Raw genomic sequence first — 54,960 nt, forward strand, 5'->3', positions numbered from 1 at the left:
GAGTCCGTTACGAGGCCACGACCAACCAGTGGTTTGATGACCTTGAGAATACATGGACGACGGTTCGCAAAACAACACGTTCATGGTCAGTTCAAAAAATCAAGCGATTGTGTAACTTTACTTAATGCGTTTGTATTAGTGAGGTCATGGGGGATTTAAATTTTGCCCTTCCCATAAGCGTGGAAACGGGCATATACAGTATGGAGGGAGTGATGGTACGCCCCGGCGCCGACGTATTTGACCCGGCCGGCTGGATTTCCCCGGGGGTTGTTACTGCGCTGGTAGATATTTATCAAATCATTCAGCCCACCCCCGATCCGATCGCCGATACTCTGGACTATGAGGGATTAGCGAGCACGCAATGTTCTGAGTAAGCAATCACAGTAACTGCTTTCTCGCCATTTTGGACGAAATCAGTAACCGGAATCAGCCCTCGATTATTGCGGAGATGCCCGATCTCTACAGTTCATAAGGAACCGGCATCAGTGATCACAGGGTGGGGATCCCGTCGGGGTCACCTCTACTATATGACTGCGGGTAAATCCGGCTATCGTGAAGAGGGCGGGTACAAGAAGTTGGCACTAGGTATAAACCGATGGCTATCGCGATTATTGTACTGACCGCCTTCATTGCAGCAGCGCACACCCCCACCCCGACCCCGCCGCCGACACCTACCCCTCCCCACTGGCTGCCATGCGCTATCGATGAGGGATGCAGTGCGCCGCCCTCACAATGTGGTTGGGGTGGAATGAGCTTCGCCATGCCCCCAGAGGAGCAGGAGTATAACCATACGGCCGGGTCGGCTACAGAACAGAGATTGCCTGTGGGAGCTAAACCACGAGATGTCATGCCGGGAGATTTTAATGGTGATGGCAAGATGGATTTAGCTGTAGCTAATGCAGTAAGCAAGGACGTCTCTATAATCATTGGGAATGGAGATGGAACATTTGCTAATGAGAAGAGATATAGTGTGGGGGATTACAGTTCCCAGATTGCCGCTGCCGACTATAACAACGATGGCAAGCTGGATATGGCTGTATCATGTTGGGGAGGGTACAACCCAATAGTGAGTGTGTTCTTGAATCAGGGAGATGGCGCATTCTCAGCTCCCGTAAGTTATAGAGTCGCGAATGATCCTATGTCAGTAACGAACGGTGATTTTAATAAGGATGGGAACATAGACCTGGCCGTTACGGATACCGGGAGCGGCTCCCCATTCGGCTCGAGTATATCGGTTCTCCTCGGCAAAGGAGACGGGACATTTAATCCGGAGGTGCAATATGGTGTGGGGGAACATCCGGACTCTATTGTAACCTTTGATTTTAACGGAGATGGCAATTTAGACCTCGCTGTAGCTAACAGGTGGGCTAACAGCGTTTCCATCCTTTTGGGCAACGGGGATGGGACGTTTAATCAGGAGGTAAGATACTCTACAGGCATGAATCCTCTTTGTCTGATAGCATCCGATCTAAACAATGACGGCAAGGCGGATCTGGTTACGACCAATAGCGACAGGTACACTCCGGAGGAGCCGTACGGCAGTATTTCCGTTCTCATGGGCAAGGGAGATGGGACATTCGCCGGAGAAGTGAGATACGATATCGGGAAATTACACGAATCGTTGGCGAGCGCAGATTGGGATCTTGATGGCAAGGTAGATTTAGTAATAGGCGATACATATTACGACAAGATTGATATACTGTTCGGCAATGGCGATGGCACGTTTTATGGGAAGACCAGTTTTGCGTTCGGGCGAGACCCGAAGTCGATCAAAAGCGCCGATTTCAACAAGGATGGGAAACCCGACCTCGCTGTTGCGAATTTTGACAGCAACGATGTTTCAATTTTCATCAACGACAATATACCTGGCCAGCCGACAATAACAGTCACGCCAATCACTCCCTTCCCTATACCCACGCCAACGCCGAGGCCGATTGAAGTGCGGGTGAGCAGTGAGAGTGTACGACCCGGGGAAGGATTCCGGATGTGGGTAAGAGTAAATTGGCAAATTACATTCTCTGTCTTTGACGCATATGTGGTTGCGATAACGCCATGGGGCATTTATTCAGTGAATACTGAGAAAAAATGGCAGCCCGGGGTACATCCGATTCTGAAGAACAAAGCACTGATAAAACCATGCCAGGGACTTCTTCTAAATATTCCTCGTGTTCCCAAAGGATTTACGGGGCAGTTCACCTTCATCGCCGGCGTCGTCGAGTCTCCCAAACCGCCCAAGGAAGAGAATGCTGTGTACATGGATAAGAAGGTAGTGGGGGTGATTTCTGGTCCAGCCGCACAAGCCAGCAATGCGGGCGACAAAAAGTTTGTCAGGACTTTAACCCAAGGGCTGGCGCGATTGCTTTAATCGGCGGAATGGCATCCTCCAGGGTCAGATCTCCAGCCTCATGCAGCTTTGAGTTGAGGAAATGAAGGCTCGATGACTGGAACGAACTCTCCGGGTTTGCGCCTGCGGATTCTCCGATCGGGCTAAATGAGTTTTAAGAGAAAAAGGAGATGAGACATGAAAAGGCATAATCTTCTTCACCTGTTTTGGATGGGGCTTGCCGGCGCATTGGCACTTTTCGGGAGTGAGTGCGCTGCTCAGCCAATGAGCTCCCCATGGCCCATGTTCCGCCATGATGCGCAGCGCACGGGCAGGAGCGTTACCGCGGGCTCATGGACCGGGATCCTGGCATGGAGTTATGAAGTCGGCGGAGGCGTCATCTCTTCGCCGGCACTCGACACAGCCGGCAATGTGTATTTCGGCTCGCTCGACCGGAATCTGTCCGTGCTTACATCGAACGGCTTCTTCCTGTGGAGTTATGCCGCAGGAGGCGCATTATCTTCTTCGCCGGCAATTGATACGGCGGGAAGAATCTACTCCGGCGCTGATGACAACACATGTTATGCCCTCAGTCCCTCGGGAGCGCTCGCATGGAGCTATAATACGGCAGGCAATCTTTTTTCTTCTCCCGCCATAAATGGGGCCGGCTCCGTATACACAGGCTCACTTGACAATTCGCTCTATGTGATAGCTTCCTCGGGGCAGATTGAATGGAGTTACACAATGGCAGGGGGCATACAGTCATCTCCGGCCCTGGAGACAGATTGGACGGTATATATCGGCTCCAACGATAACAACCTTTACAGTTTTGGTTCCGATGGGGCATTTTCATGGTCGTATGCCGCTCACAATGCGTTTTATGCCTCTCCATTGGTGAACGATGGAATGCTCTATGCAGGTTCCGTGGACAACGCATTTTATGCCCTGAATACCAATGGCGCACTGAAATGGAGCTATGAATTTGGCGATTCGATTTATGCTTCAAGCGCGATCCATCGCTATGGGGATATTTACATCGGATCCTGTGACAATAACCTCTATGTGATAAGTGCAGGCGGGACGTTACAGTGGTCTTATGATTCAGGAGGCGACCCACATTCTTCTCCGGCCGTGGATCCGTATACGGTCTATTGCGGTTCCTCCGCAGACACAATGCACTCGATAAAACTGGGAGGTACTCTCCGCTGGAGTTATAAGGCGGGGGATACCATCAGGTCTTCACCCGTCATCGACTCATGGGGAACGGTTTATTTCGGCGGCGGCGACAACAGGCTCTATGCAATATCTCCGGATTCGTTAATACCGGCGAAGGCGGAGATTGCGCTCAACGGGACTGTCTTCTATCCCGGCGACCTGCTCGAAGCATGGTTCATGCTTTACACGGATATCAATCGACCATTTCATGTATTTGCGGCATTTCACACGCCCGATGGCAAGATATACTATATTACTTCAAAAGGGCAAATAACCAGGAGTGTAACTCCCCTGGCTTTGAATGTGCCTGGTTTACCGGCTGGATTTCGAATTAAGTTTGTTTCCATGGTTGTTCCAAACACTGCTTCAGGACAATATAGCCTCGTGTTGAGTTTTTATAAACCGCAAGGGCCTTATAAACCACAGGATGCAATCCTCTGGATATCCAAAGACTTCAGCATCGGTGCGATTGCAACACCGACGCCGACTCCCACTCCTCCCACCACGCCAACGCCGAAACCGATTGAGGTGCGTGTGAGCAGTGAGAGCGTACGACCTGGAGAAGGATTCCGGATTGAACTGCTGGTAAACCGTCAAATCAGCATGTCGGTGTTCGATGCCTACATCGTTGCGCTCACCCCCTGGGGTGTGTATTCAGTGAATAATAAGTTGAAATGGGAGAAGGGGGTGCGGCCGGTTTTAAGCAGCGTGGAGATAATCGAGCCATGTCGGGTGAGGCTGATCGATGTGCCCAGTATGCCGGAGTGGGCGGCAGGCCGGTACACTTTCATCGCCGGCGTCGTCGAGTCGCCCAAGCCGCCTAAGGAAGAGAACGCAATCTATATGGATAAGAAGGTTGTGCAGGTGATTTCTGGTCCCACCGCACGAGCTGGTAATGCGGGCGACAAAAAATTGTCAGGACTTTAACCCACGGATTGGCACGGTTATTTTAATCGGCAGCATCCATGTTTCATTTGAACGTATGGGGAAGGGGCAGCATGAAACAGAATAGCCTATCGGCAGCATTTGTCTCACTGACATTGTGCCTCCTCGGATCGGTATTCGCCCAACCCGCCAACTCCCCCTGGCCGATGTTCCATCATGATGTCAGGCACACAGGCCAAAACCAATATTCAGGTCCGCAGACGGGTGAGATGGCATGGAGTTATGAAACGTGGCTGGGTATATCCTCCTCCCCGGCTATAGGTCCTGACGGGAAAGTCTTTGCGGGGTCTGATGACAACATATTTTATACTCTCACTTCATTGGGATCGCTCTCGTGGAGTTATGAAACTGACTGGTGTATCACTTCCTCGCCTGCAATAGGTGCAGACGGCACAATTTATGTCGGCTCTTGGGACCATAATTTCTACGCATTATCTTCCAGCGGCTCCCTTTCGTGGAGTTATGAAATGGTGAGCTGGATATATTCTTCTTGTCCTGCGATTAACTCTGACGGCAGGCTCTATATAGGAGCAGATGATAATAGGTTATATGCTATCACTTCAACCGGCTCACTCTTATGGAGTTATCAGACAGGTTATAATATAAGGACTTCCCCTGCCCTGAGTTTAAATGGATACATATGTTTTGGTTCTGAAGATAACAATATATACTCTTTAACACACTCTGGTATCTTGTTGTGGAGTTATGTAACGGGAGGCAGCGTATATTCTTCGCCCGCGGCAGGTGTCGATGGTAGAGTTTGTGTAGGATCTTATGATCGCAGGCTATATAATTTCACGTCTTTAGGTTCAAATACGTGGAGTTATACAATAGGATACGCGATAGCTTCCTCTCCTGCCCTGGATACTGATGGTAAAATCTATTTAGGGGGCTATGACAATAATCTATATGCCATTGCTTCGACTGGCTCCTTTATATGGAGCTACACCACAGACTACCCTATTGAGTCTTCTCCCGCCATAGATTCAGGAGGGGTGATTTATGTGGAGGGCTCTGAGAACAGGCTGTACGCTATATCTTCCATAGCGTCCCTCTTATGGAGCTATGATACTGGACTTGGTGTCTATATGGGGCCGCCCTCTTCTCCTGCTATAGGTTCTGACAGGAGACTTTACGTAGGATCAAGCTATTTCAGATTATTTTGTTTTCAGGATCCCACTGCGGCGCCGAATCCGACGGCTACGCCGACGGGGACACCAGCGGCGACGAGCACACCCACGGAAACGCCCGTACCCACTCCTACGCCGATACCGCCGCTGGTCGTTGATCCGGGACCGCTGACGGCAGGCCAGCCATTCGTGCTTGGCATCGCATTGATTGAGGATATCACCAGGTCGTTTGACTTCTATCTCCTTGCCGAAACCCCCGCCGGGGTCTACAGGATCTATTTCAACGGGTCGGTCAAGAAGGGGATCGTACCGATCTACAAGAACGTGCGCAGGTACAATGCGCCGTATTTCAAGACAGTGAGCTCGAAGGTCAGGATCCCCGCGTCCATGAATGGGAAAACGATCACCTTCTACGGCGTTGTGGTTGAAGCGGGTAAGAAACCGCCGGTGAAGAAACTGTCGGATCTCAGGCCTGACAGCCCCTATGTCATCATGATGGATAAGAGGGCAAAGACGGTTGGTTCGTAGACGTTTTACATAATTAAGACGTGCGGAGTATGTTACGGCCTATATTCGGGACGTACTGTAGTCATGGGTGCGGCGCAGTGCATGCGGCGTGCGCTTAGCTCAACCGGCAGATCAGCGGATTAAACAGCATCAGGGTCTATAATTAGGGCAAGTAGGTAGAGTAGGGAACAGGATTGATTTGATTTAGGGTCAGCTTGTCTGTATCCACCGTTTCTCCCGCCTTGGCGGGATGCCCGTATAGTTTCCCCGTTTCAGTTTTCCTGCTCCCCCTCATCATCCCGCTTAGCGGGACAGTTTTCTCCCGCCATGGCGGGACTTTCCGAGCACCTTCATCCAAAGGCATTCGCCATCACCTTCCATGGGGAAATGTCTCCCTGGGGTATCAGTGTTAAAAAATCTCTTTGAAAATATGTACATCATTATGTTATTATGCCTTGTTTTTTCACATCAGCAAAAGATGCCCACATCATGCCCAAAAAGATAAGGCGGAAACTCGCGGACAAAAAAGCTGAAAAGCCCGGTGGAAAAGCCGCGACAAAAAGCTCCAGGCTCAAAACCCCGAGGGAGCTCGGGGAGAACGGAATGGAACTCCACCAGGAGGAGATCGCCTACCAGATGGCGCTCCGGCAGCGGGAGATTTCCGTCTCTGAGTTTTTCAGCAAGAACAGGCATCTGCTTGGATTCGACAATCCGAAGAAGGCCCTCCTCACCACGGTGAAAGAGGCCGTGGACAACAGCCTGGACGCATGCGAAGAGGCGAAGATCATTCCTGAAATCAGGGTTGCCGTGCTACCGATCAGCGAAGACCGGTTCAGGGTCGTCGTTGAAGACAACGGGCCGGGCATAGTAAAGACGCAGATTCCAAAGATCTTCGGCAAGCTCCTCTACGGCTCAAAATTCCACACGCTCAAACAGGCCCGCGGGCAGCAGGGGATCGGTATTTCCGCCGCGGGAATGTACGGCCAGCTCACGACGGGGCAGCCGGTCAGGATCACGTCAAAAATCGGGCCGAAGAAACCAGCGCACTATTTCGAGATCCGCGTGGACACGCAGAAGAACACACCCGAGATCATCAAGGACGACGAGGTGCAGTGGGAATCACCACACGGCACAAAGGTTGAGATCGAGCTCGAGGCCAGGTGCCAGAAGGGGCGCCAGTCGGTTGAGAATTACCTGGAGCAGGTTTCCCTCGCAAACCCCCATGTCCTCATCACCTACCATGGCCCCGAGGGCGAGAAGATCGTACTCGCGCGCGCGGCGAATTCCCTCCCCCGAGAGCCCAAGGAGATCAAGCCCCACCCGTACGGCGTTGAGCTCGGCGTGCTCATGCAGATGCTCAAAACCACAAAGGCAAAGCGGCTCCGCTCGTTCCTCATGCAGGATTTTTCAAGGGTGGGGACAAAAGTGGCGCGGGAGGTCTGCGCAAAGGCCGGCCTTCCTGAAACCGCGTACCCCTCCAGGATCGCGCGCGAAGAGACGGATAAGCTCTACCAGGCCATCAACGCCACGAAGATCATGAGCCCGCCGACCGACTGCCTCTCCCCGATCGGCGAGGAGCTCATCCTGGCGGCCCTGAAGAAACAGATCAAGGCGGACTTCTACACCGCCACCACGCGCTCGCCGTCGGTCTACCGCGGCAACCCATTCCACATCGAGGTGGGGCTGGCGTGGGGAGGACCACGCGCGGGCGGCGAAGACGGCGAGGATGAGCCTCTCGCCAACCTGCTCCGGTTCGCCAACCGCGTCCCGCTCCTCTACCAGCAGTCGGCGTGCGCGATCACCAAGGCGGTGATCGGGACGAACTGGCGCGGCTACGGGCTCCCGCAGGCGCGCGGCGCCCTGCCCTCCGGCTCGATGACGCTCATGGTGCACATGGTCTCGGTGTGGGTGCCGTTCACCTCCGAGAGCAAAGAGGCGATCGCCCACTACCCGGAGATCCTCAAGGAGATCAAGCTCGGCGTGCAGGAGGTGGGCAGGAAGCTCCACTCGTATCTCAGCCGCCGCGCCCGGATCGCCGACGCGGAGAAGAAAAAGGCCTACATCGAGAAGTATCTGCCGCACATCGGGATCGCGCTCAGGGAAATCCTCAAGCTCAACAAGGCGCAGGAGGGAAGGGTCGTCAGGATACTGACGGAGATCCTGGAAAAGTCGAGGAAGATGGAATAATAGACACAACCCCTCAGTTATATGAACGATCATCCACTGATTTCACGGATGAGCACGGATTTTTAAACAGATTATCAGTGTCAATCCGTGGATAAAAACACTGAGTGGAGTGAATTATTACCCCCATAACTGAGAGATTACTAATGGACCACTGAGGATATCTCAGTGTAGGGGCTTGATTCATCAAGCCCGTAGGGTTCGATAAATCCCTGCCCGGCCGGCAGGCGGGGAACCCCTACAGAAAAGGATAAGGTTTAAATGAACAAGGCGGCGGCGAAGATCAAGCAGACGGCTCAGGAAATCTATCGGACGATACTCAGGAAGCGCAAACCGTCCCTCGACCTCCCGATCCGCTCCCTCGACAACGTGCGCTACAACACGAAGGTGGGCAACTTCGAAATCGGGAGACGCAAGAAGGAGCGGACGCTCACCGTGACCACCGCCAAGACCTTCGCCCAGTCCCTGAAGATGATGTCGCTCTCCAATGACCTCCTGCGCGGCGACGACATCGCCACCAAGCGGGAAGCCTACTACGTCTCCAAGAACTGGGGCGACGCGCGCTTCGACGAGCAGCCGGAGTCTGACTCGGTGATGGACGATGTCGAGGCGCTGTTTGCAGTCAACCGCGAGCAACTCGGTTTCATCCCCGAGGAGAAGGGGGGTGAGGTGGCGGGGCGGCTGATCGTGATTGATCGCGATACCGACACGGGGCGCAAGATCAAAATCGACTGCACCCGGTTTGGCTCAGGGGCGTATTCAATACCGATCTCCGTCGAGGATCTCCAGTTTCAGACAAACGCAGCGTTCATTCTTGCCATAGAGACCGCGGGCATGTTTCAGCGGCTCGTGAAGCATAACTTCTGGAAGGGGGCAAACTGCGTCCTCGTCTCCATGGGGGGCGTCCCCACGCGCGCCTGCCGCCGCTTCATCAGACGCCTCGCGGACGAGAAGAAGATCCCCGTCTACGCCTTCGTGGACGGCGACCCATACGGGATCACCAACATCTACCGGACCCTCAAGGTGGGCTCGGGCAACGCCGCCCACATCAATCAGTTCTTCTGCGTGCCCCAGGCGCGCTACCTCGGCGTCACGCCGCAGGACATCATCGACTACAAGCTCAAGGACGCCACGCACCCCCTGAAAGAGGTGGATATCAAGCGCGCGAAGGACGCGCTCGCGAACGACCCGTTCATCAAGCACGAGAAGCGCTGGCAACAGGCGATCGAGCAGATGATACGGATGGGGGTGAGGGTGGAGCAACAGGCCTTCGCCACGCACGACCTCAACTACGTGATCGACGTCTACCTGCCGAAAAAGCTCAAGCACCCCGAGCTGTTCCTGCCATGAGCGGATATCGTCTTCGTGCGCTGTGCCATTCCTGAGAGAGCGTCCAGAAATAGCGTATAACATATCGAAACGTTCACCTGATAGGTGAAATGTAATCAGAAGTATTTCTCCCTGTAGGGGCTTGATTCATCAAGCCCGCCAAGCTGGTCGGATGAATCCCTGCCCGCCGGCAGGAAGGCGACCCCTGCATTATCCGCCATTTTGGGAGCACGACCGCTCTTTACCCATCGATAAAATATGTGGTACATTGGCTACAAACGCCCCGCGGGATCACCTCGGGGCTATCGACTGACGGCGACGCGGTCGCGTGAGAAGGGATGCACAATGAAGAGCGCTGACATCACCCTGAGCTACGGCGACCAGGTCCTGAGCGGTTTCATACACCAGGAGTGGATTGACACGGGAAGGTATCTACCCCTCATACCGCCGCCCAAGAATCGGGTTATCGAGGATGCGGCGGCGGCGCTGGCCCGTGCACTCGAGAACCCCATCGGTGGTATCCCCCCCCTCGGAGACCTCGTCAAGAAATGCGTCCGCGGCGGGGATGTCGTCATTCTGGTCGATGACTACGCCAGGCCCAATGACCACACGCGCTTGCTGCTGCCTCTTCTGGTGGAGAGGCTGCGGCGGACCTACGGCATCCCCGTTGAGAAAATCAAGGTCGTCGTGTGTGCGGGAACGCACCGCGCCCCCACTGCCGCCGAAATGAAAAAGACCGTGGGGAAGGATATGGTTTCCCGGGTCAGTATCGTCGTCCATGATTGTGAGAAGGATTTAACCCGGGCGGGAACGGTGGACGGCCGCCCCATTATGATCAACCGCGTCGCCTTCAACGCCGATCTCGTCATACCCCTCACGGACGTTGATAACCACTATTTTGCCGGCGTCGCGGGCGGCCCCAAGTCGTTCTGCCCGGGGATCTGCAGCAAGGAGATCATCACCTGGGAACACCTGCAGATGTTCGACGATGACGGCTTCGCCGACAATGTGGCCCTCGGTATCCTCAACGGCAATCCGGTGTACAAATGCAAAAAAAAGATTGTCAGCACGATCATCGATTCCATGAAAAAGCGAGGGCGGGAGGTGTATTGCCTGACCGCCATTGTTGACCCGGAGGGCGACCTCGTCTACCTCGAGGGGGGGGAGACGTTCGCCGCGCACCGTGCTGCAGCGTCCAAGCTCAAGGACGTCTGGACGATGAAATTGAGCTGTCGCCCTGAAGTGGTCATCAGCGGGGCGGGCGCGCTCGGCATCAACCTCTACCAGTCGGGGAAGGCCATTCACGCCGCCTACACAGCCGTTGAGCGCGGCGGAATGATCCTCACCGCCGCCCCCTGCCAGGACGGTTTCGGCAACGAGGAATTTAAAAAATTGATGAAGCTCGCCGCCGATGCGATCTCGCTCCGCGAGGACCGCGACAGGGCCATCGAGCAGGCCACGCTCAAAGTGCTCGAAACAGTCCGCAAGGATTTCAAAATCGGCAAGCAGAAGGCGGTGGACTTTCTAAGAATTCTCGATCATGTCGGGTGGGGGCATCTCTATATGATCCAGGATGGTTTGACTGCGGAAGACCGGAAAATCCTCCCCGTAACCTTCTGGGGTGAGAGCGGGCAGCCCGCAGAAACACGACTCTCGACATGGGTGGAGAGATACGGCAGCGGAAAAACGATTACGGTTATCGACAACCCCGGATACGTGGTGAACGTGCAATGACGCACCGCCTTCACGCGGAAAAGGCCCGGGAGTATCCGGGGACGCAGCGGATGGCAGTGCTCGAAGGCGCCGAGCGGATTGCGGTCGACTACCCCGACTATCTCAAAGATGAGTCGCGCCTTTCTGGCGGAACGAGTACCACCCTTGCATTTCCCCTGAGTGAATCGGATGTCTCCACATTTCTCAGTACGATGAACCGACGGGGAATCCCCGTCACGGTGTCAGGAGGGCGGACGGGCATCGTCGGAGGTGCCGTTCCCATGGAGGGGGCGCTCCTCTCGTTGGAGAAGATGGACCGCATCCTTGATATCCGGAAAGGGGAAAACGATGGCCGGTGGTTTGTCAGCGTCCAGCCGGGGATCCTGGTGAAGGAACTCCACCGAAGGATCGAGCAGAAGGACCTCCTGGATTTCCTCTCTTTCCCGACGGTTTCCAATCGCAAGGCAGTCGAGGAGTTCCTCGGTCTCACGAAGGAATATTTTTACCCGATCGACCCTACCGAGACGAGCGCGACCCTCGGCGGCACGCTCGCCACTAACGCTTCCGGAGAGCGCAGCTTCCACTATGGGCCCACCCGCAGCTACGTCAGGGAAATCAGGGTCGTGCTCGCGAACGGCGACGTCCTGAAAATTCGACGAGGAGACGTCAGGGCCTCCCCCGGGGGCACGTTCGAGGTCACGCTCACCAACGGCGAAACGATCTCCGTGGCTCTCCCGACGTACGCCATGCCCTCTGTAAAGAGCGCCGCGGGGTACTACGTCACAGAGGGGATGGACCTGATCGACCTCTTCATCGGATCGGAGGGAACCCTCGGTGTCATCAGCGAAATCGAGGTTATGATTGTAGAACGGCCGGAGAATGTACTCAGCCTTGTGCCATTTTTCCCCTCCAATAGGGATGCGGTTAAATTTTTTATGCACGCCCGAAAAGAGATCCCGGGCGTTCTCGTATTCGAGTACTTTGACTCATGCGCGCTCGATGTTCTACGGTCGAAGAAGCAGCGCGACGGGGCGGGCTCGGCAGTCCCGACACTGCCCGAGAAGGCGCGGGCTGCTATTTTCCTTGAGCTGGCATTTCGTGAGGAAGAACTGGATGCACTCTACGCCTCTGTGGAGCGCTTATTGCGCGAGCACCACTCCTCGGTGGAGGACACTTGGAGCGGCATAGAGCCGGCGGAACGGGAGAAGATACGCGCATTTCGTCACGCCATGCCGGAATCGGTGAATGAGATCGTTGCGCTGAACAAACGCAGCTGCCCGGCGATTCACAAGATGGGGACGGATCTGGCCGTGCCGGGAGACAAGCTCGAAGATATGATTAATTACTATGAGGGCCTCCTCACGCCCTCGGGCATGCAGTATGCTATTTTCGGCCACATCGGAGAGCATCATCTCCACGTCAACATTTTGCCGCGAACGGAGAGGGAGATCGAGCAGGCGAAGCGCATCATCAGAGATTTTGCCCGGAAGGCTGTGGCATTCGGGGGGACCATCTCCGCCGAGCACGGCATCGGTAAAATCAAACATCCCTACCTCGAGATTTTGTATGGACTGGATGGCATGCGGGAGATGGCGAGGGTAAAGAGAGCACTCGATCCCCGAGGGATCCTCTGCAGGGGCAATATCTTTCCCTCCGACCTGCTCTAGGTACTGCGGCAGACGCACCCGAGCTCCATCTGGCTCATGCCCCCGGCCTCTTCCGCTCCCGGGACCGGTTCCGCCACTCACGCCCCGCGAGCTGTTTGACCTTCTCGCGCACGCGGGGAAGGCTCCCCTCGACCACCGCTCCCGCGGCGAACCAGTGCCCGCCGCCGCCGAGGTCGCGCGCGATCCCGTTGACCCTGAAGAAATTCTTGGAACGCAAACTCACCTTGACCCTTCCCTCGGGGAGCTGCCGCAGCAGCACCACGAGCTCCACCGTCTTTATCGATCTGACATAATCGAGGAGGTAGTTCTCGCTCCCCTCCGGGTCCGCTCCCGAGTAGGCGTACATTCTGCCGCTCACGGTCATCCAGGCGATCCGGCCACCGTGCTCAAATCGGAGCGAGTTCAGCGCGCGGCCGAAGAGCTCGACCTCCGCCGCCGTGTGCGTCTGATACAGCCTGTCAAACACGTCGTAGGGTCTGACCCCCGTCTCGAGGAGCTCGGCGACAATCCGGTGCGTTTCGGCATCCATCTTCGTGTACGTAAATCCACCGCTATCGGTATAGATGGCCACGTAGAGGGCGAGTGCGATCCTCCTGTCCAGGCGGCATCCAAGCTCCCTGCCGAGCTGATAGATGAGTTTCCCGGTGGACACCGCATTCTCATCCACGATGTTGATGTCCGCGAAGGCCTCCTCGGGGGCGAAGACGTGGTGATCGATGACGATCCTCGGGCAGGTGAGCCTGTGTGCGAGCTCGCCCAGGGAACCGATGCGGAGCAGCGCGCTCGTGTCCACGATAATCCAGGCATCGCACGCGGCGAACGCTCGCCGCGCGCCCTCCGGTTCACAGGTCTCCACGACGCGCTCGGGATCGATGAAACACAGCCTCCGCTGCGGCTCGTCGCAGTTGATCGCGCGGACCCGCTTACCCATCTGCCTGAGGAAATAGTACAGCGCGACCTGCGAGCCGAGCGCATCGCCATCGGCGTGCTCGTGTCCCGTGATCACAAAGCGTGCGCCATTCTTGATGATCGGAATTACTTTGTTCCAGTTGGATTCAGTACGGTACGCCATAAGAAACCCAGAGGTGATCTACCCCGCTGCGCGCGCAATTGCATCTTCATCTATACCAGAAACTAGTGTGGTGTCTCGGAAGTAGCATTCAAAAGTCCTGCCATTGCGAGGAGCGTAGCGACGAAGCAATCTCATGATTGCCAATATGTTGAGATCGCTTTGCTTTCGCTCGCGATGACAGACATATGCTGGGAATTTCCGTGACAAGACACTAGCAACCAGTAACTAGGAACTGTCTTTCTGGTACGACCTCTTGATCCACTTGTTGAGCGTTTCCGCGGGGGCACTCACCGCTTCCTTGGTGATGACGAAGCGGTCCCGCCCCGTATTCCTGCGGATGAGGTTAAGGCCGTGCTCATAATCCTTGAGGAGTGTCCGGCAGAATGCCGCGACGTCCATCTTCACCTCCTCCGCCTGCGCGACCACGAGTTCCGCCGCCGCCCTGTTGAAGGCAACCGCGATGCCGTGCTTCTCGCGAAACTCCTTCTCGAACTTCCTGACGAGCTCCGCGCCGAACGCGCGTTCCACCCGTTCCGGGCTGGCAATGATCTTCTTGAGCTCGCCCCCGGGATCGTCGACCAGCACCCGCGTCACTACAACATGCCGTATCGCCGTCGAGGGCAGCTCGAATTTGAAATCCCTCAGCGTCCGCTCGCACACCGTCATCAGGCCGCGCGCACCGGTCTCCTCCTGATACGCCTTCCGCGCGATTTCCCTGAGTCCCTCGTCCGAAAAGACGATCTTTATGCCGAAGGCGTCAAACGCAGCCTTGTACTGCCTCACGATCGACCCCTCGGACGACGTGAGGATCTGATAGAGATCCTCCTCGCTCAGCTCCCCGCAGACCACCCGGACCGGCAGGCGCCCGATGAACTCGGGTTCGAAGCCGAACTGGATGAAATCCTTCGACCTGGCTTCGTGGAGGTACTCGAACCGTTTCTTTTTCTCATCCAGGCTCGCGGCAAAACCGATCTCGCCCGCGCGCAGCCGCTTCTGGACGATCGCCGCGAGCTGCTCGAACGCGCCCGAGACGATGAAGAGGATGTGCCGGGTGTTGATCGATTTCTTTTTGATCTTCCCCTTTTTCTGATACTCCATCATCGCCTGGATCTGCCCGGTGATATCCATGGGGCTGCGGAGCGGCACCTCCGTCTCCTCCATGAGTTTGAGCAGGCCGGTCTGCACGCCGCGCCCGCTCACGTCGCGCCCGACGAGTTCCCGCGCCGAGGCGATCTTGTCTATCTCGTCCATGTAGATGATGCCGTACTGGGCAAGGGCGATGTCGCCATCCGCCTCGTGCACGAGGTCGCGCACGAGGTCCTCGACGTCGCCGCCCACATAGCCGGTCTCGCTGAACTTTGTCGCGTCCCCCTTGATGAACGGCACGCCGATCAACCGCGCGATACACCTGATGAGATAGGTCTTGCCCACGCCGGTCGGGCCGATGAGGATCACGTTCTGCTTGGCGTAATCACCGCAGCCGCCCTTCCCCAGGCACCGCGCGGCATGGTGGTAGTGGTCGCACACGGCAATGGACAGCACCTTCTTCGCCTCGTCCTGCTTGATGACGAAGCGGTCCAGGTACTCCTTGACCTCCTTCGGCTTGAGGTCGAACTTCAGGTCGGGGAGCTTCTCCTCCGCCCCTTCCCCTGCCTCGTCACCGCCGGCCGCCTCAGCCTGGGGGAAAATGCTGATCAGCGCCTTGTCGCCGAACTTTTTCTTGAAAAAGTCAGCGAGCTCCCGCTGGAGCTCGTCCGGAGTGGGTACTGCGTCGTCCTTCGATCCTGATATCATAGTGTCACCTCGTCTTCACAATTATGTTATTATAGCAAAGATCAACTCCAATGACAGATCCGGAACGGAATGGCAATAATGCTGTGGTTGCAGGCGGCAATATAGTGTTATTTACCACTGATTTTCACAGATAATAAGACGGATCGCCACAGGTTACTTCTTACCAATATCGGTGCAGATCCGTAATAATCAGTGGTCATCCGTGGCAACACCTCATAACTTAGGGATTGCGAATGGCATGACCGACAGCACCCGTGACTCACTTGTGCTCGCGCTCATCTGCGGCCTCTTCCTCATCCCCGCCGCCGCATTCCGCGGGCCGACCGGCCTGGAATTCAGGACGGCCCTCTTCGTCAGGGATATTCTCCAGAACGGCCCCTCGCTCATACCGCGGCTTGATGGCGCGCCGTATTTCGATTATCCCCCGCTCTATTTTCTCGCGGCTGCCCTCGCTACGCGCGCAACCGGCGCAATCAATCCGCTCTCTCTCGCAATCCCTGGCATACTCTCCGCCATGGGGACAGTGTACCTCACCTGCGTTTTTGCGGGGAGGATAAACCGCGCGCTCGGCGTGATGGCCGGGGTTGCGCTCATCGTCATGCCGCTCTTCAGCTCGAGTGTATCGCAGGCCACGGTGGACCCGATGCTCACCTTCTTTATCTCCCTCGCACTCGTTGCCTACTGCCGCTATCTCTCGTCGGGCGCGCCATGCCTCTTCCCCCTCGCCTGTGCGGGGCTGGCGGGGGGTATCCTCACCAAGGGACCTATCGGCGCCGCCATTCCGGTCTCGGCGGTGCTCATGTATCTCCTCACGCGGAGACGGTGGCGCGCCCTCGCGATGAACCTCATACGGATCGGCGTGTTCCTCCTGCTCTTCGCGGCACTCTGCTTCATTGCGGTGTCACTCACCGATGGGAGGGCCGCGTTCAAAGAGCTCATGGACGCCCAGCTCCTGGACAGGGTCAGGGACGAGCCCAACACATCCCGCTCCCTTTACCTCGGCGTGTTCTTTGCGGGTTTTGCCCCCTGGTCACTGTTTGCGTTCCTTCAGCTCTTATGCCGGGATGACGTCGAGGGGAGCCCGCGCAGCGAGATTCTTATCTTCTCCAGAATCTGGCTCCTCGTGACCTTCGTCCTGCTCACCCTCGCGAGCGTCAAACACACCCGCTACCTGCTCCCCGCCGCCCCTCCGACCGCCATCCTCTGCGCGGCATTCTGGGAGAGTGCCCATGGCGTGCGGGCCGCGGGCTTTTTCAGCGCCGCCCGCTCATGGATCAGGGGTATCTGCATCGCCTCAATTGCCGCGGGAATGCTCTTCGCGATCGCGGCCCCGGTATGGCTCCCATTCGCATCCGTCTCGCTCATCCTGGCGATTCCCGCCGCCGGCCTGCTCGCACTCGCGACCGCCGGACGCAGGCCGGCCGGAGACGCCCGCGCCGTGTTCTATCTCCTGGCCTGGACGCTCGCCGTGGGGTTCCTCATCTTCTGTCAGTATGCGCTCCCGCGGATGAGCGCGAGGGAGGATGCAGGCCCGTTCGTGGAGGCGGTCGAGCGCGAGGCGAAGGGCCGGCCGGTGCTCTTTCTCGGCATCAAGAAAGAATACGACGGGTCAAAGTACCTCTACTGGCGCAGGGGGAAAAACGAGCTCAGGTTTGCAGCGACGATTGATGAGCTGGAAGCCCTGCTCGCGTCGAGGGCGCCCGCCCTGCTCGTCGCGCCCGCGGGGATGAGAGCAACTCTCGAATCGAGCCGTGGCGGCACGCTGGGTTTCCTCTTTGAGGGGAAGCTTGGGAAAAAGCGGTGCGCCGTATTCAGGGCGGGGGCGGCCACCCTCACCCCATCGCGCACCGATGCTACGCGTACGCGCTCCCTCCAATGAATTCCCTCAAGAGGGAAGTGGCGGGAATCACCGAGTCATCTTCAAGGAGATCAACTTCCTCGAGGTAGCTGAGGCAGCGGGACGCTCTCCGGTACGCGTCCTCCCTCCCCGTGCCCTCTCCGAAACGCTCAACCGCCTCCCGCAGGCTGTGCGAGAGGTACTTCTTGTGGACAGGCAATTCATACGGCAGGTAGCCGTTCACCACGACCTCGGTGCTTTTGATGAATGGCACGATGTGCTCTTTTTCCGCGGCGCGCACATAGTGCCAGTGCCCCAGCGTCTTGAGGGGGGTATAGTTGCGGTGGAGGTTGTCGCGGACCATCCTCCGCAGGAGCCGGATGTCCGTCCAGGGGACGAAATTCCCCTGCCCGTCCTTCAGCTGGCAGATCGACTCGATGTACACCCTGAACTGCACGGTGTGGGGGATGCCGGCGGTCATATCGCGGTGGAAGGCGTGGAGCCCTTCGACGACGAGGAGCTGCGCACGGTTGAGCCGCATCACGACCCTCTCTTTTTCACGCCTGCCGGTTTTGAAGTTATACACAGGGGTCGACGCCTCTCTCCCCGCGATAAGATCGGTGAGGTTTTGATTGATGGTTGTGCGATCCAGCGCGTCGGGGGTCTCGAAATTGTAGTCCCCCAGCTCATCCTGCGGCTGATCGTTGAGGTTCCAGAAATAGTTGTCGAGGGCGAGCATCTGCAGATCCAGCCCCATGCCCCGGAGCGCCCCGCAGAGCTTGATGGTGGTGGTGGTCTTCCCCGATGAACTCGGCCCCGCCACGATCACCAGGCGGACGGCATCCCGTCTTTTTGCGATCTCTTCCGCGGCATGCCGGATCACCTCCTCGTAGGCCCTGTCGGCATCGCGGATCAGCGACTCGTACCCGCCGAATTCCATCCGGCGATTGATCCCCTCGATGGTATCGGCGTCGCGCAGCTGGTTCCACTTCCGCGCCTTCTTCACGATCTCCATCTCGTAGATCTCTTTCCAGTCAATCCCACGGGCTGTCTTCATGGTTTCTCCCTGATTCCAGGTTCGCGAGAATGATAGACCATTTTAAAGTCGAGGGCAAGGGAGCAGGCGCGGTGGTCCATTTATACACTCTCCAGGAAATCGCGCAGCAGCTCGGGATAGTTATTGTCGGGAAGGAGAAAAGCGTCATTGTGGCCACCCGCGAGCTCCACGAAGCGCTTCGGCTCCGCGGCGGCCTCAAAGAGCCTCCGACCATGGGAGAAGGGGATGACCTCGTCGTCGCGGGCGTGGATGAAGAGCTTCGGGATGGCGATCGATCTCACCCTGCCGATCGAGTCATATTTCTGTGTCACGAGAATCCTCACGGGAAGAAACGGGAGGAGCTCCCTGCCGATGTCGGCGGTCGAGGTGAATGCGCTCTCCACGATGAGGGCCGAGAGCCTCCTCCTCGTGGCGAGCTCGATCGCGACTGCCCCACCGAGTGACCTCCCGAAGGCGACGAGGGAACCGGGGTCGATCCCTGGTCGGGAGCCGAGGGAGCGGTAGGCGGCATCCGCATCAAGGTAGATGCCCTTCTCTGAGGGGTGGCCGCCGCTCCTGCCGTAGCCGCGGTAGTCAATGATGAGTGTGTTCAGGCCGAGGTCGTGGAATATCCTGATCGTCTGGAGCCGGTGCGATATGTTCCCGGCGTTCCCGTGGAAGAAGAGGATGCCGCGTCGCGAACCGGTACAGGGAATGAACCACCCATTGAGTCGAACACCATCGGAAGCGGTGAGCCGGACATCCTCGTACCGAAGACCTATCTCCGCCGGGGTTGCCTCTATCTCCCTCGTCGGGAAGTAGAGGTTCGCCCGCTCGAAGAGAAAGAGGAAGAATCGGAGTCCGATGAGGATAATGACAGCCCCGATGAGCAGCTTGGCCATGGTGGGCACGGTTTCTCCTCCATCCAGCCAGTGGTTCAGGTGGCGCGCCCCGCGCCCGCCTGCTCTCCCGGGAGGAGGCGCGGGGGGCACGGCACAAGGCCGAGCGCTGCATAGACCCTGTCAGCGATCTCTCTCCACCTCTTGTTGACGATTCGCCAGTTGCCGGGCTCGACGATGCTCTCCCGCGTGTGCAGGTAGCAGAGGAAAACGTTGTAGTCCCCGTAGCGCGGGTGGCCGAGGACGAGCCCCTCCCAGGGGACCCCGTTCGTGATCACGAACTCGTCGCCGTGGTCATGGTAGAAGTACCTGTTGAAAAGGCCGCTCTCGTTGTGCCGCACCCCCGTCATCTTCTCCGATGAAAAAATCGTGGTGCCCCATTCCCCCTCGATATACTTCCGCACTTCTTCACCGTAATACTCCGAGACGATGTGCGAGACGGGGAGGAAATGGGTGAACATGTGCGCCGCCATCGGGCCGAACCCCTGATAGACGAGGCGCGTGTCGCGGACCCCCCCCCTCGCTGCAATGAGCTTCTTCAGGTGTGTCAGGCTCTCGAGAGGCTGCGGCATATTTTTTATCCCTCACTACCATGCAATGTCACCGCCACAGAGATATTGAGAACAAGAGGAGTATACAGAGAAGCCCATGAGTCTAACCGCGGATTATGCGGATTAATATTAGCCACAGATGAACACAGATACACACAGATCAATCTCTTTCTAGAAACCAGAAACCCGAAACTGTTGTTGCTGTTGTAACAGCCTCCGTGGTGAGAAATAGCAATCGAAAAAGTGGCCGGGGATCGTCCCCGGCCATGAGAACCGCGGGCCACCCTGCGAGCACGGAGCTGTTGGGGCGCCTCACGCCTCCGCGGTTGCCTTTTTCTTCGCGACTTTCTTACTCTTTTTGCCCTTTTTCGCCCTGGCCTTCTTCCCTTTCACCGCCTTTGGCTGCTCGACCTTCCTGAGGCGCGCCGCTCTGATTTCCTCAATGACGTGCTCTCCCTCCACCTTTGTCCTGACGGCGGCGATGCCCCCGGGGAGTATCTCCTTGACGACTCCCTTCCTGAGATGCGAGGTTGACGGGGTATCTCCTGCCCGCCACTCAACCTTGTCCTTGGGCTGTAGATCGGCCATTTCACACCCTCCTTTCAAAGTCACGCACACGATGCTGACTGCCCGGTCGGCGTGACACGCAACCTTACCATATTGCCGTACGTGCCGTCCACCGGCCTTTCGCCCGCGGCAGAACAGGCGCCACTCAGCCCAGCGGGCAAAGGAACTCCAGGCAACGGCCAATGCGTTTGCGCCAGTAGATTTCGTTATGGAAGTGCCCCTCGGCGATCACGCCGAGGAGGGTCTCCCCTGGTGCCATGCCTTTTTCCCTGGCGATGGCGATGAGCTCCCTGGTGGTATTCGTAAAATCGTCACGGCTGCGCTGGTCGTAGGCCCAGCGCGTGCCGCAATCCATGTACAACCTCTTGAATGGGAGTTTCGCGAGCGCGCCCATCCATTTCCTCAACGGGTCGTCAGGCATGTCGGCATAGGACAAACTTCCCACGAGCCCGAAAGTGTCCGGCCTCCTCAATCCCGCGTAGATCGCGCAGTTCGCTCCATACGAGGCGCCGATCAATCCTATCTCGCGAGGATCCTGCGAAATCGTGATTTCTTTTCTCAGCGTGGGGAGCACTGTGTCGGCGAGAAAATCAACGTACGCATCGGCGATTCCCCTCGGGGGGGGCAGATATGCGGCATCCCTGCGCGAGTGGGAAACGACGGCCGCGAGGACGATGTCGCGGCTGCGGCCGCGCCGCGCTTTGTCCAGGGCTATTGCATCGGTGTGCCACCCACCGTAGGCGCCCTGGTCCTTCCACTGATTCTGCCCGTCGTTCAGCACCACGACCGGATAGGGGCCCTTTCCTCCCCGCCCATAGTCCCTTGGCAGCATGATGTTGACCCTGAAGTGGTGTGCGAGCGCGCGCGAGTATATTTCCTTGGTGAAATAGACAGCGGGCTGACGGAAAAGCGGCGGCGGGTGGGGGAAGAACTCCCCGTCCATCAGGTGCATCGTGCTCCCGGTCGGTTCGTAGAAGCCGCGGGGGAACGGCCTGTCCTCCTTCACCCCCTCCATAATGTAGAAACCGCTCCCTGGATCAAGCGGCACCGTCGCTCCAAAAGCGCTCTCATCGCGGAATCTTCCGCGCTTCAGCCGCTTCATCGGCAACTGCGACAGCTCCTGCCCCCTCCGGTTGCAGACGCGCACCACCGGTGCCTGCCAGCCGGTGAAATAAACCAACTTCATTCTCTCCCTCCCCTTCTGCTCCAGAATGACTTTCGCGAATTGATGTCTCTCGTTGATGCCGCGCGGGAATCCCGCCTCCATCCACTCGGTCACGCGCCTCGTGATCGGTCCGTGGAAGCGGCTGATGAGGATGCTCCCGTGAGAGTAGCCTTCAAAAAGGAGCCGCGACGCCTTGAGGTATTTCGCCTGCGCCGCCTGGGCCCTGTCCCTTGAGGAGACGTTGATCATGAGGACCGGGCAGGTGAGCTTTCCTGCGTCGACCTCGATCCTCTCCAGTTCGAGCTCCCGGTACGCGCGCCCTGACAGGAACGACCTCTTGAAGAGGGCGAGCATCGCGCGGTACTCCTCCGGCCTCACCGCCCCCCCCATCATTTCCTCCACGACGCTTTTCGGCGGCCGGAAATTCATCACCGCCGGGATCCGTTTCTTCAGGTCGGGTGCCTCTCGGATCGTTCGGGCCACCTGGCGCGGCCAATCGCTGTCATACAGGATGAGCGCGCGGGCGCCGTGGAGCTCCGCGAACTTCTGGACCAGGATCCCCCCGATGCTGTATCCGGCATATACCGGCTTCTCCAGGGCGAAGTGCTCGCACGCGGCGCCGATGTCATCGAGGTAGTCGCGATAGCCGAGCCCCGCGACGCCGCGGTACCGGCTCTTGTAGTAGCCGCGGAGGTTCAGCGCATAGGCGGGCCACCCGCGCGCCGCCCAGTAATCGAGCTGCTGGCGGCAGATCCAGCTCCCGTCAAAGGCGCCCCCGACGAACACGATTGCGGGGCGCCCGGTTTCCATCTCCGGCCTGACGCCCTCCACGTAAATCCGGTGGCGGCCGACATAGGCCTCAAAATCGACAGGCCTGAAGACCGCGCCGGCGCGTGAGATTCTCCTGTGGCCCATCATGACGTCTCCCATGGAAACTGCATATTATTGCCTGTGGCGGCCAAAATGTCCACGACGTTTAGCAAATCGTGGTCAAGGGAGCGGCTTCAAAAGACGCAAATCTGTAGGGGTTCCCCGGCCTGCCCCTGGCGGAGAGGGATTCATCGAACCCGGGCGCGATAAATCGAGCCCCTACGCAACTAAAACAGCAGATCGGCCCCACTGCACCTGCGTAGTTACGGATCAGAGCAATTTCAACTATGGCAGAGTTTCCAAGCACGATGGTATAATATCCACAACCAGAGAAAGGAGCAAACGCTATGAACCGGATCATATGTGTCGCCATGTGTGCCGTGCTTTCTATTCTTTACCTCGTACCGGTGGCGACTGCTGCCGGGAAGCTTGAGCCGGTCCAGCTCGTGAAGCCGCAGACATCCGGCGGCAAACCCCTCCTGGAGGCGCTGGCAAAGAGAAAATCCACGCGCGCGTTCGATGCGCGGAAGCTCCCCCCCCAGGTCCTGTCGAACCTGCTCTGGGCGGCGTGCGGCGTCAACCGCCTCGAATCGGGGAAACGCACCGCCCCCTCGGCGATGAACCATCAGGAGATCGCTGTCTATGCCGCGACCGCGGATGGACTCTACCTCTACAACGCGAAAGATCACAGGCTGGATCCGGTCTTCGCTGAGGACATCCGGGCCCGCGCCGGAGAACAGCCGTTCGTGAAAACGGCCCCCGTGGTGCTCATCTATGTCGCCGACCACTCACTGATGGGGGATACGCCACGCGACTCCAGGGATTTCTACTCGGCGACCGACACCGGTTTCATCAGCCAGAATGTGTACCTCTACTGTGCGTCCGAGGGGCTGGCGACAGTGGTCCTCGGCTGGGTGGATAAACCCGCGCTCGCGAAGGCCATGAAGCTCCGCGATGACCAGAAGATCATCCTCACACAGCCCGTCGGATATCCAAAATAGTACTTCCGCGTCTCTTCCATTCTGTGCGGGTACATCAAGCGAATTCCTCCCCCTCAGACGGGGAGCTTGTCCCGAGCGAAGCCGAGAGAAGGTTCGGTGGGAGTGTAACTACAGTTTAAAGTTGAAAGTTTAAAGCCATTATTACATGAAGCAGGCACGAAACGAGCTCAAGGCAACGCTGCTCCAGGAGATCACGCGCGCCGTCGAGGCGCACGATCGCTTCGCCGTGTTTTCACACGAGGAGCCCGATGGCGACGCCATAGGCTCCCAGATCGCGCTCGCCCTCGCGCTGCGGAAGCTGGGGAAACAGGTGGTCTCGCTCCGTCTTGAGAAGATCCCCTCCTCGCTCGAATTCCTCAACAGGGACGGTGCGGTCGAGGAATACCGGCCGGGGGTCCATCGCGAAAACATCGCACGCGCGCAGGTGGTGGTTGTCGTCGACGCGAGCAGCTATCACCGGATGGGCAGCCTGGCGGATGAGGCGGCGCGCAGCCGCGCCCTCACGATAAACATCGACCATCATCGCGACAACGAGTTCTTTGCCGACATCAACTTTGTGCGCTTCCAGGCGGGCGGCGCGGCCGAGCTTGTCTTCGAGGTGATCAGGGCGATCGGCGTGCCGATCGAGGGCTCGATTGCCGAGGCCATTTACGTGGGGATCTGCACGGACACGCTCGGCTTCAAGTACATCGATCCCGAGGGTAACCTGATCAGCGTCATCTCCGAGCTGGTGAAGGGGGGAATCGATATCGAGGATTTACAGGAACGGCTCTACTACCTCAGGCCTGACAGCTACCTCGAGGATATCGCCGGACTTCTCCGGAGCGTCCATTACGAAAACGGCGGATCGCTCGCCTGGTTCGCGTTTCCTGCCGGCTCGCACCTCAGCTACTACCAGCGGGACCTCGCCATGGAAGGACTTCACCAGCTCATGAGCGTCAAAAGGATCCGCGCGGCGGTCATGTTGCACGAGGAAAAATCCGGCGTGGAGGTCTGGCTCAGGTCGAAGACGGATGTCGACGTGGGGAAGGCGGCGGAGCGCCTCGGCGGCGGCGGGCACAAGACGGCCTCGGGGGTCTTCATCAAAGGGATGAATCTCGGTCAGGCCGTTCGCGCAGTGCTCTCCCAGATCAACGCGGTGCTCCAGAAGTAAAGGAGAGACCACTCCCGGCCCCGCGGGTGCATGCGCTCAGGCCCCCAACTTCAACCTCAGCTCTCTCAGGTTCAACACATCTTCCCGGTTGTACTCCAGCAGCCTCTCGAGCGACTCTCTGCATCCCCCACGTTTGTAGTTCTCCCACAGTTGCACGGCGACTATCCCGTTGACGTCCTTCAGGTTCCTCCTGATCCCCAGCATCCGCTCCACCTGTTTCATTCCCCCGTACAGCCCCTTTCGGTGGCAGTCGTGCATCAGGTCGCGGTGGGCGCAATACTCTGTCATATCCACCCCCAGTTTTGCTTTGATGTAGGGGAGGTCGAATCTCTCCCCGTTGTAGGTGTAGATCGTGTGGTGAGCGCGCACGTGCTGGATCAGCGCGGAGGCGTGAAGACTATCCTCGACGAGCTGGACGAAGTTGCACGATTCTCCCCCCTCCATGCAGAGGCCGATGACGGTGAGGTCCCCGTCGCGTGGGTCGAGGCTCGTCGTCTCGATGTCAAGGTAAACAGCAGACATTGGCTAATCCCTCAGTTACTCTGGAGTTACATGGTAATCCCTCAGTCATGGGGGGCACTAATTCACCTCACACAGCGTTTTCATCCACGGATTGACACTGATTTCCACGGATAACCTGTTTAAAAATCTGCGCCAATCCGTGAAATCCGTGGATAATTGTTCATACTGTTCCCCCCTGTAACTGAGCGGTTGCGACACCACGATCAGCTCTTTTTCTTCACGCCCACACGCTGGCACGACTCTTCTCTCGCAATCTCTTCGATCGTGCGCCCGGTCAAGACCGACTGAGGCTCCGTGCTCACGGGATTGCGGCGCCGGTCGGCCTCGTCGTCGTCCATCTTAATCAGGAGCCAGCGCCGCTCTCCACCTGCCGCCGTCCGGACCAAGGTGTACCCTCCCTTGAGCTTCTGTCCCTCAATCCACACCGCGACGCGCCCTTGTTCCAGGGCGTCATCCACGGAAACTGCGCTTCCGCTTTTCTCCCCGAGATTCCGATAGGTGCCGATATCCCATACGAGCACCACGCCTGCGCCATAATGCCCTTCAGGAATCACCCCCTCAAAAAAGGCATAGTCGATCGGATGATCCTCCACGGGTACGGCGAGCCGCCTGTCGCGCGAGTCGGTGGATGGCCCCTTGGGCACCGCCCAGGATTTGAGCACCCCTCCGACCTGGAGGCGAAAATCATAGTGGAGCGTCCTGGCGGCGTGCTTTTGGATGACATAGAGAGGTTTCCCGGACGGCTTTTGCCGGGCCAGCGCGCAATATCTCTTACGCTTCAGGGTCGATGGCAAGGAGGTATCGGATTGTTCCAGGGTAATGAAAACGGCGCATGAGATCGTGCGCCTCAGTGTTTGGGCTCTTCTTTTATCTTATCACACATGATGAACGTGTAGCCGGGCTCCATGCCGAGCTTTGTCGCCCGCTCAGTCCTGGAATCGAGCAGCTTGACGTGCATCACATTTCCATCAATCGAATAGATGGCTCTATTCACCTGGTACTCCTCGAATTGTATGTCAATCTCCTTCGGCTCACGATCCTCTCTGTAGGTGAAGGTGCCGGTGTAGGTGTGGTCGCCCTCTTTTATCGTGACCGTGTTCCCCCCGAATACCCACGTCTTATCTGATGTGACCGGTCTGTTCTCATTCTTTATTTCCCGCCACTTCCCCTCAAAAGGCGTGACCGCTCCTGCGGCGCCGGGCGGCAGAGGAGGCACCGGCGGCCGGCCCGCGCAGGAAAGAAGCACAAAGCTCATTGAAACAATCAGCAAAAGATGGAGTAACGGTTTCATAAATGAGTACCTCGCTTTTGTCTTGTCACGGAAATTCCGAGCATATGTCTGTCATCGCGAGCGAAAGCGAAGCGATCTCAACATATTGGCAATCATGAGATTGCTTCGTCGCTACGCTCCTCGCAATGACAGGACTTTTGAATGCTACTTCCGAGACACCACACTTCCTGAACATTGTGTAATTATATGCTCCCCGAGGGGGAAAAATCAACTGCTATTTGTGTCCCATGGTAACGGGACAGTTATGGGTGGCGCTAATTCACTCCACTCAGTGTTTTCATCCACGGATTGACACGCCTGCGTGCCAAAACGCACTCCGGTGTGCAGGCACGGATTGACACTGATAACCCGTTTATTACTGAGAGCAGGAAATGTTTGATACGTCATTGCGAGGAGGCCGAGTCCCGCTTAGCGGGACTCGGCCTCCTCGCAATGACAACCTTAATGTTGATTTTTTCACACCTTCTGAGGGGTTACGGGTGTGGAGGCAGCCGCATGTCTGTTCATGAAAATCCATGTGAGCCCTATGATCGGTGTGTATCCCTGCCGGCAGGCAGGTGTGTTCATCTGCGGATTTCATGTTTACTATAGCCTGCCCTGAGCTGGCCGCACGCCGCATCGATTTCGTCGCCCTTGCTCTTTCTCACCGTGACCGCCGCGCAGAAGGGCCTGAGCCAGCGCCTGAACTCTTCCGCCCGCTCCTCACTGCCCGGCGTGAACCGGGGGTTGTCTGCGGGGTTGTAGCGGATCAGATTGACCTTGCAGCGCACCGATCTGACAAGTTCCCCGAGGAGGCGCGCGTCCCGCCTGGAGTCATTGATGCTTTTGAGGATGACGTACTCGAAGGTGATGGGGCGCCTGATGAAGCGGGCATAGCACCGGGCGGCCTCAACCACGTCGTGCAGTGGGTAGGTGCGCGCCAGGGGGAAGAGCTCCTCCCGCTTCTCCTCATCGGCCGAGATGATTGAGATGGCGAGCTCCGGCGTGATGCCCGCGGCTATCAGCTTGTGTATCCCCGGCACAATTCCGCAGGTGGAGACGGTGACGCGGCGCGGGCTGAATCCGGGGCCATCGCGCGAGGCGAAGATTGAGATTGCCCTCGCCAGGTTGTCGAAATTGAGCAGCGGCTCGCCCATGCCCATGAAGACGATGTTTGTGATGCGCTCGCCCTGTGTGAGCCGGTCGCGCACCTTGAGGAACTGATCCACGATCTCTCCCGCGCTCAGGTTGCGCCTGAAACCGATCGCGCCGGTGGCGCAGAAGCCGCAGCCGACGGGGCAGCCGGCCTGGCTGGAGAGGCAGACAGACTGGCTGGTCTCGAGGGTGAGGAAAACAGTCTCGATCGTTTCTCCGTCATCGAGGCGGAAGAGGTACTTTCGCGCGTCACCCGTTCTCGTCTGTCTCTCCGATACCAGCTCGAGGTTGACCACCCCTGCTTCCCGGGCGAGCCGTTCCCTGAGCGCGCGGGGAAGGTCTGTCATGTCAGCAGCGTGCGCCGCCCCCCGGCCATGGAGCCACGCCGCGACCTGCCTCCCCCTGTAGGGCGCTTCGCCCATGGCGACCATGTACTGTGCGAGCTCGGCCGCGGTCATCCCTCTCAGATCCGGTTTCGTCACATCCTCACCTCCGCGATGGCTGTTTTATACCATGAACTGATATCGCGGGGAAGCGTAACTTGCTGCTGGAGTTTCCCCATTTTTTAGAAACTAAGGTAATTTTTCACCACGGACCTGCCTGCCGGCGGGCTCCGTGCCTCCGTGGTGGATTATGCATTGGAATACACCTACGAAATAGTATCTGTTTCACTTCACTAATACTGCATCTACTTCCGAAACAACGTATTGTGTATTTTGATGAATTCATTTGAAGCCGCACATCAGGATGCGTTACCCAAGCTCTGATTAGGTGACTGATTTTTAGACAACCGGTGTGAGATATGTTACGCTGGTGCGTTCAACTGCAGCTCGCTCGATAGCTCAACAGTTCATATCAGGGAGGCGTTTCCCTTGGTTCAGACGATGGTCGTACTCCTGGCGGTGATGCTATGTGGTGAGCCGGAATCACCCGCCGCTGACCACGTGAAGAAGGGGAAGGCCTTCCTCTCGGCGGGGAAGTACAGGGAGGCCGCGGCGGAGTTTGAGGAGGCATTGAAGACAGACCCGTTGAACACCCCGGCGCTCTTCAGTCTGGGTGATATCCACGCGAATTATCTCAAAGACGCGAAGCTCAGGGACAAATACTGGAGACAGTACAAAGCAGCCTCGCTCATTTCCTTGGGTGATGTCGCGTCAGCCGGTGGTGACTTCAGGGAGGCGGCGGCGCACTATCGGGGCGCGCTGAAGCTCATGCCCGGCTATGGGAAGTTGCACGAGCGACTCGGGGCAGTCTGCCGCCGGATGGGGAATGAGGCGGAGGCGCTCAAGGAGTACAGGGCGGCTGCGGATCTGGAAAAGGAAAATATTCAATTACAGCTCGGTATCGCGCGCTATCTGGCGGGGCATGGGGATAGGAGAGGAGCGACGGTGTACGCCGAACGGGCGGTTGCCGCCAGACCGAATGATGCCGCGCTCAAACAGGCGGCGGTCGGGATTCTCGCGGAGACTGGCAAGGCGGTGGGGACACCAGGGCCGCCGGTCGCCACACAGAAACCGGTGGCCATATCGGCGGAGGAGCACTGCGCGCGCGGCGAGCGGGCCCTTGAAGAGGGGAGGCTGGGGGAGGCGGCGCGGGAGATCAGGAAAGGCATTTCTGGGCCGACGCGCGAGCAATGCGCCCAGTCAGCCCGCCGCCTCGCGGAGGCGTTCGCAAGGAAAGGTTCGATGGACGGGGCGGTCGCGGTGTACAAGGCATTGCTTTCCGCCGGCATCAGGAGCGCCGATGTCTATAATTCGCTCGCGATCCTCTACCAGGAGATGGGGAAACTCGATGACGCGGTTGGGACCGCGCGTGCAGGCGTTGATTTGTACCCCGCCGTCGCGGAGCTCCACAACAATCTCGGGACGTTATACGCCCTGAGGGCGGAGTACGAGCGGGCGCTCTCCGAGTACCGCAAGGCGGTAGAGCTCAAGCCCGACCTCGCTGAGGCGTATCTCGATATGGGGATCATCTATAAGGACTACCTTAAAGACAAAGAAAAGGCGGTCGAGGCATTCCGGAGCTACGCCGCCCTCAAACCCGAGGGGACGAATGTCCCCGAGGTCGCGGAGCTGCTCGGGGGAGGGAAGGGGCCGGCGGGAAGTGTTCCCGGTCGGGATGCGAAACCCCAGGGGCTCATCGGTACGGATGAGCACATTGCAAAGCCCAGAAGAGTCTTGAGAAACCCTAAGGTCGCTCATTGAGAGGTGAGCATGAAAGGCGGCGTGACCTGTCCGGCGTGCGGCAGGGAGTTCGTGAGCCATCAGTACCCCGTCCCGACCGTGGATATTCTCATCAGGCGCCGGAAGGGGAAAAAAGACGCGGTCCTCCTCGTGCGGCGGAAGAACCCTCCTCACGGGTGGGCCATCCCCGGCGGCTTCATCGAGTACGGCGAGCGGGCCGAAGACTGCGCCGTCAGGGAAGTCAGGGAAGAGACGGGACTAAAGGTGACGCTCGGAGGAATCCTGGGCGTCTATTCTGACCCGGCTCGTGATCCGCGCTTTCACACCATCTCCGTGGTGTACCTGGCGGAGGGGGCCGGCGAGCCGAAGGCCGGATCTGACGCGGGGGATGTCTGCGTGTTCACCGAGGATGAATTGCCCGCGGAGATCGCGTTCGACCACAGGAAGATCCTCGCGGACTATTTTGCGCCCCACCAGCAAAGGGGGCAGAGGTGTTGATCCGCGCCGTTGATCCGTGCATCACCTGCGCGGTGCACTGACGGGCGGGGGAGCGGCGGTCGATGGCGGGGGGAGCAGCGCGAGAAATTTTTCAACCTGCCAGCCTGATTCCTCTGCGTTCTTCAGGAGCCGCGCGATTAAACCGTAGCGGGAATCCATTTCCTTCATAATCTCTTTCCTGCCGCGAGTCTCTGCCATCAGATCGACCACGGATACCGTGAAGAGCCAGTAGAGGAAGCGCTCCATCCGCTCCCTGCTGAACCAGAAAACGTTGTCGTATCGGTTGACGTTCAGATAGAGGCGCACGTCAGCCTCGTGGAGCATCTGCGCGATTGCATCGAGGCTCCCGTCGGCTGACAGGGGATCGCACCAGGCGTGGTGCTCCGTGAGTATTTTGATCAGCGCGGTGAGCTGCGCGGCGCTCCAGGCGTCACTGCCGTGTTCCTGGATAGTCCGTGAGATTGCTTTCCCCAGGAGGAGTTCGTCCAGCAACGCGCTGCTCGCTAATCCGCAGTCCGTATCCCCGCGCACCTTCCCGAGGTTACGCGTGATGAGCCAGATCAGGGCGATGCCCCAGAAGCCGCGCTCATCGGCCATGCCTGAGGCAAGGTATTCGGCCGCGGGGCCGCCGCATTTTGTGATCTCCCGTAATTTCAGAAGCGCATCGAACTGCTCCATGACGCCGTCGTTGATCTGCCGCTCATCACATCGGGCGTGGAGGAACGCCTTCAGAGTGGAGAGGAACTCACCTGTCCGGGATTTGAATGCGCGTCTCGCGCGTGCCGGGTCGCTCAGGAGCGCGTCGAGCATCTCTGCCCCGACGAGCGTTCGGAATGGGGTGTGGATGGGGGCGAATATCATTTCCTTCAGCGCCTCCTCCATGCTCGGCACGCCTCGCCCGTTCAGCGATTCGGTGAGCCTGCGGTAGTAACCAGATCGGCTGTCCCTCACCTCCCTAAAATCCAGGAAGATGCAGTACTGGAACGCGCGGAGCGGCGTGAACAGCCCCTTCTTCGCGAGTTCCCGGCCGGAGCGGATGTATTCCAGGTTCCCCTTGTAATCCTTGAAGATGTAGTAGTAATCGGCCCCCGATTGAATGCCGAGCGCGTCCGCGAGCGTGGTCTGGACGACCCTCTTTTTCTTCGGCGTTGCGTAATCGACCGCTATCCCGCATGAGGTCCTGATCCATCCGGATGTTTCCTCGTACTTGTTGTGGTAGACGATGAGGGCGCGCTCGCTGCCGCAGCGGTTGGAGTAGGCGAAGACATTTTCGTTCACCTGCCCGCCCGGCGTGTAAAAGTCGTACAGAACGAAGTTTTTCACCTCGCTGAAGAGGTGGCGCTTTTTCATGAGGGGGAATATCTCAGCCTCGTGACGCCTGACCAGGTTCCAGTCGGGCGTCTCGTTCCAGTAGGCCCGCCGGTACTCCATCCCGTACTTTTCGTGGAACCCCTCGATCTGCCCATGCCCGAACATCGGGAGTCCCGGCATGGTCACCATCATGAGACAGATCCCGAAGTACTTGTCGCCCGCGCCGAACTGGGCCACGGCGGTCTGCTCGTCGGGGTTGTTCATGAAGTTGACGAAGCGTTTGAGGATGCGCGGGTCGAACTCGAGGACATTTTTGACCACGCTCCGGTACTTGTCGTTCTCCTCCGTCTTGAGCATGTTCATGAACGCGCTGTTGTACACCCGGTGCATGCCGAGGGTCCTGACGAAGTAGCCCTCCATGAGCCAGAATGCCTCGGCGAGCAGCAGCGTGTCGGGCATCTCCTTGTTGATGCGGTCCACCACCTCCCGCCAGAACTCGCGCGGCATGAGCTTTTCGAAGTCGTCTTTGAACATCCCGTGCTCGGCTCGGGAGGGTATCCCGCCCCCCGTGCCGGGGTGCGGGAACCAGAGCCGCTGGAAGTGCCGCTTCGCGAGCGTCATCGCGGCGTCGAACCTGATGATCTGGAAGTGCCGCGCGACGCCGAGGATGAGCTGGATGACCGCTTCCCGCACGTCCTCCCTCAGGAAGTTGAGCTGAGCCGTGTCGTTCCAGGGCATGCTGGTGCCGTCGTTCCCGTGGTAGATATATTTTGTATTCCCCGTCCACCTGTCGCGTCGCATGAAGACGACCGCCGCGTCTCGCCGGCTCCAGTAGCCATCCTCGATTTGTAATGACACGCGCGGGTCATCCGACAGCTCAGGGCCGGTGAATCGGTATCCGGGGAAGGGGGGATGGTCGAGCTGGACGAACCGCTCGGGGTGCTCGATGACCCACTTCGAGTATATCCCCATATGGTTGGGGACGATATCCGTGCCGAGCCTGATTCCCCGCGCCCAGGCCCGCTCCTTGAGGGTGAGGAACGCCTGCTCGCCCCCGAGGTCGTTGCTGATCTCGTAGTCGTAGAGGGAATAGGCCGATGCGAGCGCGTCCTGGTTCCCGCAGATGTGTTTTATCTTCCGTGAGGCTGAGCTCCGCTCCCATACGCCGATGAGCCAGAGGCCCGTGAACCCCCACCGGGCCAGGATGTCGAGCTCCTCGTCGGGGATCTGGTCGAGGCGGGTGATGGGCCTCCCGTACTTCTTCGAGAGCTGGTCGAGCCAGACGTAGGTGCTCTTGGCGATGATGACGACCTGGGCCATCCACGCGCGGTCCTCGGTGAAGCGCTCGTATTCGGGAGCGTAGGCGAGCCGCGCCCATTCAGGCAGGTCGGACGCGTCCAGGTCCTTGAATCTCAGGACAAGGTTCGGTCCCTGCCCCATCAACCCTAACTTTTCTTCTTCCCTGAGGATGTCGATGGCGGTGAGCAGCCGGTAGAAGAGCTGCTCGGGGAGCAGCGCTCTCCAGTGGTCCTTGATATAGGTGAGCTGCCCCTGGAGCGAATCTCCCGCCGCCAGGATCGGCTCGCGCATGAAATCGACGAGCGGCTTGTCCGCGGGGCCGAAACCGGGCTGCTGCTGGAAGAACTGCTCGAGCGAGCTGAACAGATCCGGGTAGGCGCTCCTCTGTGCCAGATCGGCGTCGCTGAAGAGTTCGAGCATCGGGGAGAACGCCGGGTTGCTGTTGCCGAGGGCGAGGAGGAGCAGCTCCGTCGCGACGATCTGCCGGTGGGGGATCCCCTTCGTTTTTCCCCGGAGGTAGTTACGGATCGACTCCTTGCCCCGGAGGATGGTGTGGGGAGGGAAGAGTTCGACAAATTCGGCGATCGTGCCGTCCAGCCGTTCGGCGGTGATCTTCTCCCTAGCCGCCCGAAGGCCCTTCCGGAACGCGGGAGGGTTCTTAGTCGTGCAGTAGAGGAGGATGAGGTAGCGGTATATTTCGTTGATGAGCCCCGCAGCGTTGAGCTGGCCTGCCCGGAGCGGCGTGCGGGAGAAGGCCGCGAGATCCTTTCGCTCGTAGATCCGTTTGACGAGCTCGCGCAGGATGCGGAAATCGGGCATCCGGATTTCCCCCCTCTCGGGGAGGATGCCCTTATCGAGGCCGTAGAACTCCCACCGCGCCCTGGAGATGGGGAACTCGAGAGGAAAGTAGGCCGCGCGGCGGATCTGCCCCTGCGTCTTTTTTGCCATAGGGTCTTAATTATAGCGTCACGGGCTGCGTGAGGGGAACAGATATTTACATTCAGCCGTTTCCACCTCGCAGGTGGACGTGGTCACGGATCGGGAACGGAGTCGCCTTTGACCCGTTGCTCGATGCTCCGCATGCGCGTCCTCGCGTCGGCGAGGGATTCCGCCAGGAGTGCGGCGAAGATAATCTCTTCCGCATTTCCCGCTTCGGCGAGGATGGCGCCCCGGGGGTCCACGACGAGGCTGTGGCCGTATCGTTCTATGTCGGCCCCGCATATTCCCGTGCGGTCGGGGGCGAGGATGAAGCAGCCGGTCTCCGCCGCGCGCGCGCGGCACAGGACGTGCCAGTGCGCCTCGCCCGTGGGCTTGGTGAACGCCGAGGGGGCGATGATTATTTCAGCACCACGGAGTGCGAGACCGAGGAACTGCTCGGGGAATCGGAGGTCGTAGCAGATGCTCACGCCGAGGCGGCCGAGTTCCGTCTCGAATACAGGGGCGGCGTCATCCCCCGCTGAGAAGTAATCGCGCTCGTGATGCCTCAGCTCGCCGGGGATGTCCACCCGGAAGAGATGACGCTTCCGGTATCTGCCGACGAGCGCGCCGTCCGGACTGAAGAAGAGCAAGGTATTATACGGTGTGCCTCCCTCACGGCGCTCGGGGAGGGTCCCCGGGCAGAGGTAGACGCCATATTTCCGCGCGAGTGCGGAGAGCTGTTCGGTGACCGGGCCGGGGATGGTGACCGCTTGGCGTGACACCCGCTGCATGTCTCCATCGAAATAAAACAGTTCGGGCCCGCAGATGAGCCGCGCTCCCCTCGATGCGGCATCGCGGACATGTCCCTCAAACTGGCGCAGGTTGCTCTTAGGGTCGGGCGTGCCGCGCATCTGGATGAGCGCCACAGTGAAGGTTTTCATGTAATGTCCCAGCATACTATCGGTCTTTTTAAGGGTCAACAGCAAACCGGACAATGATGATCTTCGCTCTTGACTGATATACCTCTCGTGGTATTATCAGGGTGTGGCCGCACCGTTCATGACGTGAGGACGCGGAAGGAGGCCATCCATGGTTGAAGAGATCGCATTTGCGAATCCTATCGAGAAAATAAAAAAGAGGAAGCGTTCATCAAGGAAGGTCAAACCGTCAACGGAGGAGAAGTCTATGAAGAAAAAGGGTCCAAAGAAGGTTGGGAAAGCGGCGCGGAAAGCCGCGGTGAAGCCTGTAAAAAAATCAGGGAAGAAGAAGGGGAGAAAAAGCGCGCTCAAGGGCAGGAAACAGATAGTGAAAATCCGCGCCAAGGGGCTCCGTTCAGAATCCGCCCCGACAATTCTCGTGGTGGGGCAGGGCGGAAAGATTGAGCCTGCCTGGTTCAAATACGCGCAGATGACCCCGGCGAAGCGCAGCAGACATCCTAGCATTCCGACAGACATCCGTGTGGGGAACCTGGTTGGCTGGAAGACCGAGGGAGGCAAAGACCGTCTCGGCGTCGTCCAGGAATTCCTTGGTGATTCGGCCGTTGTCGGGATGGGCGGGAAGAACGAGATCATCCGCATCGCCAGGCTCACGCGCCTTGCCTCCAAGGTGAAGGAACTGTGATTGGGGTCAAATCTTTATCCTTGACATTTCACCTTCCCATAGCAGAATAAGGGCATGACGCGCCCCCTGAGGATCCACTATCCCGGTGTCTATTATCACGTCACCTGCCGTGGGAACGAGCGGCGGAGCATCTTCGCGGACGAAAAGGATCTATCCCTATTCCTGGAGAAGCTTGCCCTCTCCCTGGAGATATACGGTGTAATCCTCCTCGCGTATGTATGTATGAGGAATCAGAGCTCCTCTACCGTTTCTGTAATATGCCCCAGCCGGAGATTGGAAGATTGCTGGGAGGGATTGATTATAGCGCGGTGAGTCAGAGTCGTCGTAGGCTGCGCGCCGGATTGGCCAAGGATGCCAGGCTGAAAAACAAATTTGACAAAATAACGGCTTCTTTACTCGAAATGTCAAGGATAAAGATTTGACCTCCACGGGCGCGTCCATCTTCCGCTCGCTCCGATACCGGAACTACAGGCTCTTCTTCGGCGGTCAGGGTGTGTCGCTGATCGGCACCTGGATGCAGCACATCACCATGAGCTGGCTCGTCTATCGCCTGACGAATTCAGCGTTCCTCCTGGGGGCGGTCGCCTTCTGCGCGCAGATCCCCGCCTTCATACTGAGCCCCATCACCGGCGTTCTGGCAGACAGATTGAACCGGCGCCGCATTCTCATTGTGACCCAGACGATTTCAATGGTTCAGGCATTCCTGCTGGCGGTGCTCACCCTCACCGGAATCATTCAGGTATGGCAGATCGTTCTCCTCGGGATCCTCCTCGGGTGCGTGAACTCCCTTGACATACCGGCACGGCATTCCTTCATCATGGATATGGTGGAGAAGAGGGAAGCCCTCGGAAATGCGATCGCCCTGAACTCATTCATGTTCAATTTCGCCCGGCTGGTGGGTCCCTCCCTGGCGGGGATTATCATTGCCTATAGCGGCGAGGGGATGTGCTTTCTTTTGAATGGCGTGAGTTTTTTCTGCGTCATCGGTTCCCTCCTTGCCATGGAGATTACGGTGCCCCACCGCAGGGCGCGCGACTCCAATCTGCTCCACGATTTAAGAGAGGGGCTCGCGTATACCTTTGGCTTCGCTCCGATACGATCTATCCTCCTGCTCCTCAGCGCGAGCAGCCTGATGGGAATGTCCTACGCCGTGCTCATGCCTGTCTTTGCGAGGGATGTTCTCCATGGGGGGCCACAGACGCTCGGATTTCTCATGGCGGCCGCGGGGGTGGGGGCGTTGCTGGCCACAATCTATCTTGCCTCGAGGAAGGACGTGCTGAAACTCGGGAAGATGCTGCCGGTATCCACCGCCATCTTCGCGGCGGGGTTGATTGCGTTTTCGCTGTCGCGGGTGTTGTGGCTCTCGCTTTCACTCTTACTCGTCGCGGGATTTGGAATGATGGTGCAGATGGCGCTGAGCAACACGGTATTGCAGGTGATCGTGGAGGATGACAAGCGCGGGCGGGTGATGAGCTTTTATACGATGTCATTCATGGGAGTGGCTCCACTCGGCAGCTTGCTCGCGGGATACCTGGCGAGCCGCATCGGGGCGCCAGACACGCTCATGATCGGAGGCCTGGTATGCGCGCTGGCCGCGCTCGTATTCGCGCTGCGCATTGGAGATCTCCAGCGGATGCTCCACCCGGTCTACCGCAAAATGGGGATTATCCCGGAAGTGGCCACGGGGCTTCAGGCCGCCGTGGAATTAACCGCGCCGCCGGAGGATTAGGCCCAGCACAGGAGCAGGTTTCCAACCTCAATAAAATGCGAAGATTAAATTTACATTACGCCGTGGTTTTTCTATGTCAGGCTGCAACGTTGGCTCGATTTGGTTTCCGGCGCGGGTTGTCATAAAGTTAATTGCAGGGAGCGCCTGATTATCATAAAATCTGCTTCTGCGTGCGATTCTTGTGTGCCATAAGTGAGAGGAGAACAGTATTGTCAACGCGGCCAGTGGATAACGGTGCGCATCGGCTGAGGAATCTTGCGCGGAGGCATGGGACCCCCCTCATGGCGATAAGGCGGTCGGCGTTGCGCGCCCAGATCGGCAGGTTCCGGCGGGCGCTCCCCCGCGTGGAGCCGTTCTATGCCATAAAGGCCAACCCCCACCCCGAGATCCTCGCGACGCTCGTGGCCTCGGGGGCGGGCTTCGATGTCGCTTCCCGGGTTGAGATGGAAGCGGCCCTCGACGCAGGTGCGGCGCCAGACCGGATTATTTTTGCCAATACCATCAAGGATGCGGTGGCGATCAGGGCGGCGGCGCGGCGAGGAGTGAGGCTCATGACCTTTGACAGCGAGTACGAGCTCGACAAGATCGCCGAAGGCGCCCCCGGCACGCGCGTCATCGTGCGCATCAAGGTGTCGAACGTCGGCTCGATCGTCGAGCTGAGCCTGAAGTTCGGAGCCGATCCGGCGGACGCGGTTCAATTGCTCATCAAGGCGCACAAGCTCGGCCTGAAGCCGGCAGGCGTGAGCTTCCACGTGGGGAGCCAGTGCATGCACCTCGGCAATTATGTGGACGCGCTCGAGATGGCGGCGATCATCGTGCGCGATTCCCGGCTCAAGCAGCTCCCCCTCGAGATCGTGGATATCGGCGGCGGGTTCCCGATCCCCCACTTCGACAACGATGAGGATGTGTTTGACAAAATGGCGAGTGTGATCGCGCGGGAGATCGACCGGCTTTTTGACAGGAGCATCCGGATCATCGCAGAACCGGGAAGGTTCATCGTCGGTCCGGCGGCGACGCTCGTCATGAGCGTGATGGGCAAGGCCATCCGGGAAAATAAGCACTGGTATTACCTGGATGACGGGGTGTACGGAACCCTGAACGGCCTCATCTTCGACCACGCGAAGTACCAGTTTAAGGTTTTGAAATCAGGGCGGAGACAGCTCTCGACGCTGGCCGGCCCGACCTGTGACAGCCTGGACATCATTGCCCGCGGGGAGGACCTGCCGGAGCTTGAGATCGGCGATATCGTCTATGTGAACAACATCGGGGCGTACAGTTCTGCGAGCGCCACCGATTTCAACGGCTTCAGCCGGGCAAAAATAGTCATGGTGCATTAGGGCCTCACACCACTGAGGGCGCTGAAGACACAGAAGAATAGACGCGCGTCAGTGATTTCAGCGTCTTCAGTGGTTACACATCAAGGTGAGAATGGGTATTGATCAATAAAGAATGAAACCACAAGATTACACAAGATTGGCACAGGAAGGTGACAAGTGGCTATACAAGGACTTAACCGAGAAGATCATTGGTGCGGCTTTTGAAGTTCACCGGGAATTAGGGCCTGGGTTCTTGGAGTATGTTTATGAAGAGGCCCTAGTGTCTTGTCACGGAAATTCCTAGCATATGTCTGTCATCGCGAGCGAAAGCGAAGCGATCTCAACATATTGGCAATCATGAGATTGCTTCGTCGCTACGCTCCTCGCAATGACAGGACTTTTGAATGCTACTTCCGAGCTCGATATCTATTATAAAGATATGCTGATTCCCAGAAAATATACCCCTGATTTTGTGATAGAAGATAAGGTCATTATTGAAATAAAGGCTTCTTCTGGTTTGACTGCGAACGATGAGGCTCAGCTATTGAATTATCTCAAAGCTACTGGATTGAGAGTGGGGTTGTTGTTAAACTTTGGTCAAGAAAGTCTGGAAATAAAAAGAAGAATCTTGTGAAAATCTGTGGTTAGATTGAACAGTACGTGAAAATGGAGGGTAGATAGACAATGAAACGAACGCACCGGGTACGGGAGAACCATTCTGAATTGCCTGATTGGCTCCGCAGGAAGAAATATCCCCACAAGAGCCGGTACCTTTCCGGAAAGAGAATCCTGCCGAAGGGTATCACGGGGAGGGAGAAGCTCACCGCGCTGATGGATGAGGCGTTTCTCGCCTACAACTCGGCGCGTCTGAGGGAGGGGTGCCAGCTCTTTGTCGAGAAGATGCTCCGTCCCGACGTGACGGTGGGGATGAGCCTGGCGGGGGCGTTGACGCCCGCGGGCCTCGGCTGCTCGTGCATCGTGCCGCTGATCAAGGCGGGCTTCGTGGATTGGATTGTCTCCACCGGAGCAAACCTCTACCACGACCTGCACTTCGCCTTCAATCTCCCGATGCACGTCGGCAGCCATCTCGTTGACGATGCCGACCTCAGGAAAAACGATGTCGTGAGGATCTACGACGTGCTCCTCGGCTACACCGACTGCCTGATGGCCACGGACGAGATTCTCCGGGGCATTCTCATACAGCCGGAGTTCCAGAGGGAGATGGGCACCGCCGAGCTGCACTATCTACTCGGGAAGTACGCCGCCGAGTGGGAGCGCAAGGCGAAGCTCGGAGAGATATCCGTGCTCGCCGCGGCCTACCGCTACGGCGTGCCGATCTACACATCATCTCCCGGCGACTCCACCATCGGCATGAACATCGCGGGCGTGGAGCTCCGCGGCAACAAGCTGCGCCTCAATCCCGCCATCGACGTGAACGAGACGACCTCGCTCGTGCTCGCAGCCAAGCGTTCGGGGGGCAAGAGCGCCGTCGTGCTCATGGGCGGCGGCAGCCCAAAGAATTTCATGCTGCAGACCGAGCCGCAGATCCAGGAGGTTCTCAGAATCAAGGAGGTGGGACAGGATTACTTCTTTCAGGTCACCGATGCCCGCCCCGACACCGGAGGTCTCTCGGGAGCGACGCCCCATGAGGCCGTGAGCTGGGGAAAGGTTGACCCGAGCCGGCTGCCCGACGCGGTCGTCTGCTACACCGATACGACGATCGCCCTGCCGTTGCTCACCCACGTCGCGCTCGCGGCCCATCCGAAGCGCGCGCTCAAGCGCCTCTACGACAGGCGCGCCGAGCTGATGGAGGCCCTGGTGCGGGAATACTTCGCCCACAACAAGTGATCGTCAAAAACCGTCCATGGACGGGGACGTAACCGAGGCTGGGGCAAGGGGAAGAAGGGAGTCCGTTGTCTGAACGGGGGATCACCGTGCGGGAAGAGGGCGTGATAGTCGGCGTTGAAGGGGAAAGGGCCAGGGTCCGCATCGAACGGAGCGACGCGTGCAGCAGGTGCCGGGTTTGTGTTCCCATGGGGGACGGGTCGATGGTGATTGAGGCGAAGAACATGCGGGGTGCGGTCATCGGAGAGAGAGTGAGTATAGAGGTTGATGATTCGCGCCACCTGCGCGCTGCGTTCATGGTGTACATCCTCCCGCTCATGGGTTTGATCGCGGGATGCCTCATGGGAACGGCGCTCGCGGGTTCCGAGGCGGTGGGATTCCTGTGTGGGGCGGGGATGCTCATCCTCGTTTTTGTGGTGCTTCACTGGTATGACAAGAAAATAGGAACGCGCGATCAATCGTGGCCCCGGATTGTCGGGCGTCGCACGGATGAGGCGGGGCTTCATTGTGGAGGAGATACACATGCCTAAAAGGGTTGGTGCGCCTCAGGCGCTGGATGACGTGGTTATTTCTCGAGCGATCATACAGGAATTCACGAAGGACTTTTTGGATTCCCTGGAAAGCGACGTGGCGATCGCCGGCGCCGGACCGGCGGGGATGATCGCCGGCTACTATCTGGCTCGCGCCGGAAAGAAGGTGGTAATTTTTGAGCGCAAACTCGCGGTCGGGGGGGGCATGTGGGGCGGGGGGATGATGTACAACAGGTGCGTTTTTCAGGAGGCCTCGAAACCGATCCTTGATGAGATCGGAGTCAGGGTGAAAAAATGGGGGACGGGTTACTATGTCACTGACTCACTGGAAACGGTCTCAACCCTCTGCGCATCGGCGGTGAAGGCCGGGGCGAGAATATTCAACTGCATCTCCGCCGAGGATGTGATGATCAGGGGGGAGAGGGTGACGGGCGTGGTGCTGAACTGGAGCGCCGTGTCGATAGCCCATCTCCACGTTGACCCGCTCTCCGCACGGGCGGGGTATGTGGTGGATGCAACGGGGCACGACGCGGAGGTCGCGAAAATCATCGTCAGGAAGATCGGGAAGAAGCTCTTCACCGAGACGGGCGAGCTCATGGGGGAAAAATCCATGTGGGCCGAGGTGGGGGAGAAGACGATCGTGGAGAACACGAAAGAGATATATCCCGGGATCTATGTGGCCGGCATGTCGGCGAACGCGGTGTTCGGTGGCCCGAGGATGGGGCCCATATTCGGGGGGATGCTGCTCTCCGGCAAGAGGGTCGCCGAGCTTATCATGGGGAGAAAGAAAGGGTGAGAGGCCGTACCGCGGCACGACGCGATCGGGTAGATGATTAGATGTAGAAAATAGTTGCAGCGCGGTTCTGAATATACCATAATAGTGCGCGTGAATGGTAATATAAAGCCGGCGTGCAGTACACACGGCTGAGGAAAGGAGAGGGAAGGTATGAAGAAGATCGTATGTCTTATGGTTCTGGTGCTCGCGGTGAGCTCGCTCGCGCTGGGCGGCTGCAAGAAGAAGGCAGCGGCGCCCGCGCCTCCTCCCCCTGCGGCTAATAAATAGTTACAGGGAATGATAACGTCGCGTCTTCAGCCCGGCTCGAGGAGCACAGGCAAACGAGTCGGTTGAAGGATCGTGGCGGAGGAGTTTTAGCGAAACTGCCCAGCGGCAGATATGCATTGTCGCTGGGCATTTTGTGTCCGCATGCCACCATAGAGCGCCGGCAGGGGCATTGATCATTCGCCGCCGATGGTCAGCGTTTTCTGGTCCACATATACGGGGATTGCGCTCTCGATACCCGTCGGAGAGGAAGTGGGAGGCACGAGCCCGGCGGTGACCGTCCAGGCGCCATTCACTCCCGGTGGGATGGCTTGGAGCGAAAAGAGCCGCACGGTGGAGGCGCTCCTCAGGCCCTGAACGCCTTTCGCGAGCGGCTTCGCCCCCCTGGTGAGCGCGCCCGGCCTGCCCGGGGTGAGTGAGTACACTATCCCCCCCTGTCCCGTGATGACCGCCCACGCGTTGAATACCTGATTGATTGGCTGGACGATTACGTCTATGGCAAAGGGACTTCCCGGGGGCGGGGAGGTCGTGTTCATCAGGAGCGCGAGGGATTGCACGGGAGGCGTGGGGGAGGGATCGGGCTGCCCGTCAAGGAGGACAACCCTGGTTACTTTTTCGAGCACCTGGAGAGCGGTGAAGTTCCTCTGGTTGTACCCATAGCGGAGGCCCTGGGCGCCGAAATTCGCAGAGTCGGAGCCGTTCAGCGCATTCGGGTGTATCCCGTCTGCGCTGATTCCCCCATTGACCATGCCCGGTCCCTCGAGCGCCAGCCAGTAGTTCCACAACGGGACCCCGTTTGCAGTCGCCACGTCGATGGTGATCTGGTTAAAGGGAATCACGAGGGCGGCGCGAGCGGCGCTGTCATACCGGTGCGGGATGGTGCTGAGGACCGGGATCACCCCTCCGGCGACGCACTCCTGCACGATGGAGGTCAGGCTCCCGCGAAATGTATCCGCGCCATAGTGCTCGAGGTCGTTGGTGCCAAACATGATGAGAGCGACAGCAGGCCTTGCGAGGAGCAGCTCGCACCTGAGCGCGGTAAGAGAGCGGTCGGGGCAGTAGCCGGGCAGGGTGAGTGCGTGGATGGCGCTCCAGCCGCTCACCGCGCACGCGCTCATCCGGGTAAAGGAATTCACCCTTCCGCACCAGCCTGAGGTTCTCCACGATGAATCGGTGCGGGCGCCGAAGTAGGCAATCGCGGATCGGAGCTCGGTGTGGCCGGCGAGGGCGTAGTCGCCGCAGCCGATCGGCGTGAGGAACAGGTTTGATGCGGTGATGCTGTCGCCCATCCGGCTGAGCACGTCAGGGTAGTTGCCGAGCGCCTGCCCTTTGGCATGCACCGCCTGTAGCCGGGTTTTCATGGCGGCGTCGATTACGGGAATAACGGGCGGCTGGTCATAGGCGGCAGTGGGAGATGAAGACACTGCGCACACGAGAAAAATAATTGCCTCCAGGGCTGCCCCTTTCATCACGGCGGCACTCCACCGCTTTATCATATGTCCTTCCTCCTGATGATCAGCATCGGGGTATTCGGATTTGGCATACCGCTGCCAGAGATTAGCATAATGGCGCAGTTACTGTCGCTCGGCAATTTATGTCTGCGTGCCATCATAGAGCGCCGGCAGTGAACCTTAAAGTTAAAAGCATTGCTACCGCTCAACCTACCTAAACCATTGCAATTGTACTTTAGGCCATATTTACCCCTGTATCCTCCATGCCCCATCTATGTTCTCTGTGGTGAAACGTTGGAATTACTTCTATGAAAAATACAGAAACTCCAGAGGCGATATCCAGAGGCGATATCCATTGTGACTGCCGCCTCTTTTTAGTAGGATGTATCCATCAGGTGGAAAGTTATGCAGATGAAACCAGACCTTGTCTACTCGGTCCTGTGCGACGATGTGCGGCAGGAGATGAACGGGAAGTTCATATTCGTCGGCGTCTTTCAGAATATCTGGGCGCAGAATTTCCCCGCCGTGCACCACCGGATCTGTATTGCGAACTCATGGTACAACGGCATCGGCGAATTCCACGCGCGCTCGGCGATCATCTCCCCTGACAAGAAGACAAAGATTATCGAGAGCGTGCCGGTTAAGATTGCCCTCACCGAGGAGAATCGCGGCTCCATCGTGGTGAATTTTTTCCAGAATGTGCGCTTCGCCGAGCCCGGCCTCTACTGGGTGGAGGTCAGCCTGGATGACATGCTCGTGGCCCGGTATCCCTTCCGCGTGAGCACGCCGAGGGCGGTGAAACAGCCGGAAGCCACTGCGTGAGTTCTGCTGCCAGGCAGCGCGTGTCAATGCGAACCTTATTCCTTGCACTCCTCCTGATGTGCGCGGCATCCACCATCGCCGGAAACCAGTTCGAAACGTTCTCCAGGAGCGACAGTGTTCCCGCCTCGATACAAAGAGAGGTAGGCGCCGTTCTCTCTCACGCGGCCCTGGTCCAGGATATCCCTGCCCGGAGGTTTGCCACTGAACTCCGTGTCATGGACATGCTCTTCAATCACCCCGCCCTGACTGCGGAGATCGCCCGCGGGATGGGGCTCGGAGATTTTTATGTGGTGAAGGGGAAAGATGCTGCCTGCCATGTGAGGGAGGGGAAGAGCATCCAGGCGACATTCAGCGAGACCTACCGGGGGGAGGGGCTCCGCCTGTATCATGTCGAGGGCCAGTACTACGGTTCATTTTTTGTCCACCTCTCCGGCGAGGCGCTCCTGCTCACGCGGTACCGCGCGCTTGAGTCGCGGGGCGTCGAGGTGAAGGTTGACGCGGCCCTCTGCGTGGACAATCGCTTCTACGGTTTCCTCGTCTCGTGCTTCGCGCCGCTCTTCCAGCGCCTGGTGGACAGGAGGTTCTCGTTCTACATGGATGTCGCGAAAAAATTGAGCGAGGCCCTTGCGCAGGACCCCGCAGGTGTTTATAATCGTCTCGTGGATCGCGGGGTGTTGAGCGATGAGGAGCGCGCGCAGTTCACACGTTTCTTCATCAACGCGGGGCCGATTGACAATGGACACAGTACAACTGAGAGATGACCGCTGGTGCTTCGCCTGCGGCGAGAACAACCCTCATGGCCTCAAGCTGAAATTCACGCTCGACCAGCAGAAGGTGCTGCGCACCGCATTTACCTTCCGGAAGGAACATCAGGGATACACGGATATCGTCCACGGCGGATTTCTGGGCCTTATCCTCGACGAGATCATGCTCAACCTGGCCTGGCGGCTCGGTATCAAGGCGGTGACCGCGGGGCTGGAACTGCGGTTCAAGAAGGTGGTCCGCGTCGGTGATACGGTGGATTTCAGGGGATGGATCGACGAGCGGAAGAACCGTCTCCTGAGCGCGCAGGCCGAGGCGCGGGACGCGCGGGGCGATGTGGTCGCCACCGCAACGGCAAAGTGCATCGTGTTAAGATAATTGTGATTCCACCACGGAGGCACGGAGGGCACGGAGAAAAGAGTATCGATTGCACAGAAGATAAAAAATATTACAAAGAGTAAAAGAGAATAAGAGTGGAAGGGGGGCGTCTTGTTTCTATTTCTCTTTGTGGTAAAAAGGTTATTCTCTATCTCTGTGTGCTCCGTGTCTCCGTGGTGAAAAAGAAGGTTAAATGAGATGAAAATTGCACTCGCGCAGATCAACCCCACCATTGGCGATTTTTCAGGCAATCTGAAAAAGATCCTCCTCTTTCTCAAAAGGGCCGAGAGGGGCGGGGCCGGCCTCTGCATATTCCCCGAGATGGCGATACCGGGATATCCCGCGCGCGACCTGCTGCTCGACGGAGGTTTCATCGACGAGAACCTGAAGACGCTGGAGCGGCTGGCGAAGCGCGTGGGGAACACCGCCGTCATCGTGGGTTTCGCGGCGCGCACCGGCTCTCGCACCGGCAGGGGCCTCTTTAACGCCGGCGCGCTGATCCGGGAGGGGAAGGTTCAGCTGATTTTTCATAAGATGCTCCTCCCGAGCTACGATGTGTTCGACGAGCTCAGGTACTTCGATCCTGCCTCGCATGTTTCCACTGCGACGATAGGCGGGACGACGATCGGCCTCAGCATCTGCGAGGATATCTGGAATATCCCGGACTTCTGGAAGCAGCGATTCTACTCGGTGGACCCGGTTGAGATGCTCGCCAAGAAGGGCGCAGGGATGCTGGTGACCATCTCCTCCTCGCCGTTTGTCATCGGGCAGCGGACGCTTCGCCACTGCATCCTCAAAAAAATTGCCTCCGGGTACGGGATCCCGGTTTTTTACGTCAATCAGGTCGGAGGGAACGATCAGCTGATTTTCGACGGGTGCAGCATGGCGCTGGATGCGAGAGGGGAAGTGGTCGCCCAGGGGAATCCGTTCGAGGAGGATCTCATTTTCGCGGAGAGTCATCCGGCAGGCCCCACGATCCCCTGGATTGAAGAGCCCGTGGAAGAAACCGTGTACCGCGCGCTGGTCCTTGGAGTGAGGGATTACGCGAGGAAATGCGGTTTTAAGGCGGCGGTCATAGGTTTGAGCGGCGGTATCGATTCGGCGGTCACTGCCTGCATCGCCGTGGAGGCCCTGGGGCGAAAAAACGTCATCGGTATCGCCATGCCGTCCATGTACTCCTCGAAAGCGAGCGTGAAAGACGCGCGGGAGCTCGCGGATAACCTCGGGATACGATTCACCGTGATCCCCATCGCCCGGCTCTACCGCTCCTATATTCAAACGCTGAGGCCGGTCTTTCGCCGGCTCCGCCAGGACGAGACCGAGGAGAATATCCAGGCCCGCATTCGAGGCAATATCCTCATGGCGCTCTCAAATAAATTCGGCTACCTCGTCCTTTCGACAGGAAACAAATCGGAGGTGGCAGTTGGTTACTGCACCCTCTACGGAGATATGACAGGCGGCCTCGCGGCCCTCTCTGATGTACCCAAGACACTCGTGTACGGGCTCTCGCACTACATCAACCAGCACGCCGAGATCATCCCGGAGAGTTGTATCGTGAAGGATCCCTCCGCCGAGCTCAAACCCGGCCAGAAGGATCAGGATAGCCTACCCCCCTACGATGTCCTCGACGCGGTTCTGACCCGCTACGTGGAGAAGCGGGAGAAGCCCGGGGAGATCATCGCCGCGGGATACGACAGGAAGCTCGTATGGGATATCATTTGCCGGGTCGAGCGGAATGAGTACAAGAGAAACCAGGCCCCCCCTGGCTTGAAAGTCACCTCGAAGGCGTTCGGTCCCGGCCGGCGCATCCCTCTGGCGCAAAAGTACTATTAGCCTGATCTATTCACCAACCACTGAAATTGCGCCTGCTCACCTTCGGTGTTTTCTATCCACGGATTGCGCGGATTACACTGAGTGCAACCACAGCAAAAAGTTGAAAGTACAAAGTTCAAAATGCAGCTGCCTCCTTTGGCTTTCAGCTTTAAACTTTAGGCTGTTTTTGCATCCGTGAAAATCGGTGAAATCCGTGGATGTAACCTCCTTATAATTAGCATTTGATCAATCCAGAGAATCCGCGGTGATTTATTGCTTGTCCATGAATAATCCAGGTTAAAAGGATTGCTTCGGCAGTCAGTTCGATCGGAATGAGAGGGGGAAGACGTCATGCGCCCCCGCCGCGCAGCGCTTCGGCGAGTTCCTGGTGCCTCTTGGAATTTTTCCGGTCTCCCAGGAGCGAATATGCCCGAGAGAGCAGGAGGTGCCCCCTGACCCTCTCGTCCACGTATCTGGTGGGAGGACTCTCCAGCGCCTTCTCGACGATATCCGCCGCAGCGCGGGGCTCGTTCCTTTGCAGCGCGATCTCACCGCGATTGATGAGGGCGCGGGTGTTGCCGGGATAGAGCTCAAGGATCCTGCCAAGGACGGCCTCAGCCCTCGGGAGGTCCAGAGCGGCAATTTTTCCCTCCGCCAGGTTGATCAGTGCAGTGTAGGTATCAGGCCCCCGTTTCAAGGCCGCGGCGAGCTCGCCGTGGTAACGGGCTGTTTCTTCCCTGCCGAGCGAGCGGTGAGCGGCCTCGAGCACCTCGTGGGCGTGCGCCTGTTCAAACGCGAAGTACGCCGGCATCCGCGGGAGCGTTTCTTCGCAGAGCCTGAGAGCGGAACCCGCGTCCCCGCGCCTGAGGGTGAGTTCGGCGTAGCCTATGGCGATACGCGTGTTGCCCGGGTATCGCTGCGCGAGGGCGTCGAGCTTCGCCTCGGCGTCATCGGTGCGGCCCAGCCGCAGGTAGAGCTCAGCGAGGCTGATCACCCCCTGGAAAGAATCGCCGACCCGCTTGAAACATTCCTCGGCCTGCTGAAGCTCGCCTGATTCGACGAGCGCCCATCCGAGCAGCCCGATGAGATCAGTGTCATCCTTTTTGAATTGGAGCGCCCCCTCATAAAAGCGCGAGGCCTCGGGCCATCTCCCCATCTTGGCGTAGAGCCTTCCCAGGTCCTTGCACCGGCGGTAATTCGGCCCGAACTCCTCTATCGCTTCGAGGAGGTTTTTCGCCCCCCGCTCAAAATCTCTCAGTTTCTCAACGAGGAGGAAATGGATGCGTTGGTGGCTCAGTTCCTTGAGCGCGCTCCCCTTCGCGACCCCGCGGTAGAGCTTCACCGCGCGCTCATACATTTCATTTTCCCGGCATATCTTTTCCACCTTCTCGTAGGGGACGAGGTCCTCCGGGTGGGCCTGTATGATCCCCTGGTAGAGCTCGATCGCGCGTTCGGTTTCTCCCGCCTCATGGTATGTTTTCGCGAGATGGCTCTGGATGCCGCTGTCGCCGGGATGCAGCTCGATCCCCTCCTTGAGGATCGCGGCCGCGCTCGCGTACTGTTTATCCTTGCGCATCAACTCTGCGAGCTGCTTGAAGTTGGAGACCTGCTGGGGGCGCTCGGTGATGATCTGATACAGCTTCTTTTTCTCGGGGGTGTCAATGTCGCTCAGGAAGGTTTTGCGTTTCATTCACTCGCCGGTTTCGCCTTGCCGGTGTCTTTTTTTGTTTCTTTTTTCGGGCTGGCGGCTTCTCGTTCCTTCTTCTCCGCCTCGCGGTAGCCCTTGCTGCGATAGTCAGTGGCGTAAAAGCCGGAGCCCTTGAAGAGTATCCCGGCCCCCGCGCTGATCAGGCGCTGGAGTCTGCCACGGCAGCGCGGGCATGATCTCAGCGGCGGCGCGCTGATGGGCTGGAAACGCTCGAGGCGGTGGCCGCATTTCTGGCATTCATACTCGTACGTGGGCATAATGATCACCCGATGGTGTTGGCGCGTTCAGCGCGCTCCTCGTGTCGTGGCGAGTGGGGTGCGTTTGCTTCGGTAAAATGCCGCACGCTCCTCACACGGGAGGGGTGCAAGCCGTTGACCGGGCGCCGCTCAGCGCTCTTCCCTCACCTATTCCTTCGGCTCCTCAGCCTGTGGGGCAGCGGGTTTCGGGATGGCCTCCGGTTTGAGGCCGAGGTAGATCAGCGTCCCTGAAACGCACCAGATAACCAGGGGGAGAGATGACAGGGAAAGGTAGATGAGCAAGGTAAACAACCCCCATATGAAACCGGCGAAGGTATAGGTCAAACGGACGTCGTGTGCAGGAGTTGGAGCCGTCCTAGTTCCCACGAGCGCCGCCCTGATTTCCCCAATCGTTTCTTTGGTGTAGAGGTAGTTCCTGGACAGGATTCTCAGCGTGGGCGAGACTTTCTCAATCGAGGCATTCAGTTTCGAGGGGACTGAGTTCACGATCGTGGCATATTTCTGCCCCATCGCCCAGCTCGAGAGCCCGTCATTCGTCGCCACGACCCTGTTGAGGAATACGCATACGATCATGACCACGATGATCGTCGCGATCAGGTAGCCGATGAAGCGCAGCAGGTGCTCTCTCAGAAAATCGTTCAGCTCGCTCACCGGGCTCTCCTTACCCACCATGATGATCGGCGGGAGGAGCAGCGCCCCGCAGACCAGAATGATCGTCGCGATGACGATCAGGGCGCTCAGGAAGAACAGGGGAATCGCGAAGAAGGGCCATACGATCTCGCCGAGGATCGGGATCTTGCCGATCAGGCCGCCGATGACGTGGATGAGCATCAGCACCAGTATGATCGCCACGATCTTGAGCGGGGCGATGGCGAGCGCGTTCGCGCTCTTCCTCGCGGCGCGCAGGGCCCCGCTGATATCGACGGGGGGCAGCTCTGCCACTTCGGAGACGGTCACCCGCGCGATGGCTCCCCATGTGAAGAACATGATGAAGATCGCAATAACCGTGTTGATGAGGGAGACGAGCCACTGCAACCGTTCAGGGACAAGCGCGCCGCCTATCCCCCCGATCACCCACCACACTACCAGGGCGCAGAGAATGCCAAGTATCTGGATGACGATCTTCTTCGTGCTGAAGGATAAACTGAAAATCCTTGAAAAGGTTTTTACGCCAGCATCCCACTCTCCCATGACAACACCCTCCTTTCAGAAACCTGGGTGGCACACGAGCCAACCTCGAGGCTGGCCGCACGTGTGCCGCCGATTATTGTTGATGGATAGTACATAACCTGTTGGAACCGTGTCAAGCAAAAATCGTATCGATTTACCGATCATCTAGTGTGGTGTCCCTAACACTTCTTTACATTTGATTCTTGGTCGCATGGCCTGATTTTCGTGTGTGTCATTCCCGTCCCGCTCAGCGGGAGGAATCCAGAATAAAAGCTGGACTCCTGCTGGAGTTTATCCCGAGCATTGTCTCGGGGCAGGAGTGACATAGCCAGTACCAGTAAATGTAAAGACACCTATGGGACAGTACACTAGCACAACTTTAATTGTTTTGCTATCCTCCGATGTGAGGAGTCAGTATGGACATAAGCCGCTATCTCAAGGAGAAAAAGGAAATTGTAGAGAAGGCACTTGATAGCCTTCTGCCGCCCGAGCATTCACCGCCTGAGAAGTTGCACGAGGCGATGCGGTATAGCGTGTTCGCCGGCGGGAAGAGACTGCGGCCGATCATCTGCATGGCGTCGCTCGAGGCCCTCGGCAAAGACCCTCTGCCGTTCATGCCTGCTGCCTGCGCGCTCGAGCTCGTCCACACCTACTCGCTCATCCACGATGATCTCCCCGCCATGGATGACGATGACCTCCGGCGGGGGAAACCGACAAGCCATAAGGTCTTCGGCGAGGCTATCGCAATCCTCGCGGGTGACGCCCTGCTCACACTCGCGTTCGAGCTGATCGCGAACATGGACACGGCTCCTCCGCCCATCCGTCTGGAGATCGTGAGGCGTCTCGCGCAGTGCGGCGGCACCGGAGGGCTGGTTGGCGGCCAGGTGCTTGATCTCGCCGCCGAAGGGAAAGAAGTGAGCGAGGAAATGTTAGAGCGCATCCATGCTCAAAAAACCGCGGCGCTCATCGAAGCATCTGTGCTGTTCGGCGCTCTTCTCGGTGATACTTCCGTGGAGCAGCGTCAGGCCCTCTCTAGCTACGGACACTCAATGGGGATGGCATTTCAGATCACCGACGATATCCTGGATGCCACGGGGGACGAAAAGAAAATAGGAAAACGGACGCGCAAGGATCGTGAATCACAGAAGGCCACATATCCGGGCTGCTTCGGGATAGATCGGGCCAGGCGCATTGCTGAAGAGTATATACAGAAAGCGCTGGGAGCGCTCAAGAGCTTTGATGATAAGGCTGATCCTCTGAGAGAAATTGCGCGTATGATCCCTTCGAGGGAGCGCTGAGCGGCAGGGGGTAACTCCCTCGGAATTTCAATAAAGTTTGAGATGAGCACCTGATTAACCTGATTACTCTGAAAAAACAGGTTGATCAGAGAGATCAGGTGCAAACAAAAAAGTTGCGAAGCTAACTTGAGCGCTCACTTGAAGGAGTACTTCTTCCGCACCTTCTCGATCACTGTCCAGGTACAGTTCAATCCTTCGGGGAATCTGACGAGGTCGCCCTTGCCGAACTGAACTTCCCCTGACGGCGTCTTCACCTTGACCTTCCCTTCGAGGATGTAGCATGTTTCCGGGCAGTCGTATGACCATTCAAACGTGCTCGGCTCGCATTCCCAGGTGCCCCACTTCTCCACGCCGAGGACTTTCAGCTTCTCCGGTGTCGGTTTCTCCACGCTGATTTTCATGACAAATCCCCCCTGGTTAAATCCCAAACTCCAAATCCCAAATCCCAAAATGAGGTGTGAAAAACAAATTAGTACAACAATGTTATGTACTAAGTACGATGTTGCTTACAGCGAAAGTACAAGTAATTATTACGGGGAGCATAAAATATTTGACATGTCATTGCGAGGAACGCAGTGACGAAGCAATCTCAACTCATTGGGCAGCAGGAGATTGCTTCTCCCGCCAAGGCGGGATCGCAATAACCATGGCAGAAAGTGCAAAAAATAAAGTGCTCCCATTAATAATCCTCCTTCATTATGTTGGGATTTGGGGTTTGGGATTTGCGATTTCTCTGGAGACCCTTCTCCCGTCAAGGATGCGCCTGTAATGATAATATAATGCAAGGTCATCCAGCTAGCCAGAAATGAGGCTACAGGCGACAGCGTGGATGCTATAATACGGACGTGAATTTTCCTGTGTAAGGAGGCAAACTTCTTGACAATGTCATCTGACCTGACCTTTCTGACAAACGAGCCCGGCAAGAGTCTCCGAGACCGCTTTGCTGTCTTGCTCGGGGACAATACGCGTTTTTTCGACTGCCTGGTCGGATACTTTTTCCTCAGCGGTTTTTACAAGCTGTACCCGGCGCTTGAGCATGTCGAGAAGATTCGCATTCTAATCGGCCTTCAGACCGACCGCTCGGCGTATGAGCTCCTACAAATAGCCAGAGAGCAAGACGAGTTGTCGCTGAAGTCCCACGCGTCGGTAATAGAGCAGATCCCCCAAAATGTGCTCGGCGAATTCGAAAAATCCGCCGATAGCGCAGAGATTGAAACGGGCGTTTACAAGTTCGTCGAGTGGGTTCGTTCAGGCAAGCTGGAAATCAAAGCCTACCCCGGTGAAACACTCCATGCAAAAGTCTATATCATGACGTTCGCTGAAGGAGACCGTGACAAGGGGCGCGTCATCACTGGGTCAAGCAACCTTACCCAAGCCGGGCTGCAGGACAACCTTGAGTTCAACGTCGAACTGAAAAACCGTGCCGACTATGATTTCGCCATTGCCAAGTTTAACGAGCTTTGGGCTGTGGCCGTGGACGTCTCGAAGCCCTACGAAGACACCATCGTCAACCGTTCGCCTTTCGCTCATTTCACGCCCTATGAGCTTTACCTCAAATTCCTGTACGAGTACTTCATGGATGAGGTGAACCGACCGGATGAACTGGAAGACATCTATGTTCCCGACGGATTCAAGCGGCTGAAATATCAAGAGGAAGCCGTTCTCAGCGCCCGTAAAGTGCTCCAGGAATACGGCGGATTGTTTTTGTCCGACGTTGTCGGTCTCGGAAAGACTTACATGGCGGCTTTGCTCGCGCAGCAACTGGTCGGACGTTCGCTGGTGATCGCGCCGCCCCATTTGCTCGATGAGAATAATCCCGGCTCATGGCGTAACGTTTTTCGAGAGTTCGGAATTCGCGGCTACAGGTGCGAGTCCATCGGCAAGCTTGATGCGCTGCTCCAACGCGATCTCTCGAAATACCCCAATGTCTTTATAGACGAGTCGCATCGCTTCCGCACCGAGACGAACCAGACGTACGAGATGCTTGCCCAGATCTGCCGGGGCAAGCGGGTGATCCTGGTCTCGGCAACGCCGCTGAACAACACCCCGCGGGACATACTCAGCCAGGTCAAGCTGTTCCAGAACGGCAAGAACAGCACCATCCCCAACGTCCGCAATCTCGAAGCCTTCTTCGCGCGCCTTGAGAAAAACCTCCATGGTCTCGACCGTCAGACCGACCGCGAACAATACTTTGCGGCAATCCAGGCTAATGCCAAGGCGACACGCGAGCACATCCTCAAGCATTTGATGATCCGGCGCACGCGGAACGAAATCATGAAATACTACGGGGAAGACCTGAAGCTCCAGGGCTTCAAATTCCCCGACGTATCCGACCCGCAGCCTCTATTCTACAAGTTCAGCAGGACCGAAAATGACATCTTCAATGAAACAGTCCGTTTGGTAACGCAGGTTGAATACGCCCGCTACAAGCCGTTGACCTATTATGAGGGCAAACATGAGCGCCGCGAGGCGCAGAGCCAGCGAAACCTCGCAAGGTTCATGAAGATCCTCCTGATCAAGCGCCTGGAGAGCAGCTTCCACGCGTTCCGCCTGACCCTCGATCGTTTTATCCGTTCCTACGACCGCGTCATTGAGGAATTCAAAAAGGGACATGTGTACATCAGCAAGAAGCACATCAACAAAATCCTCGACCTGCTTGAAACCGACGATCAGGAAGCCATTGACCGACTGCTTGAAACGGACAAGGCTGAGCGGCTGGACGCGAAGGACTTCAACGCGGGCTTCATCCGCGACCTGGAGAGCGACAGGAAAGTACTGAGCCAGATTCACGACCTCTGGAGACAGATCACGCGCGACCCTAAATGGGAGGCCTTTCGAGAGGTTCTCCGCGGCGAACCCGGGCTGAAGAAGGGCAGGATCATCATCTTCACGGAATCGAAGGAGACGGCTGAATATCTTGCCGGGCGGATTACCGATGAAGTTGAGCCCGATGTGCTGCTGTTCACGGGCAATTCCGACGAGTCCGTTCGCAAGGAGGTCATCGCCAACTTTGACGCCCGCGCCTTCCACCCCAAAGACCGATACCGCATTCTGGTCGCCACCGAAGTGCTCTCCGAGGGCGTCAACC

The 54,960-nt window shown here is 58.0% G+C and carries 44 protein-coding genes and 1 pseudogene; 26 read left to right on the plus strand and 19 right to left on the minus strand.

Going from position 1 to position 54,960, the window contains the following annotated elements:
- The first annotated feature begins 748 nt into the window (after positions 1-748).
- The 5 genes from NTX71_06580 (at position 749) to NTX71_06600 (ending at position 9,654) form a co-directional block, all read left to right on the plus strand.
- The gene (locus tag NTX71_06580; protein ID MCX6339569.1) at positions 749-2,365 is read left to right on the plus strand and encodes a VCBS repeat-containing protein; all 1,617 of its coding nucleotides are present in this window, start codon (positions 749-751) and stop codon (positions 2,363-2,365) included.
- 156 nt (positions 2,366-2,521) lie between these two features.
- Complete coding sequence (locus tag NTX71_06585; GenBank protein ID MCX6339570.1) at positions 2,522-4,465, plus strand: PQQ-binding-like beta-propeller repeat protein; 1,944 nt, start codon at positions 2,522-2,524, stop codon at positions 4,463-4,465.
- Between the two features lie 71 nt (positions 4,466-4,536).
- A complete protein-coding gene (locus tag NTX71_06590; protein MCX6339571.1) occupies positions 4,537-6,141 on the plus strand; it encodes a PQQ-binding-like beta-propeller repeat protein in 1,605 nt (534 codons plus the stop codon).
- 468 nt (positions 6,142-6,609) lie between these two features.
- Positions 6,610-8,307, plus strand: coding sequence for a DNA topoisomerase VI subunit B (locus NTX71_06595; protein MCX6339572.1), 1,698 nt, complete (start codon positions 6,610-6,612; stop codon positions 8,305-8,307).
- Between the two features lie 258 nt (positions 8,308-8,565).
- Complete coding sequence (locus tag NTX71_06600) at positions 8,566-9,654, plus strand: DNA topoisomerase IV subunit A (protein ID MCX6339573.1); 1,089 nt, start codon at positions 8,566-8,568, stop codon at positions 9,652-9,654.
- Between the two features lie 95 nt (positions 9,655-9,749).
- Here NTX71_06600 and NTX71_06605 read toward each other — a convergent pair whose 3' ends face one another.
- Positions 9,750-9,902: a hypothetical protein gene (locus NTX71_06605; protein ID MCX6339574.1), complete on the minus strand. Its 153-nt coding sequence runs from the start codon at positions 9,900-9,902 to the stop codon at positions 9,750-9,752.
- Positions 9,903-9,978: 76 nt separating this feature from the next.
- On the opposite strand from NTX71_06605, the gene NTX71_06610 reads away from it, so the two are divergent.
- Positions 9,979-11,367 carry a lactate racemase domain-containing protein gene (locus tag NTX71_06610; GenBank protein ID MCX6339575.1) on the plus strand — a complete coding sequence of 463 codons (1,389 nt, stop codon included), beginning with the start codon at positions 9,979-9,981 and terminating at the stop codon, positions 11,365-11,367.
- Positions 11,364-13,013: an FAD-binding oxidoreductase gene (locus tag NTX71_06615; GenBank protein ID MCX6339576.1), complete on the plus strand. Its 1,650-nt coding sequence runs from the start codon at positions 11,364-11,366 to the stop codon at positions 13,011-13,013. The genes NTX71_06610 and NTX71_06615 overlap by 4 nt, the downstream gene beginning before the upstream one ends.
- 34 nt (positions 13,014-13,047) lie before the next feature.
- On the opposite strand, the gene NTX71_06620 is transcribed toward NTX71_06615, so the two are convergent.
- Entirely contained in the window at positions 13,048-14,085 is a 1,038-nt protein-coding gene (locus tag NTX71_06620) for a bifunctional oligoribonuclease/PAP phosphatase NrnA (GenBank protein ID MCX6339577.1), read from the minus strand.
- Positions 14,086-14,310: 225 nt separating this feature from the next.
- Positions 14,311-15,879, minus strand: coding sequence for an AAA family ATPase (locus NTX71_06625; GenBank protein ID MCX6339578.1), 1,569 nt, complete (start codon positions 15,877-15,879; stop codon positions 14,311-14,313).
- 238 nt (positions 15,880-16,117) lie between these two features.
- Here NTX71_06625 and NTX71_06630 point away from each other — a divergent pair, with 238 nt between their 5' ends.
- Complete coding sequence (locus NTX71_06630; protein ID MCX6339579.1) at positions 16,118-17,758, plus strand: glycosyltransferase family 39 protein; 1,641 nt, start codon at positions 16,118-16,120, stop codon at positions 17,756-17,758.
- Here the strand turns inward: NTX71_06630 and NTX71_06635 are convergent.
- The 5 genes from NTX71_06635 to NTX71_06655 form a co-directional block, all read right to left on the minus strand.
- Positions 17,733-18,773, minus strand: coding sequence for a response regulator SirA (locus tag NTX71_06635; GenBank protein ID MCX6339580.1), 1,041 nt, complete (start codon positions 18,771-18,773; stop codon positions 17,733-17,735). The two genes, NTX71_06630 and NTX71_06635, sit on opposite strands and share 26 nt — an antisense overlap.
- 80 nt (positions 18,774-18,853) lie before the next feature.
- Entirely contained in the window at positions 18,854-19,654 is an 801-nt protein-coding gene (locus NTX71_06640) for an alpha/beta hydrolase (GenBank protein ID MCX6339581.1), read from the minus strand.
- Positions 19,655-19,689: 35 nt separating this feature from the next.
- The gene (locus NTX71_06645) at positions 19,690-20,223 is read right to left on the minus strand and encodes a hypothetical protein (GenBank protein ID MCX6339582.1); all 534 of its coding nucleotides are present in this window, start codon (positions 20,221-20,223) and stop codon (positions 19,690-19,692) included.
- A 291-nt stretch (positions 20,224-20,514) separates the two neighbouring features.
- Complete coding sequence (locus NTX71_06650) at positions 20,515-20,790, minus strand: hypothetical protein (GenBank protein ID MCX6339583.1); 276 nt, start codon at positions 20,788-20,790, stop codon at positions 20,515-20,517.
- 124 nt (positions 20,791-20,914) lie between these two features.
- Entirely contained in the window at positions 20,915-22,864 is a 1,950-nt protein-coding gene (locus NTX71_06655; protein ID MCX6339584.1) for an alpha/beta hydrolase, read from the minus strand.
- A 287-nt stretch (positions 22,865-23,151) separates the two neighbouring features.
- Between NTX71_06655 and NTX71_06660 the strand changes: the two genes are divergently transcribed.
- A complete protein-coding gene (locus NTX71_06660) occupies positions 23,152-23,805 on the plus strand; it encodes a nitroreductase family protein (GenBank protein MCX6339585.1) in 654 nt (217 codons plus the stop codon).
- Between the two features lie 145 nt (positions 23,806-23,950).
- Positions 23,951-24,958, plus strand: a complete 1,008-nt coding sequence (locus NTX71_06665; protein MCX6339586.1) for a DHH family phosphoesterase — start codon at positions 23,951-23,953, stop codon at positions 24,956-24,958.
- 36 nt (positions 24,959-24,994) lie between these two features.
- Here NTX71_06665 and NTX71_06670 read toward each other — a convergent pair whose 3' ends face one another.
- The 4 genes from NTX71_06670 to rlmN all read right to left on the minus strand — a co-directional run bounded on the left by NTX71_06670 (position 24,995) and on the right by rlmN (position 28,387).
- The gene (locus tag NTX71_06670; protein MCX6339587.1) at positions 24,995-25,480 is read right to left on the minus strand and encodes a ribonuclease H-like domain-containing protein; all 486 of its coding nucleotides are present in this window, start codon (positions 25,478-25,480) and stop codon (positions 24,995-24,997) included.
- Positions 25,481-25,683: 203 nt separating this feature from the next.
- Positions 25,684-26,274, minus strand: coding sequence for a DNA ligase (locus NTX71_06675; GenBank protein MCX6339588.1), 591 nt, complete (start codon positions 26,272-26,274; stop codon positions 25,684-25,686).
- 53 nt (positions 26,275-26,327) lie between these two features.
- The gene (locus NTX71_06680) at positions 26,328-26,771 is read right to left on the minus strand and encodes a hypothetical protein (GenBank protein ID MCX6339589.1); all 444 of its coding nucleotides are present in this window, start codon (positions 26,769-26,771) and stop codon (positions 26,328-26,330) included.
- 563 nt (positions 26,772-27,334) lie between these two features.
- Complete coding sequence (gene rlmN / locus NTX71_06685) at positions 27,335-28,387, minus strand: 23S rRNA (adenine(2503)-C(2))-methyltransferase RlmN (protein ID MCX6339590.1); 1,053 nt, start codon at positions 28,385-28,387, stop codon at positions 27,335-27,337.
- Between the two features lie 390 nt (positions 28,388-28,777).
- On the opposite strand from rlmN, the gene NTX71_06690 reads away from it, so the two are divergent.
- Positions 28,778-30,109: a tetratricopeptide repeat protein gene (locus tag NTX71_06690; GenBank protein ID MCX6339591.1), complete on the plus strand. Its 1,332-nt coding sequence runs from the start codon at positions 28,778-28,780 to the stop codon at positions 30,107-30,109.
- Between the two features lie 9 nt (positions 30,110-30,118).
- Positions 30,119-30,586 carry an NUDIX hydrolase gene (locus tag NTX71_06695; GenBank protein ID MCX6339592.1) on the plus strand — a complete coding sequence of 156 codons (468 nt, stop codon included), beginning with the start codon at positions 30,119-30,121 and terminating at the stop codon, positions 30,584-30,586.
- A 21-nt stretch (positions 30,587-30,607) separates the two neighbouring features.
- Here the strand turns inward: NTX71_06695 and NTX71_06700 are convergent, their stop codons facing one another.
- Both NTX71_06700 and NTX71_06705 read right to left on the minus strand, forming a co-directional pair.
- Positions 30,608-34,144 (minus strand): alpha-amylase family glycosyl hydrolase, encoded by a 3,537-nt coding sequence (locus tag NTX71_06700; protein MCX6339593.1) that lies wholly within the window; start codon positions 34,142-34,144, stop codon positions 30,608-30,610.
- A gap of 83 nt (positions 34,145-34,227) precedes the next feature.
- A complete protein-coding gene (locus NTX71_06705; GenBank protein MCX6339594.1) occupies positions 34,228-35,055 on the minus strand; it encodes a carbon-nitrogen hydrolase family protein in 828 nt (275 codons plus the stop codon).
- 148 nt (positions 35,056-35,203) lie between these two features.
- Here NTX71_06705 and NTX71_06710 point away from each other — a divergent pair, with 148 nt between their 5' ends.
- The 8 genes and pseudogenes from NTX71_06710 (at position 35,204) to NTX71_06745 (ending at position 41,950) form a co-directional block, all read left to right on the plus strand.
- Entirely contained in the window at positions 35,204-35,734 is a 531-nt protein-coding gene (locus NTX71_06710) for a hypothetical protein (GenBank protein ID MCX6339595.1), read from the plus strand.
- A 54-nt stretch (positions 35,735-35,788) separates the two neighbouring features.
- Positions 35,789-36,046 carry a hypothetical protein gene (locus NTX71_06715; protein MCX6339596.1) on the plus strand — a complete coding sequence of 86 codons (258 nt, stop codon included), beginning with the start codon at positions 35,789-35,791 and terminating at the stop codon, positions 36,044-36,046.
- Between the two features lie 106 nt (positions 36,047-36,152).
- Positions 36,153-37,463, plus strand: coding sequence for an MFS transporter (locus NTX71_06720; GenBank protein ID MCX6339597.1), 1,311 nt, complete (start codon positions 36,153-36,155; stop codon positions 37,461-37,463).
- Positions 37,464-37,672: 209 nt separating this feature from the next.
- A complete protein-coding gene (locus NTX71_06725; GenBank protein MCX6339598.1) occupies positions 37,673-38,800 on the plus strand; it encodes a type III PLP-dependent enzyme in 1,128 nt (375 codons plus the stop codon).
- A 112-nt stretch (positions 38,801-38,912) separates the two neighbouring features.
- Positions 38,913-39,413 (plus strand): annotated as a pseudogene (locus NTX71_06730) (GxxExxY protein).
- A 50-nt stretch (positions 39,414-39,463) separates the two neighbouring features.
- Complete coding sequence (gene speY, locus NTX71_06735; GenBank protein ID MCX6339599.1) at positions 39,464-40,627, plus strand: deoxyhypusine synthase; 1,164 nt, start codon at positions 39,464-39,466, stop codon at positions 40,625-40,627.
- Between the two features lie 65 nt (positions 40,628-40,692).
- Complete coding sequence (locus NTX71_06740) at positions 40,693-41,154, plus strand: SoxR reducing system RseC family protein (GenBank protein MCX6339600.1); 462 nt, start codon at positions 40,693-40,695, stop codon at positions 41,152-41,154.
- Positions 41,147-41,950, plus strand: coding sequence for a sulfide-dependent adenosine diphosphate thiazole synthase (locus NTX71_06745; protein MCX6339601.1), 804 nt, complete (start codon positions 41,147-41,149; stop codon positions 41,948-41,950). The genes NTX71_06740 and NTX71_06745 overlap by 8 nt, the downstream gene beginning before the upstream one ends.
- 440 nt (positions 41,951-42,390) lie before the next feature.
- Here NTX71_06745 and NTX71_06750 read toward each other — a convergent pair whose 3' ends face one another.
- Positions 42,391-43,710 (minus strand): SGNH/GDSL hydrolase family protein, encoded by a 1,320-nt coding sequence (locus tag NTX71_06750; GenBank protein ID MCX6339602.1) that lies wholly within the window; start codon positions 43,708-43,710, stop codon positions 42,391-42,393.
- 360 nt (positions 43,711-44,070) lie between these two features.
- Between NTX71_06750 and NTX71_06755 the strand changes: the two genes are divergently transcribed.
- The 4 genes from NTX71_06755 (at position 44,071) to NTX71_06770 (ending at position 47,460) form a co-directional block, all read left to right on the plus strand.
- Positions 44,071-44,487, plus strand: a complete 417-nt coding sequence (locus NTX71_06755; protein ID MCX6339603.1) for a hypothetical protein — start codon at positions 44,071-44,073, stop codon at positions 44,485-44,487.
- A 26-nt stretch (positions 44,488-44,513) separates the two neighbouring features.
- Positions 44,514-45,248 (plus strand): hypothetical protein, encoded by a 735-nt coding sequence (locus NTX71_06760; GenBank protein ID MCX6339604.1) that lies wholly within the window; start codon positions 44,514-44,516, stop codon positions 45,246-45,248.
- Positions 45,223-45,627 carry a PaaI family thioesterase gene (locus tag NTX71_06765; protein MCX6339605.1) on the plus strand — a complete coding sequence of 135 codons (405 nt, stop codon included), beginning with the start codon at positions 45,223-45,225 and terminating at the stop codon, positions 45,625-45,627. The genes NTX71_06760 and NTX71_06765 overlap by 26 nt, the downstream gene beginning before the upstream one ends.
- A gap of 198 nt (positions 45,628-45,825) precedes the next feature.
- On the plus strand, positions 45,826-47,460 hold the full coding sequence (locus tag NTX71_06770) for an NAD+ synthase (protein MCX6339606.1): 1,635 nt from the start codon (positions 45,826-45,828) through the stop codon (positions 47,458-47,460).
- A 328-nt stretch (positions 47,461-47,788) separates the two neighbouring features.
- Here the strand turns inward: NTX71_06770 and NTX71_06775 are convergent, their stop codons facing one another.
- The 3 genes from NTX71_06775 to NTX71_06785 form a co-directional block, all read right to left on the minus strand.
- Positions 47,789-49,129, minus strand: coding sequence for a tetratricopeptide repeat protein (locus NTX71_06775; protein ID MCX6339607.1), 1,341 nt, complete (start codon positions 49,127-49,129; stop codon positions 47,789-47,791).
- Entirely contained in the window at positions 49,126-49,404 is a 279-nt protein-coding gene (locus NTX71_06780; GenBank protein MCX6339608.1) for a zinc ribbon domain-containing protein, read from the minus strand. Before NTX71_06780 ends, NTX71_06775 begins: the two co-directional genes overlap by 4 nt.
- Positions 49,405-49,551: 147 nt before the next feature.
- Positions 49,552-50,595: a hypothetical protein gene (locus NTX71_06785; protein MCX6339609.1), complete on the minus strand. Its 1,044-nt coding sequence runs from the start codon at positions 50,593-50,595 to the stop codon at positions 49,552-49,554.
- A 395-nt stretch (positions 50,596-50,990) separates the two neighbouring features.
- On the opposite strand from NTX71_06785, the gene NTX71_06790 reads away from it, so the two are divergent.
- The gene (locus tag NTX71_06790; protein MCX6339610.1) at positions 50,991-51,872 is read left to right on the plus strand and encodes a polyprenyl synthetase family protein; all 882 of its coding nucleotides are present in this window, start codon (positions 50,991-50,993) and stop codon (positions 51,870-51,872) included.
- 134 nt (positions 51,873-52,006) lie between these two features.
- Here the strand turns inward: NTX71_06790 and NTX71_06795 are convergent, their stop codons facing one another.
- Positions 52,007-52,273 (minus strand): cupin domain-containing protein, encoded by a 267-nt coding sequence (locus NTX71_06795; protein ID MCX6339611.1) that lies wholly within the window; start codon positions 52,271-52,273, stop codon positions 52,007-52,009.
- 481 nt (positions 52,274-52,754) lie between these two features.
- Here NTX71_06795 and NTX71_06800 point away from each other — a divergent pair.
- On the plus strand, positions 52,755-54,960 hold a 2,206-nt coding region (locus NTX71_06800), incomplete at its 3' end, for a phospholipase D-like domain-containing protein (GenBank protein ID MCX6339612.1).

The sequence above is a fragment of the Candidatus Auribacterota bacterium genome (assembly GCA_026392035.1).
Taxonomy (GTDB): domain Bacteria; phylum Auribacterota; class Tritonobacteria; order UBA1439; family UBA1439; genus JAPLCX01.

Coding starts and splice junctions, on each gene's coding strand:
- NTX71_06580 (MCX6339569.1), top strand. CDS start 749: ATGAGCTTCGCCATGCCCCCAGAGGAGCAGGAGTATAACCATACGGCC.
- NTX71_06585 (MCX6339570.1), top strand. CDS start 2,522: ATGAAAAGGCATAATCTTCTTCACCTGTTTTGGATGGGGCTTGCCGGC.
- NTX71_06590 (MCX6339571.1), top strand. CDS start 4,537: ATGAAACAGAATAGCCTATCGGCAGCATTTGTCTCACTGACATTGTGC.
- NTX71_06595 (MCX6339572.1), top strand. CDS start 6,610: ATGCCCAAAAAGATAAGGCGGAAACTCGCGGACAAAAAAGCTGAAAAG.
- NTX71_06600 (MCX6339573.1), top strand. CDS start 8,566: ATGAACAAGGCGGCGGCGAAGATCAAGCAGACGGCTCAGGAAATCTAT.
- NTX71_06605 (MCX6339574.1), bottom strand. CDS start 9,902: ATGTACCACATATTTTATCGATGGGTAAAGAGCGGTCGTGCTCCCAAA.
- NTX71_06610 (MCX6339575.1), top strand. CDS start 9,979: ATGAAGAGCGCTGACATCACCCTGAGCTACGGCGACCAGGTCCTGAGC.
- NTX71_06615 (MCX6339576.1), top strand. CDS start 11,364: ATGACGCACCGCCTTCACGCGGAAAAGGCCCGGGAGTATCCGGGGACG.
- NTX71_06620 (MCX6339577.1), bottom strand. CDS start 14,085: ATGGCGTACCGTACTGAATCCAACTGGAACAAAGTAATTCCGATCATC.
- NTX71_06625 (MCX6339578.1), bottom strand. CDS start 15,879: ATGATATCAGGATCGAAGGACGACGCAGTACCCACTCCGGACGAGCTC.
- NTX71_06630 (MCX6339579.1), top strand. CDS start 16,118: ATGACCGACAGCACCCGTGACTCACTTGTGCTCGCGCTCATCTGCGGC.
- NTX71_06635 (MCX6339580.1), bottom strand. CDS start 18,773: ATGAAGACAGCCCGTGGGATTGACTGGAAAGAGATCTACGAGATGGAG.
- NTX71_06640 (MCX6339581.1), bottom strand. CDS start 19,654: ATGGCCAAGCTGCTCATCGGGGCTGTCATTATCCTCATCGGACTCCGA.
- NTX71_06645 (MCX6339582.1), bottom strand. CDS start 20,223: ATGCCGCAGCCTCTCGAGAGCCTGACACACCTGAAGAAGCTCATTGCA.
- NTX71_06650 (MCX6339583.1), bottom strand. CDS start 20,790: ATGGCCGATCTACAGCCCAAGGACAAGGTTGAGTGGCGGGCAGGAGAT.
- NTX71_06655 (MCX6339584.1), bottom strand. CDS start 22,864: ATGGGAGACGTCATGATGGGCCACAGGAGAATCTCACGCGCCGGCGCG.
- NTX71_06660 (MCX6339585.1), top strand. CDS start 23,152: ATGAACCGGATCATATGTGTCGCCATGTGTGCCGTGCTTTCTATTCTT.
- NTX71_06665 (MCX6339586.1), top strand. CDS start 23,951: ATGAAGCAGGCACGAAACGAGCTCAAGGCAACGCTGCTCCAGGAGATC.
- NTX71_06670 (MCX6339587.1), bottom strand. CDS start 25,480: ATGTCTGCTGTTTACCTTGACATCGAGACGACGAGCCTCGACCCACGC.
- NTX71_06680 (MCX6339589.1), bottom strand. CDS start 26,771: ATGAAACCGTTACTCCATCTTTTGCTGATTGTTTCAATGAGCTTTGTG.
- NTX71_06695 (MCX6339592.1), top strand. CDS start 30,119: ATGAAAGGCGGCGTGACCTGTCCGGCGTGCGGCAGGGAGTTCGTGAGC.
- NTX71_06700 (MCX6339593.1), bottom strand. CDS start 34,144: ATGGCAAAAAAGACGCAGGGGCAGATCCGCCGCGCGGCCTACTTTCCT.
- NTX71_06705 (MCX6339594.1), bottom strand. CDS start 35,055: ATGAAAACCTTCACTGTGGCGCTCATCCAGATGCGCGGCACGCCCGAC.
- NTX71_06710 (MCX6339595.1), top strand. CDS start 35,204: ATGGTTGAAGAGATCGCATTTGCGAATCCTATCGAGAAAATAAAAAAG.
- NTX71_06715 (MCX6339596.1), top strand. CDS start 35,789: ATGACGCGCCCCCTGAGGATCCACTATCCCGGTGTCTATTATCACGTC.
- speY (MCX6339599.1), top strand. CDS start 39,464: ATGAAACGAACGCACCGGGTACGGGAGAACCATTCTGAATTGCCTGAT.
- NTX71_06745 (MCX6339601.1), top strand. CDS start 41,147: ATGCCTAAAAGGGTTGGTGCGCCTCAGGCGCTGGATGACGTGGTTATT.
- NTX71_06750 (MCX6339602.1), bottom strand. CDS start 43,710: ATGATAAAGCGGTGGAGTGCCGCCGTGATGAAAGGGGCAGCCCTGGAG.
- NTX71_06755 (MCX6339603.1), top strand. CDS start 44,071: ATGCAGATGAAACCAGACCTTGTCTACTCGGTCCTGTGCGACGATGTG.
- NTX71_06760 (MCX6339604.1), top strand. CDS start 44,514: ATGCGAACCTTATTCCTTGCACTCCTCCTGATGTGCGCGGCATCCACC.
- NTX71_06765 (MCX6339605.1), top strand. CDS start 45,223: ATGGACACAGTACAACTGAGAGATGACCGCTGGTGCTTCGCCTGCGGC.
- NTX71_06770 (MCX6339606.1), top strand. CDS start 45,826: ATGAAAATTGCACTCGCGCAGATCAACCCCACCATTGGCGATTTTTCA.
- NTX71_06775 (MCX6339607.1), bottom strand. CDS start 49,129: ATGAAACGCAAAACCTTCCTGAGCGACATTGACACCCCCGAGAAAAAG.
- NTX71_06780 (MCX6339608.1), bottom strand. CDS start 49,404: ATGCCCACGTACGAGTATGAATGCCAGAAATGCGGCCACCGCCTCGAG.
- NTX71_06785 (MCX6339609.1), bottom strand. CDS start 50,595: ATGGGAGAGTGGGATGCTGGCGTAAAAACCTTTTCAAGGATTTTCAGT.
- NTX71_06790 (MCX6339610.1), top strand. CDS start 50,991: ATGGACATAAGCCGCTATCTCAAGGAGAAAAAGGAAATTGTAGAGAAG.
- NTX71_06795 (MCX6339611.1), bottom strand. CDS start 52,273: ATGAAAATCAGCGTGGAGAAACCGACACCGGAGAAGCTGAAAGTCCTC.